The sequence below is a fragment of the Micromonospora sp. NPDC047812 genome (assembly GCF_040704175.1).
GTDB lineage: Bacteria > Actinomycetota > Actinomycetes > Mycobacteriales > Micromonosporaceae > Micromonospora.
The window spans coordinates 1342281-1399692 of sequence record NZ_JBEYRY010000002.1 but is presented as its reverse complement, the minus strand read 5'-3'; the positions used below and the strand labels follow the sequence as shown (position 1 = coordinate 1399692).

Annotated in this window: 52 protein-coding genes (2 of these 52 only partly in view); 26 read left to right on the top strand and 26 right to left on the bottom strand. The window is 73.1% G+C overall.

Annotated features, from left to right (window positions below; translation table 11 throughout):
* On the top strand, window positions 1–907 hold the 3' portion of the coding sequence (locus tag AB0883_RS14340; RefSeq protein ID WP_366641560.1) for a beta-propeller domain-containing protein. The gene continues 977 nt to the left of window position 1, outside the view; only the last 907 of its 1884 coding nucleotides appear in the window; the start codon falls outside the window, past its left edge; its stop codon occupies window positions 905–907.
* Window positions 908–986: 79 nt separating this feature from the next.
* Here the strand turns inward: AB0883_RS14340 and AB0883_RS14335 are convergent, their stop codons facing one another.
* The 3 genes from AB0883_RS14335 to AB0883_RS14325 all read right to left on the bottom strand — a co-directional run bounded on the left by AB0883_RS14335 (window position 987) and on the right by AB0883_RS14325 (window position 3090).
* The gene (locus AB0883_RS14335; protein ID WP_366641559.1) at window positions 987–2093 is read right to left on the bottom strand and encodes a hypothetical protein; all 1107 of its coding nucleotides are present in this window, start codon (window positions 2091–2093) and stop codon (window positions 987–989) included.
* Window positions 2094–2173: 80 nt separating this feature from the next.
* The gene (locus AB0883_RS14330; protein ID WP_366641558.1) at window positions 2174–2440 is read right to left on the bottom strand and encodes a DUF6457 domain-containing protein; all 267 of its coding nucleotides are present in this window, start codon (window positions 2438–2440) and stop codon (window positions 2174–2176) included.
* Window positions 2437–3090 (bottom strand): NTP transferase domain-containing protein, encoded by a 654-nt coding sequence (locus AB0883_RS14325; RefSeq protein WP_366641557.1) that lies wholly within the window; start codon window positions 3088–3090, stop codon window positions 2437–2439. Before AB0883_RS14325 ends, AB0883_RS14330 begins: the two co-directional genes overlap by 4 nt.
* Window positions 3091–3382: 292 nt before the next feature.
* Here AB0883_RS14325 and fdhD point away from each other — a divergent pair, with 292 nt between their 5' ends.
* Window positions 3383–4237: a formate dehydrogenase accessory sulfurtransferase FdhD gene (gene fdhD, locus AB0883_RS14320; RefSeq protein WP_366641556.1), complete on the top strand. Its 855-nt coding sequence runs from the start codon at window positions 3383–3385 to the stop codon at window positions 4235–4237.
* Window positions 4238–4247: 10 nt separating this feature from the next.
* On the opposite strand, the gene AB0883_RS14315 is transcribed toward fdhD, so the two are convergent.
* The 3 genes from AB0883_RS14315 to AB0883_RS14305 all read right to left on the bottom strand — a co-directional run bounded on the left by AB0883_RS14315 (window position 4248) and on the right by AB0883_RS14305 (window position 5639).
* Window positions 4248–4943, bottom strand: coding sequence for a GAP family protein (locus AB0883_RS14315; protein WP_366641555.1), 696 nt, complete (start codon window positions 4941–4943; stop codon window positions 4248–4250).
* Between the two features lie 181 nt (window positions 4944–5124).
* Entirely contained in the window at window positions 5125–5370 is a 246-nt protein-coding gene (locus AB0883_RS14310; protein WP_366641554.1) for a flavin reductase, read from the bottom strand.
* Window positions 5367–5639 carry a hypothetical protein gene (locus tag AB0883_RS14305; RefSeq protein WP_366641744.1) on the bottom strand — a complete coding sequence of 91 codons (273 nt, stop codon included), beginning with the start codon at window positions 5637–5639 and terminating at the stop codon, window positions 5367–5369. The genes AB0883_RS14310 and AB0883_RS14305 overlap by 4 nt, the downstream gene beginning before the upstream one ends.
* A gap of 299 nt (window positions 5640–5938) precedes the next feature.
* Here AB0883_RS14305 and AB0883_RS14300 point away from each other — a divergent pair, with 299 nt between their 5' ends.
* Both AB0883_RS14300 and AB0883_RS14295 read left to right on the top strand, forming a co-directional pair.
* Complete coding sequence (locus AB0883_RS14300; RefSeq protein ID WP_366641553.1) at window positions 5939–6685, top strand: helix-turn-helix transcriptional regulator; 747 nt, start codon at window positions 5939–5941, stop codon at window positions 6683–6685.
* A complete protein-coding gene (locus AB0883_RS14295) occupies window positions 6673–6867 on the top strand; it encodes a DUF397 domain-containing protein (protein ID WP_366641552.1) in 195 nt (64 codons plus the stop codon). Before AB0883_RS14300 ends, AB0883_RS14295 begins: the two co-directional genes overlap by 13 nt.
* 114 nt (window positions 6868–6981) lie before the next feature.
* Here the strand turns inward: AB0883_RS14295 and AB0883_RS14290 are convergent, their stop codons facing one another.
* The gene (locus tag AB0883_RS14290; protein WP_366641551.1) at window positions 6982–7353 is read right to left on the bottom strand and encodes a helix-turn-helix domain-containing protein; all 372 of its coding nucleotides are present in this window, start codon (window positions 7351–7353) and stop codon (window positions 6982–6984) included.
* Between the two features lie 89 nt (window positions 7354–7442).
* Between AB0883_RS14290 and AB0883_RS14285 the strand changes: the two genes are divergently transcribed.
* Window positions 7443–8108 carry an NAD(P)-binding domain-containing protein gene (locus tag AB0883_RS14285; RefSeq protein ID WP_366641550.1) on the top strand — a complete coding sequence of 222 codons (666 nt, stop codon included), beginning with the start codon at window positions 7443–7445 and terminating at the stop codon, window positions 8106–8108.
* A 105-nt stretch (window positions 8109–8213) separates the two neighbouring features.
* Here AB0883_RS14285 and AB0883_RS14280 read toward each other — a convergent pair whose 3' ends face one another.
* From AB0883_RS14280 to AB0883_RS14270, 3 genes are all read right to left on the bottom strand, one after another.
* Complete coding sequence (locus tag AB0883_RS14280; protein WP_366641549.1) at window positions 8214–9254, bottom strand: DUF4192 domain-containing protein; 1041 nt, start codon at window positions 9252–9254, stop codon at window positions 8214–8216.
* A 167-nt stretch (window positions 9255–9421) separates the two neighbouring features.
* A complete protein-coding gene (locus AB0883_RS14275) occupies window positions 9422–10870 on the bottom strand; it encodes an RICIN domain-containing protein (RefSeq protein ID WP_366641548.1) in 1449 nt (482 codons plus the stop codon).
* Window positions 10871–10906: 36 nt separating this feature from the next.
* Window positions 10907–12280: a pectinesterase family protein gene (locus AB0883_RS14270; RefSeq protein ID WP_366641547.1), complete on the bottom strand. Its 1374-nt coding sequence runs from the start codon at window positions 12278–12280 to the stop codon at window positions 10907–10909.
* 500 nt (window positions 12281–12780) lie between these two features.
* Here AB0883_RS14270 and AB0883_RS14265 point away from each other — a divergent pair, with 500 nt between their 5' ends.
* From AB0883_RS14265 to AB0883_RS14240, 6 genes are all read left to right on the top strand, one after another.
* Window positions 12781–14934, top strand: a complete 2154-nt coding sequence (locus AB0883_RS14265; protein WP_366641546.1) for a sigma-70 family RNA polymerase sigma factor — start codon at window positions 12781–12783, stop codon at window positions 14932–14934.
* Window positions 14935–15059: 125 nt separating this feature from the next.
* Window positions 15060–15974, top strand: coding sequence for a fructosamine kinase family protein (locus AB0883_RS14260; RefSeq protein WP_366641545.1), 915 nt, complete (start codon window positions 15060–15062; stop codon window positions 15972–15974).
* Window positions 15971–16984: a GTP 3',8-cyclase MoaA gene (moaA, locus tag AB0883_RS14255; protein WP_366641544.1), complete on the top strand. Its 1014-nt coding sequence runs from the start codon at window positions 15971–15973 to the stop codon at window positions 16982–16984. Before AB0883_RS14260 ends, moaA begins: the two co-directional genes overlap by 4 nt.
* A gap of 2 nt (window positions 16985–16986) precedes the next feature.
* Entirely contained in the window at window positions 16987–17265 is a 279-nt protein-coding gene (locus AB0883_RS14250; RefSeq protein WP_366641543.1) for a MoaD/ThiS family protein, read from the top strand.
* A gap of 13 nt (window positions 17266–17278) precedes the next feature.
* Window positions 17279–18523 (top strand): metallophosphoesterase, encoded by a 1245-nt coding sequence (locus tag AB0883_RS14245; RefSeq protein ID WP_366641542.1) that lies wholly within the window; start codon window positions 17279–17281, stop codon window positions 18521–18523.
* 100 nt (window positions 18524–18623) lie between these two features.
* A complete protein-coding gene (locus tag AB0883_RS14240; RefSeq protein ID WP_366641541.1) occupies window positions 18624–21818 on the top strand; it encodes a UvrD-helicase domain-containing protein in 3195 nt (1064 codons plus the stop codon).
* An 80-nt stretch (window positions 21819–21898) separates the two neighbouring features.
* Here the strand turns inward: AB0883_RS14240 and AB0883_RS14235 are convergent, their stop codons facing one another.
* Complete coding sequence (locus AB0883_RS14235) at window positions 21899–22528, bottom strand: prepilin peptidase (RefSeq protein WP_366641540.1); 630 nt, start codon at window positions 22526–22528, stop codon at window positions 21899–21901.
* A gap of 10 nt (window positions 22529–22538) precedes the next feature.
* Window positions 22539–23567, bottom strand: a complete 1029-nt coding sequence (locus AB0883_RS14230) for an EamA family transporter (protein ID WP_366641539.1) — start codon at window positions 23565–23567, stop codon at window positions 22539–22541.
* Between the two features lie 227 nt (window positions 23568–23794).
* Between AB0883_RS14230 and AB0883_RS14225 the strand changes: the two genes are divergently transcribed.
* The 3 genes from AB0883_RS14225 (at window position 23795) to AB0883_RS14215 (ending at window position 26818) form a co-directional block, all read left to right on the top strand.
* Window positions 23795–24331 carry a hypothetical protein gene (locus AB0883_RS14225; protein WP_366641743.1) on the top strand — a complete coding sequence of 179 codons (537 nt, stop codon included), beginning with the start codon at window positions 23795–23797 and terminating at the stop codon, window positions 24329–24331.
* 656 nt (window positions 24332–24987) lie between these two features.
* On the top strand, window positions 24988–25437 hold the full coding sequence (locus AB0883_RS14220; RefSeq protein WP_366641742.1) for a PT domain-containing protein: 450 nt from the start codon (window positions 24988–24990) through the stop codon (window positions 25435–25437).
* A 139-nt stretch (window positions 25438–25576) separates the two neighbouring features.
* Window positions 25577–26818 carry an ATP-binding protein gene (locus tag AB0883_RS14215; RefSeq protein WP_366641538.1) on the top strand — a complete coding sequence of 414 codons (1242 nt, stop codon included), beginning with the start codon at window positions 25577–25579 and terminating at the stop codon, window positions 26816–26818.
* 83 nt (window positions 26819–26901) lie between these two features.
* On the opposite strand, the gene AB0883_RS14210 is transcribed toward AB0883_RS14215, so the two are convergent.
* Window positions 26902–27456, bottom strand: a complete 555-nt coding sequence (locus AB0883_RS14210; protein WP_366641741.1) for an N-acetyltransferase — start codon at window positions 27454–27456, stop codon at window positions 26902–26904.
* A 125-nt stretch (window positions 27457–27581) separates the two neighbouring features.
* Here AB0883_RS14210 and AB0883_RS14205 point away from each other — a divergent pair, with 125 nt between their 5' ends.
* Together AB0883_RS14205 and AB0883_RS14200 are read left to right on the top strand one after the other, a co-directional pair.
* Complete coding sequence (locus AB0883_RS14205) at window positions 27582–28127, top strand: DoxX family protein (RefSeq protein WP_366641537.1); 546 nt, start codon at window positions 27582–27584, stop codon at window positions 28125–28127.
* Between the two features lie 215 nt (window positions 28128–28342).
* Complete coding sequence (locus AB0883_RS14200; protein WP_366641536.1) at window positions 28343–29785, top strand: glycosyltransferase 87 family protein; 1443 nt, start codon at window positions 28343–28345, stop codon at window positions 29783–29785.
* 16 nt (window positions 29786–29801) lie between these two features.
* On the opposite strand, the gene AB0883_RS14195 is transcribed toward AB0883_RS14200, so the two are convergent.
* From AB0883_RS14195 to moaC, 4 genes are all read right to left on the bottom strand, one after another.
* The gene (locus tag AB0883_RS14195) at window positions 29802–30254 is read right to left on the bottom strand and encodes a molybdenum cofactor biosynthesis protein MoaE (protein ID WP_366641535.1); all 453 of its coding nucleotides are present in this window, start codon (window positions 30252–30254) and stop codon (window positions 29802–29804) included.
* On the bottom strand, window positions 30251–31510 hold the full coding sequence (locus AB0883_RS14190) for a molybdopterin molybdotransferase MoeA (protein ID WP_366641534.1): 1260 nt from the start codon (window positions 31508–31510) through the stop codon (window positions 30251–30253). Before AB0883_RS14190 ends, AB0883_RS14195 begins: the two co-directional genes overlap by 4 nt.
* Before the next feature lie 84 nt (window positions 31511–31594).
* Complete coding sequence (locus AB0883_RS14185) at window positions 31595–32065, bottom strand: MogA/MoaB family molybdenum cofactor biosynthesis protein (protein WP_121399159.1); 471 nt, start codon at window positions 32063–32065, stop codon at window positions 31595–31597.
* Window positions 32062–32553 carry a cyclic pyranopterin monophosphate synthase MoaC gene (gene moaC / locus AB0883_RS14180; RefSeq protein WP_366641533.1) on the bottom strand — a complete coding sequence of 164 codons (492 nt, stop codon included), beginning with the start codon at window positions 32551–32553 and terminating at the stop codon, window positions 32062–32064. The genes AB0883_RS14185 and moaC overlap by 4 nt, the downstream gene beginning before the upstream one ends.
* 964 nt (window positions 32554–33517) lie before the next feature.
* Here moaC and AB0883_RS14175 point away from each other — a divergent pair.
* The 5 genes from AB0883_RS14175 (at window position 33518) to AB0883_RS14155 (ending at window position 39161) form a co-directional block, all read left to right on the top strand.
* Window positions 33518–35944 carry a bifunctional diguanylate cyclase/phosphodiesterase gene (locus AB0883_RS14175; protein ID WP_366641740.1) on the top strand — a complete coding sequence of 809 codons (2427 nt, stop codon included), beginning with the start codon at window positions 33518–33520 and terminating at the stop codon, window positions 35942–35944.
* Between the two features lie 35 nt (window positions 35945–35979).
* Entirely contained in the window at window positions 35980–37284 is a 1305-nt protein-coding gene (locus AB0883_RS14170; protein WP_366641532.1) for a glycosyltransferase 87 family protein, read from the top strand.
* A gap of 9 nt (window positions 37285–37293) precedes the next feature.
* Window positions 37294–37926, top strand: a complete 633-nt coding sequence (locus tag AB0883_RS14165; protein WP_366641531.1) for a phosphoribosyltransferase family protein — start codon at window positions 37294–37296, stop codon at window positions 37924–37926.
* Window positions 37927–37948: 22 nt separating this feature from the next.
* Entirely contained in the window at window positions 37949–38365 is a 417-nt protein-coding gene (locus AB0883_RS14160; RefSeq protein WP_366641530.1) for a zf-TFIIB domain-containing protein, read from the top strand.
* 115 nt (window positions 38366–38480) lie between these two features.
* Window positions 38481–39161, top strand: coding sequence for a maleylpyruvate isomerase N-terminal domain-containing protein (locus AB0883_RS14155; RefSeq protein WP_366641529.1), 681 nt, complete (start codon window positions 38481–38483; stop codon window positions 39159–39161).
* 15 nt (window positions 39162–39176) lie between these two features.
* Here the strand turns inward: AB0883_RS14155 and dnaB are convergent, their stop codons facing one another.
* Window positions 39177–42104: a replicative DNA helicase gene (gene dnaB / locus AB0883_RS14150; RefSeq protein ID WP_366641528.1), complete on the bottom strand. Its 2928-nt coding sequence runs from the start codon at window positions 42102–42104 to the stop codon at window positions 39177–39179.
* Window positions 42105–42482: 378 nt separating this feature from the next.
* On the opposite strand from dnaB, the gene AB0883_RS14145 reads away from it, so the two are divergent.
* Window positions 42483–44051, top strand: coding sequence for a hypothetical protein (locus AB0883_RS14145; RefSeq protein WP_366641527.1), 1569 nt, complete (start codon window positions 42483–42485; stop codon window positions 44049–44051).
* A 163-nt stretch (window positions 44052–44214) separates the two neighbouring features.
* Here the strand turns inward: AB0883_RS14145 and rplI are convergent, their stop codons facing one another.
* The 4 genes from rplI to rpsF form a co-directional block, all read right to left on the bottom strand.
* Window positions 44215–44661 (bottom strand): 50S ribosomal protein L9, encoded by a 447-nt coding sequence (gene rplI, locus AB0883_RS14140; protein WP_121397434.1) that lies wholly within the window; start codon window positions 44659–44661, stop codon window positions 44215–44217.
* Between the two features lie 14 nt (window positions 44662–44675).
* Window positions 44676–44915 carry a 30S ribosomal protein S18 gene (gene rpsR, locus AB0883_RS14135; RefSeq protein ID WP_007073789.1) on the bottom strand — a complete coding sequence of 80 codons (240 nt, stop codon included), beginning with the start codon at window positions 44913–44915 and terminating at the stop codon, window positions 44676–44678.
* A gap of 41 nt (window positions 44916–44956) precedes the next feature.
* The gene (locus tag AB0883_RS14130) at window positions 44957–45493 is read right to left on the bottom strand and encodes a single-stranded DNA-binding protein (protein WP_172896610.1); all 537 of its coding nucleotides are present in this window, start codon (window positions 45491–45493) and stop codon (window positions 44957–44959) included.
* A gap of 80 nt (window positions 45494–45573) precedes the next feature.
* Window positions 45574–45864 carry a 30S ribosomal protein S6 gene (rpsF, locus tag AB0883_RS14125; protein WP_121397433.1) on the bottom strand — a complete coding sequence of 97 codons (291 nt, stop codon included), beginning with the start codon at window positions 45862–45864 and terminating at the stop codon, window positions 45574–45576.
* Between the two features lie 640 nt (window positions 45865–46504).
* Here rpsF and AB0883_RS14120 point away from each other — a divergent pair.
* Together AB0883_RS14120 and AB0883_RS14115 are read left to right on the top strand one after the other, a co-directional pair.
* Complete coding sequence (locus AB0883_RS14120; protein ID WP_366641526.1) at window positions 46505–47296, top strand: deoxyribonuclease IV; 792 nt, start codon at window positions 46505–46507, stop codon at window positions 47294–47296.
* On the top strand, window positions 47293–49764 hold the full coding sequence (locus AB0883_RS14115; protein WP_366641525.1) for a hypothetical protein: 2472 nt from the start codon (window positions 47293–47295) through the stop codon (window positions 49762–49764). Before AB0883_RS14120 ends, AB0883_RS14115 begins: the two co-directional genes overlap by 4 nt.
* A gap of 47 nt (window positions 49765–49811) precedes the next feature.
* On the opposite strand, the gene AB0883_RS14110 is transcribed toward AB0883_RS14115, so the two are convergent.
* From AB0883_RS14110 to AB0883_RS14100, 3 genes are all read right to left on the bottom strand, one after another.
* Window positions 49812–51317 carry a glycosyltransferase 87 family protein gene (locus AB0883_RS14110; protein ID WP_366641524.1) on the bottom strand — a complete coding sequence of 502 codons (1506 nt, stop codon included), beginning with the start codon at window positions 51315–51317 and terminating at the stop codon, window positions 49812–49814.
* 117 nt (window positions 51318–51434) lie between these two features.
* The gene (locus tag AB0883_RS14105) at window positions 51435–54371 is read right to left on the bottom strand and encodes a transglycosylase domain-containing protein (RefSeq protein ID WP_366641523.1); all 2937 of its coding nucleotides are present in this window, start codon (window positions 54369–54371) and stop codon (window positions 51435–51437) included.
* 197 nt (window positions 54372–54568) lie between these two features.
* The gene (locus AB0883_RS14100) at window positions 54569–55036 is read right to left on the bottom strand and encodes a DUF5318 domain-containing protein (RefSeq protein ID WP_366641522.1); all 468 of its coding nucleotides are present in this window, start codon (window positions 55034–55036) and stop codon (window positions 54569–54571) included.
* 174 nt (window positions 55037–55210) lie between these two features.
* On the opposite strand from AB0883_RS14100, the gene AB0883_RS14095 reads away from it, so the two are divergent.
* Together AB0883_RS14095 and AB0883_RS14090 are read left to right on the top strand one after the other, a co-directional pair.
* Window positions 55211–55849 (top strand): PadR family transcriptional regulator, encoded by a 639-nt coding sequence (locus AB0883_RS14095; protein WP_121397428.1) that lies wholly within the window; start codon window positions 55211–55213, stop codon window positions 55847–55849.
* 23 nt (window positions 55850–55872) lie between these two features.
* Complete coding sequence (locus AB0883_RS14090) at window positions 55873–56952, top strand: inositol-3-phosphate synthase (protein WP_121397427.1); 1080 nt, start codon at window positions 55873–55875, stop codon at window positions 56950–56952.
* 146 nt (window positions 56953–57098) lie between these two features.
* On the opposite strand, the gene AB0883_RS14085 is transcribed toward AB0883_RS14090, so the two are convergent.
* Window positions 57099–57412 carry the 3' portion of a methylated-DNA--[protein]-cysteine S-methyltransferase gene (locus AB0883_RS14085; RefSeq protein ID WP_366641521.1) on the bottom strand. It continues 166 nt past the right edge of the window, so the window shows 314 of its 480 coding nt (coding positions 167–480); its start codon lies beyond the right edge, outside the window — the gene reads right to left on this strand; its stop codon occupies window positions 57099–57101.

The following is a 57412-nucleotide window of genomic DNA, read 5'->3' as shown; positions in this document are numbered from 1 at the left end:
CGTCTACGGCACCGGGAGCAGTCTCTACCTCGCCGGGGAACGGGCGGTGACGGCCCGGCCCGGCTCGCCCCGTGGCGGCGTCTGGCGGCCGGACCCGCAGGTCACCGAGATCCACCGGTTCGACACCGGCGCGCCCGGACGCCCCCGCTACGTGGCCTCCGGTTCGGTGCCCGGCTCGCTCGTCAACCAGTACGCCCTCTCCGAGTGGCAGGGGCACCTGCGGGTGGCCACCACCACCGGCGACGCCTGGGGCACCCGTCCCACCTCGGAGTCCGCCGTGTACGTGCTGCGTCCCGACGGGGACACGCTGGTCCGCACGGGCGCGGTCACCGGCCTCGGCCCCGGCGAGCGGATCTGGTCAGTGCGCTTCCTCGGCGGCTCCGCGTACGTGGTCACGTTCCGGCTCACCGACCCGCTCTACGCGGTCGACCTGACCGACCCGGCCGCGCCCCGGGTCACCGGGGAGCTGAAGATCACCGGATACTCGGCGTACCTGCACCCGCTGCCGGAGGGCCGACTGCTCGGGGTGGGCCAGGAGGCCGACCAGCGGGGGCGGACGCAGGGGCTCCAGGTCTCGCTGTTCGACGTCCGCGATCCGGCCCGCCCGGCCCGGCTCGACCAGTGGCACGTGCCGAGGGCGTACTCCGCGCTGGAGCACGACACGCACGCCTTCCTGCACCACCCGGAGACGGGCCTGGTCGCCCTGCCGGTCGGCGACGACGTACGGCTGCTGCGGGTGTCCGGAACGGACATCGGCGAGGTCGGGACGGTCTCCCACACCGGCCCGGCGGGCCCGGTGCTGCGGTCGTTGCTGGTCGGGGACGTGCTCTGGACCGTCTCGGCCGCCGGCCTGCGGGCCACCGATCCGACCACCGCCCGGAGCCTCGACTGGCTCCCCGTGACCTGATCCTCCCTCCCCGGCGGGTGGGGCCCGGTTTCTCGGGGTTTCCGGGCTCCACCCGCCACCACCACGGGTGGGGCGTGGATCAGAGGTACATGCCGGTGCGGTGTTCCTGCTGGTCCCGCTTGACCGGCTTGTCCCCCTCGCCGAAGAACCGCTTCCCGCCGAACTCGCCGTGCAGGCGGTCGTCCAGCTCGTCCGCGAGCCCGGTCATCACCTGGACCGCGAGCATGAGGTGGGTGGCCTGGAAGTTGCGGCCGAAGACGGGGATGGACGCCCACACGGTGTCGTCGGCGCAGTAGAGCCGCCCGATGGGCATCCGGTTGGTCAGCTCGGAGAGCTTCACGTAGAGCCGCTCGGTCGGCTCGACCTCGGTCAGCACCGGGGAGAAGACGTCCACCAGCGGCGGGTTGTCGCGGACCCGGACGAAGACCATCGCCGAGCCGGCCCGGATGTTGATGTCGCCGTCGGAGTCGACCTGCAACCGGTCCGGCTCCGACTTGAGCATGGTCGAGACGACCGTGCGGACCTGCTCGGCGAGCGCGGCCACGTCGTGCTCGGGCGCCTGGGCGGCGGCGGCCGCCGCGAGCGCCTCGTCCAGGTCGGCCTCGACGTTGCGGTCGGGGCCGAACTCGCTGCGCGCGGTGCCCAGCGGCTCCACCGGCAGCGGCTCGCCCTCGGCGTCGTGGATGAGGTAGACGAGGAAGGCGGGGTGCGGGGCGCCGTAGACGTCGCGCAGCGTCCGGGTGAGCAGGGCCGCCAGTCGGGTCGCCTCGGCGGTGCCGCCGTCCAGCCCGAAGTGTTCGCCGGAGCCCTCCACCACGCCGGGCGGCGACCACCCGAGCGCGATCATGTCCGCCACGGCGGCCCGGTCCAGCCGGTAGCCCTCCGGCAGGGTGGCGTTGCCGACCGCGCGGGCGGCGAGCCGGCCCTCCTCACCGACGTCGATGCTGACCGAGTAGACCGCGTCGCCGGTGCCGGAGGCGGTGGGGTCGAGGGTCAGCGCGACGTGCGTGCCCGTGGGCAGCGCCGCCAACCGCTCGGCGAGCGCCCGCGCGAACTCGTGCCACGCCTGGGTGACCTTGGCCCGCAGGTCGGCCGTGCTGGGCTCGTCGAGCAGGATCGGCTCGTGGTGCGCCGGCAGGGTGCCGGGCGAGTCGCCGCCCGGCGCCGAGGGGTGGTCTGCCGTCATGATCGCCTCCGTCCGTCAAGGTCACCCTACCCACGGAACGGGGGAGACGAATCAGCCCGACCGTGATCGGACAGCGGAGGTCAGGCGGGTGTTCCGCCCGCGCGTTCGGCGCCGAGTCCGACCGGCCAGGCGGCGGCCAGCGCGCTGAGCCGGGCCGCGGCGCCGGCCGGGTCCGCGCCCCGCCCGACCGCCAGCCCGAGGAGGTACGCGGTGACGGGCGCGCCCGGCCGCAGCACCTGGTGCGCCACGTCCCTGGCCAGGTCGAGCACGGCCGGCACCGGCACCTGGGCGGGGTCCAGGTCCAGCTCGGCGCAGGCCGCCGTCACCCAGTCGTCCATGACCGTCATCGCGTCCACTCCTCCGCCCGGCGTACGTCCTCGTCAGTGTCGCAGTCGAACCAGGGCGGCGGGCCGGCACCGGACCACGGCACCTCGCGCACCCGCAGCCCGGCGAGCAGCGCCCGGATCGGTGCCCCCGCCAGCGGCGCGGCGGAGCCGTCGGGCTGCCTGCCGGCACGCTCGGTGGGTCCGTCGGCAGGCCTGGCGGCGCGCTCGGCGGCGAGGCGGTCCAGGGCGGCGCGCAGCGTGGCCACCCGCCACACGCCGCAGAGGGTCTGCCGCCGACCGTCGCCGTCGACGTAGCAGGCGCCGTCGTGACCGGCGTCGAGACGGTCGAGCAGCTCCCCGACCGCCGCGCGGGTGAGCAGGGGCAGGTCGGCGGCGAGCAGGGCGACCAGCGGCGTACCGGGGTCGAGCAGGGCCAGCCCGGCCGCGGCGGCCGCGACAGGTCCGCCGCCCGGCGGTTCCTCCCGGGTCACCCGCACCCCGGCGGGCACCGGTCCGGGCGGGCCGACCAGGACGCGCGGCGCGGCATCGGCGACCGCGGCCAGCACCCGGTCCCGCATGGGCAGGCCGCCGACCGTCCGGGCGGGCTTGTCCACGCCCCCCATCCGCCGCGCGGCGCCGCCCGCCAGCACCACCGCCGCGTACGCGTCCACCGGGCCACGGTATCCGCCCGACGCCTCGCCGGGAGATGCCGGACGACGAGCGGGAGGTTGCCGGAACCTCCCGGGTGGAGCGGCCTGCACAGAAGTGGAACGTGATCGTGGACGGCCGCCGGTGAAGCCTGGTCCTGTAACACGGCCCTCCCTGGCGGCGGGCTCGGCGAGGGACGAACGGGCACGGCAGACCTCGTCCGGGTCCGCCGTGCGGCGTACAGGTCGCGTGCATCGCGGATACGGACGGATGGTCGCCGCGCGGTGTCCCGGTCCAGGGGTGCAGGATGGCGGGATGGGACGGGCGACTGACCGGCGCGGCGTGCTCCGCATCGACCTCGACGCGGCGGCGACCGGCCGCACCTCCGTACGCCGGCAGGACACCCTCGCCGTGGAGGAACCGCTGGAGATCCGGGTCGGTGCGGCCGGTCCCGGCCGGCGACGGCCGCTCGCGGTGACCATGCGTACGCCCGGCGACGACCTCGACCTGGCGATCGGCTTCCTGCTGACCGAGGGGCTGATCCGCTCCGCCGACGACGTACGCACCGCGCAGCTCTGCGCCGGCGCGGAGACACCCAACACGTACAACGTGGTGGACGTGGTGCTGGCGTCCGGCGTGCCCGAACCCACCGTCGATCCGTCGCGGAACTTCTACACCACCAGCTCCTGCGGGGTGTGCGGCAAGGCGAGCATCGACGCCGTGCGTACCCGATCGGTCTTCGGGGTGGGCGACGACCCGCTGACGGTGCCGGCGGCGGTCCTGACCGCGCTGCCGGACCGGCTGCGCGCGGCCCAGCGCGGCTTCGACCGCACGGGCGGCCTGCACGCGGCGGGCCTGTTCACCGCCGACGGCGACCTGGTGGCGCTGCGCGAGGACGTCGGCCGGCACAACGCCGTCGACAAGGTGGTCGGCTGGGCGGTCCGCGAGCGGCGGCTGCCGCTGGCCGGGCACGTCCTGCTGGTCTCCGGGCGGGCGAGCTTCGAGCTGACCCAGAAGGCGTGGATGGCGGGGGTGCCGCTGCTCGCGGCGGTCTCCGCGCCGAGCAGCCTGGCGGTGGAGCTGGCCGAGGAGGCCGGGCTGACGCTGGTCGGCTTCCTGCGCGGCGACACGATGAACGTCTACGCCCGCCCCGACCGGATCACCACGTGATCCGGTCGGCCTAGTCGAAGAGCCCCAGCCGGAACGCGGCGTCGCGGGCCAGCAGGAAGCCGGCGATGCCGAGGATCCAGCCGAGCATGCTGCCGGAGGTCCGCATGATCCAGGCGTTGAGCCGGGTCAGCACCGGTTCGACCAGCCTCGGCAGCGCCATCCGGGCCGCCAGCAGCAGCACCGCCGGCAGGACCATGACCAGGCAGTAGGCGGCGAGCAGCCCCACCATCTCGGCCGCGCCGAGCCCCGAGGTGGTCAGCAGGCCGACCGCCCCGAGGTACGGCAGCATCGTCGCCACCTCCGCGAGCGCGGCGAGCAGCGCCAACCCGACCAGCCACCGCGCCGAGGAGTCGCCGGCGGTGGCCCGGTCCCGCCAGCGCAGCACGCCCCCGCTGCGCGGACGCCGCTTGCCGTCGTAGCGGAAGCTGAGCACGAACAGCCCGACCCCGAGGACGAGCTGCGCCCAGAGCACCGGCCGGTTGTCCATCGCCCCGCCGAGGACGTCGGCCAGCCGGCTACCGCCGAGGGCGAGCAGCAGCCCGACGCCGAAGTAGAAGACGGCGATCGTGCCGAGGTAGACGAGGATCCGGCGGGCGTTGACCGGCCCGGGAGCGAGCAGCAGCCAGACGGGGATGAAGAGCGTGCCGATGCTCGTGCTGTCGACCAGGGCCAGGCCGGCGAGCGACAGCAGCAGTCCGACGCTCATGCGGGGCTTGTGGTGGAGGTGGGCACGGAACCCATTCTGTGCCGGCGGCAACGCCGTCGGGTCGCCCCACGGAACGAACGTGCACTACATCTTTCGACGGAGACCACCCGTTGCGCCGGTGCCTGCCGTGGCCCGGTGCCTGCCGTGCCGGTGCCTGCCGTGCCGCTGCTTTCGATGGCGGTCAGCGAGGGCGGGCCCAGCCGGTGAAGCGGGCGGTCAGGTCGGCCGCCGTCGTGGCGTGGTCCAGCGCGGCGAGCTGTTCACCCGCCTCGACCTGGAGGGTCGCCAGGTGGATCAGCAGGGCCGCCCGGTCCGTCCGGTACTCGGCGAGCAGCCGCAGCTTCGCCGCCGAACACGGCCAGGCGATCCCGCAGGCCGCGCAGCGCCAGGTGGGCCGGGTGGGCAGGTGGGCGCGGCGGCGGGTCATGCCGTGACCGGCCGACGGGAAACCGGCCGGCGGCGGGCCGGCGCCACAGAGGCCGGAGCCGCGGTACGCCAGCGCACCCCCTCGCACCGCACGTAGAGCGAGCGCCGGTCCACGGCGTCGCCGCGCGCGCCCAGCTGGTAGACGTCGATCCAGCACCAACCGTGGTACGTGTGCCAGTCGGTCAGGACACGGATCACGCGCACGGAGATCGGCCGGACGAACTGCGGGCTCGCGGACCGGGTCAGGTACAGGACGTCGCCCGGCTTGATCTGCCGCTGCGCGGCCCTCGGGTCGGGCCTCGGGTCGGGCCTCGGGTCGGGCCTCTGGTCGGGCCCCGGCAACGGCTGGCGGTCCGGCAAGGTCTTCCCCCTCGTCCCTCGGTCTGGATGAGGGGGCCGCCACGGATGCTCGCCCGGCGACGACCCCCTCGCGGCACGACCGGCGGGCTTCGGGGGTGCCTCCACCGGCTCGCGCCGTCTACAAAGCACCCTGCCGAGGGTTGCCAGCCGATCACACCGCGTAGCAGTCTGTTCTGGGGATATTCCGGACGTTCGGCGGAGGAGCGGGGATGAACCGGGCGGTACAGGTAGCGATGGCGAAGGCCGGGGAGACGGCGGAGAGCCTCGCAGCTCAGGTCGGCGTCGATCCGAAGACGGCGGCACGGTGGGTCAGCCAGGGACGAATCCCGCAGACCCGCCACCGTGCCCGGGTCGCCGAGATTCTGAACAAGGACATAGAGGAACTCTGGCCGGACGCGTTGAAGCGCCGCGAGCCGGCCTGGTTCCAGCCATGGACGGACATCGAGCGCGAGGCTGCCGGGCTGCGCTGCTATGAGTCGACCGTCATTCCCGGGCTCCTCCAGACCGAAGAGTATGCCCGCGCGGTGCTCGCTAGCGGCCCTCTCATAGCCGATGCAGACGGATACGTCGAGACGCGGCTACGACGCCAGGCTGCGGTGTTCGAGCGCCCCCGCCCACCCTTGGCGGTTTTCGTAATCGATGAGGCAGCGTTGCGCCGAGGTGCGCCAGCAGTCCTGGTGCCGCAACTCGACCACCTGGCAGCCATGGCCGAACGGCCCAACGTCATGGTGCATGTCCTTCCGCTGAACGCGGGCCTCCATCCGGGGCAGGCTGGACCGTTCGTGATCGCCACGACGAAGGACGGCGAAGATGTCGGCTACCTCGATGACCAGGCGACCGGGCGCATCACTAATGACGTTGCTCCGCTGTGGGCCGTGTGGGATAGCGTGAGGTCGCTCGCGCTTCCGCGAAACCAATCCATCGACTTCCTAGAGGCAAGATCATGGCTGACCTGACCAGCGCGCAGTGGCGCAGAAGCACTCGCAGCAGCTCGAACGGCGGCAACTGCGTCGAGGTCGCCGGCAACCTTCCCGGCGTCGTCGCCGTCCGTGACTCGAAGGACCCGGCCGGTCCGGCGCTCACCTTCGCGCCGTCCGCGTGGCGCGCGTTCGTCGCCGAGCTGGCCGAACGGGCCTGAACACCTTGGGCGAAGCCACGCCCGCGATCCCGGCCAGGAGACGGCTCGAACCGCCAGCGGCCAGGCAAGCATGGGCGCGCTACCCATGCCGACGGCAGTCGTGGCCGCCAGGCGTCACGGGTCGTACGTCGTCGACGACTCGATGAGTTCTGCCTGGTTCGCCGCAGCCCACTGCGCCAGTTCGGCGAGGGGGCCGTTGGCGAACGACTCCCCCAAGGGCGACAGCTGGTAGACGGCGCCGCGACCTTCCGGCGCTCGTCCGTCGTTGCCCTGTCGGACGACCAGGCCCCGCGCTCGTAGGCGCTGCAGCGCCTGCGTCAGCACCTTGTCGCTGATGCCTGCGATGCGTCGCAACAGGTCGTTGCGTCTCGTCGGTCCGGCGCGCAGCGCCGACAGCACCACCGGATCCCACGTGTGGTTGATGAGTTCGACTGCCGCGCGGACATGACAGTCCGATACGAAGGTCTGGCAGGTGCCGTCGATCATCCTTCCAGTGTCCGCAGAATCTCCTACCAAGCAGTAGGAGCCGCACTCCTAGCGTTCTTCGGGTCTTCCACTGATGAAGGAGAGATCACGTGAACGTAGGAATCCTGGGAACGGGCAACCTCGCCATCGGGCTGGGCCGGGCTTGGGCGGGAACTGACCATGCGGTCGTGGTGACGGGGCGCGATGCGGAGCACGCCAGCCGGGCCGCCAGCCAGATCGGCGGCACAGCCGAGGCTGTCGGACCCGCCGACTTCGCAGCACGGGTCGAGGTGGTCGTGGTCGCGGTCGCCTGGGAGGGCCTGGAGGAAGCGCTTTCTCTCGTCGGTGGTGCCGATGGCTCCCTGAGCGGCATGACGGTGATCGACTGCACCAACGCTGTCGACTACGCCACCGGGCAGCTCAAGCCGACGTCGGGCTCGGCGGCAGAGCTCGTCGCTCGTGTCGCGCGGGGCGCTCACGTGGTGAAGGCACTCCACTTGTTCGCTGGAGCGTCCTGGCCCTACGCGGGACCGCGCGACTCGGCACCGGTCGTGGCGATCTGCGGCGACCAGCCCGAGGCGCTCGCGCGCGTCGACACGCTGGTGGAGGATCTCGGCGCGCGGGCCGCGGTGGTCGGTGGGCTGACCAGTGCACGCCAGTTGGAGGAGGCTGCGGGGTTCGTCATGCGTGTCGTGGCGGCAGGGTGGAACCCCCGGCGCGCCGTTCCGGACGTGGACCCGGCGCTGCTGAACCCGGAATCGGCCGCTGCCAACTGAGCGATCGGGCGGTTCGCCGAACTTCTCCACCAGCGCCGCGAACCGGGCCCCCTCGTCCGCACCGAACCTGCCACCCGTGGACGCCACGCTTCGGCTGGAGGCGGATCATCGAGGGCCACTCCGCCTGCGTCTGCGGCGTAGCACGCCGGGCACCGCCACCGCCGGCCAGCCGTCCAGCTCGGACGGTGGCACGCCCCGGCGCAGCAGATCGTCGAGGAGCAGCGCCATCGAGTGGCCGGGGTGCTCGGCCAGGGCGCGTTCCAGGGCCACCGCCGCCAGCGCCCCCTGCCCCGCCCGCCACGCCGCGAACGCCAGCAGCGCGGCCGGCGCGGCGATCAGCTCCGGCTCGGCCCGGCGCAGCACGTCGGTCCAGAGCGCGATGTCCTCGTCCCGCCCGTCGGTGCGTTCCCAGGCGTGGTCGCGAACCGGCACGTGGGTCAGCAGCAGGCTCAGCCAGGCGATCTCGTCGTCGGTGAGCCGCTGCCCCCGCCGGTGCCGGCGCAGCGTGGTGCGTACCGCTGCCACCCCCGCCGAGCGGAGTGCCCGCTCGCCGCGCGGGTCGGTCGCGGGCGCCCGGCCGAGCAGGTCCGCCAGGCGTCGCTCGGCGCGGGCGGTGGCCCGGCGTACGGCCGAGCGGGCCGGCCCGGTCACCGGGGCGACCTGCGCGACCAGGGCGGCCCGGTCGGGCAGGGCGACCTGGCCGGCGAAGACGGCCGCCGCGCTGACCTCGCTGGCGCCGACGTCGTAGGGGGTGCCGTCGGGCGGGCAGCATTCCGGCTCGGTGCAGAGGTACGACCAGTAGCGGCCCTCCGTGACGCGCAGGGCGTCGAGCACGGACATGCCGGCGGCGGTCAGCGCGGCGCGCACGGCGTCGACGGCCGGGGTGACGAGCGGTGCGGGCCCGTAGCCCAGGACTGTGGCGGTCTCGGCGTGCTGCCGGGCGACGACGCCGGCGAGGTGCCCGGCGGGGTCGCGCGGGTCGGCGAGGTCGGGCAGGTCGGCGCGGGCGGCGAAGGTGATCCGGCGACCCCGCATCGCCACCACGACCACGCTGTCGGCCGGGTGGAAGCCGAGCAGGTAGGGCACGGCGGCGATGAGGTCGGCGGGGGAACGGACGGCGAGCCGGGGACGGTCGGTCGGGGTCATGTCCGGCAGCCTGCGACGCGGCCGGGGCGGCCGGCGGCCCCTGTGGACGACACGCGCGTTGTCCACAGACACGCTGAGTATCGCCGCAGCTCACGTCGTTTTCCGACTGCTTGGGACCGCGACGGTGGCACCGGCCGGCAGAACCGGCCGGTGCCACCGCGCGTCGGTCAGATACCGATGCCGGCCTGCGGGCCGGCGTGGGTACGCAGCATCGCCGGAATGTCGGCGGCGTTGTGCAGGGTGTACGGGTAGAAGCTGCTCGGGTTGAACGCCGAGCCCTTGGACTTGACCTTGCCGGAGTCCCACGGGCTGTTGACCGTGACGTTGCCCCGCTGGACGAGCTCCCCCGCCTCGACGTAGTACGGGTTGCGGACGTTCTCGTAGTAGCTGTTCTCGATGACGGCCTTGGTCAGGCCCCGCACGTAGTTGCCGTACGACGCGCAGTTCTGCAGGTAGTTGTTGTACATGTGCAGGTTGGCCAGGTTGTCCGCACTCGGGTTGCGGGTCCGGGTGTTCTGGAACCAGTTGTGGTGGATGGTCATCCGCGCGGTGACGTTCTCGGTCCAGCCGATGCCGAAGGTCTTGTTGTTGTCGGCGAAGTGGTTCCAGGACACGGTGATGTTGGTGCTGTCCTTGCGGCTGTCGAGCAGTCCGTCGTTCATCCGCTGGAGCCGGTTGTGGTCGATCCAGACGCGGTTGACGGTGTCCATCTGGATGGCGTCGTAGTCATAGGTGTCGTCACCCGGGTCGTCGTCCGGCATCAGGGTGTCCCGGATCGTCAGGTTGCGGATGATGACGTTGTTGACCCCGGCCCCGAGGAAGAACCCGCCGCCCACGACGTGACCGCTGGTGCCGACGCCGATGATCGTCTTGTTGGACGCCACCCGCAGCTCGGTGCCCTTCGGACTGATGTTGATCGTGCCGGCGACCCGGATCACGTAGGGGGCCGACGCGGTGACGTACTGGTTGAGCTGCGCCTGGGTGGTCACCGTGACGGTCTGCCCGCCGGCGCCGCCGGTCACCCCGGTGGCGAATCCGTCCGGCGCGTTCCCGTACGGCGTCGAGGGCGTGTCGCCGGAGCCCACCTTGACCATCTGCCACTGCTGGTTGGCGCCGTCGAGATCGGTGAACTGCGAGATCCGACCACCGTTCGCGGTCGACCACTCCCACACGTCCAACGCCTTACGACTGTGCCGGTTGACGAACCGCACGTACCCGTCGGCCGAATCCACCACGCCGAAGTGCTGCCGCGTGTTCGTACTCGCCGACTCCTGCGTCAACGCCGCACCGTCCTCGGCACTGGCGATCTGCAACACCTTGCCGCTCTGCCGCGACCGCAACTGGAAGTAACCGTTGTCCGCCGCCACGAACTGCCACTGCTGATTCAACGTGTCCGTACGCGACCACTGATGGATCGCCGCACCGTCACTCGTCGAATAGTTCGACACGTCGATCACCTTGCCGCTGTGCCGCGACACGAACACGTAGTACGCGCCCGTGTCCACAACCGCCGCCAACGACGGACTGCTCGTGACCGCCACAGCGGCCGGCACCACCGCGGCGAGCACCGCCAACGGCACCACACGCCGCCACAGGCGACGGATCCGGATGGTCATGGTGTTTCCTCCTGAGGATGGGACGGGTGGGACCGGTCAGCCGACGGGGTTCCAGCCGTCGGTGCCGGCGAGGTACTTCTGGGGGGTGTAGTTGGACGCCTGGGCGTCGCTCAGTTGCGGCCGGTTGCTGTTCGTGCCAGCTCCCGCGCCGTTGTTGCGGTACTCCAGGAAGCGCGCGTCGCGCCAGGAGTTGCTGGACATGTCGGTCCACGGCTGACTCGTCCTGATGTGGGCGCCGAGCGTGGACTCGCGGTAGAGCACCTGGGCGTCCGGGCCCCACGGCCGGCCGAGGCTGCTCGACCCGGCCGCAGCCGAGCTGGTCAGGTTGCAGCGGTAGATCAGGAAGCCGTACGCCCGCGCCGCCGGGGTGCGGGCGGCGGTTACCGGCCCGCCGGTGGCCCGCTTCTCGTGGATCTGCGTGCCGTGCAGCACCGCGATCCCGTCGCCGAAGATGAAGTCGACGGTGCCCTCGACGTACGAGTTGCGGATGTACGAGCGGGCCGACCCGCCGACGAGGAAGGTGTCCTGGTCGCCGAGCAGCCGCACGTTGGTCAGCACCGAGCGGTCGGAGTTGAGGTTGAGTGCGACCGCCTGGTGGCCCGGCTGGTTGGCGTTGGCTGCCTCGTCGAAGTCGTTGGAGATGGTCAGGTTGGTCGCGGTGAAGCCCCGGCCCGAGACCGTCACGGTGGCGCTGCCGGACGTGCCGTAGGTCGATCCGTCGGGCTTGACGGTGCCCGCCGAGTTCCGCTCGACGACCACCACCGCGCTCGGGCTCGACCCCAGGCCGAGGAGCTGGATGTTCGTCTTGTTCGACGGGACGGACACCACACCCCGGTAGGTGCCGGGGCTGATCGCGATGACGACCGGGCTGGCGCTGTTGGCGGGTGCCGCGTTAACGGCGGCTTGGACCGTGCGGTGCTGGCCGCTGCCGTCGGCGGCCACCGTGATCGCCCCGGGCGGCGCTCCGCCACCGCCGAGCTTGACCATCTGCCACTGCTGGTTGGCGCCGTCGAGATCGGTGAACTGCGAGATCCGACCACCGTTCGCGGTCGACCACTCCCACACGTCCAACGCCTTACGACTGTGCCGGTTGACGAACCGCACGTACCCGTCGGCCGAATCCACCACGCCGAAGTGCTGCCGCGTGTTCGTACTCGCCGACTCCTGCGTCAACGCCGCACCGTCCTCGGCACTGGCGATCTGCAACACCTTGCCGCTCTGCCGCGACCGCAACTGGAAGTAACCGTTGTCCGCCGCCACGAACTGCCACTGCTGATTCAACGTGTCCGTACGCGACCACTGATGGATCGCCGCACCGTCACTCGTCGAATAGTTCGACACGTCGATCACCTTGCCGCTGTGCCGCGACACGAACACGTAGTACGCGCCCGTGTCCACAACCGCCGCCAACGACGGACTGCTCGTGACCGCCACAGCGGCCGGCACCACCGCGGCGAGCACCGCCAACGGCACCACACGCCGCCACAGGCGACGGCGGCCCGGGGCCCTGGCCGGGGCGGCGTGAGAGGTGGGGGGACGTTTGATCGGTGGCATGACGTCCTTCCTGTGCTGCGGGGATGTCCGGTGTGTCGCGACGGTTCGGTGGCGTCGGGCTGCCCGGGCGGGCCGCCAGACGGACCGGGTCCGGTCGCTCTGGTCCGTAGACGACGGCGGCACCCCGTCGACAACGGAAATTCAGGAATTTGTTTGGCTGGCCAACGTACTTAACCAGTGACGGTCGCCGATCTTTACAGCCCGCTGCCCGTGTGCGAACATGCCGTGGCCTGCATCGACCGCCGGATGCGGATCGACGGTTGACCTTCGCCCGACCGACCCACCGACGCCGGGCGGCGACGCGGTGGTGTACCGGTCGGGCCGCCATCCGCGCAACGTGAGGAGAGACCGCCACCGTGACGGGCAGCGACGCCGACGCGCCGGCCCGCGAGGCGGAGTTGCCTGCGGAGGCGCTCGATCCGCCCCACCCTGACGTGGCCGCACTGGTCACCGCCGCCCGCGCGGGTGATGCGGCGGCGCTCGCCGAACTGCTCGCCGCGCACCTCCCGCTCGTCCAGGGCATCACCGGCCGGGCGCTCGACGGTCACGCCGACGCGGACGACCTGGTTCAGGAGACGATGGTCCGGGCGATCCGGGGGCTACCCGAGCTGCGGGAGCCGGACCGCTTCCGGTCCTGGCTGGTCTCGATCGCGTACCGCCAAGTGCAGCTCCACCTGCGTGGCCAGGCCAGGGCTCGAAGCCGCGAGCAGGACACCGACGTGGACCTGCCCGACCGGGGCGGCGACCTCGCCGAGCGGACCGTGGCCGAGCTGATCCTCAGTGACCAGCGCCGGGAACTGGCCGAGGCCACTGACTGGTTGGACGACGACGACCGGCGGCTGCTGCGGTGGTGGTGGCGGGAGGCGATCGGCGAGCTGACCCGCGCCGAGCTGGCCGAGGCGCTGTCAGTCAGCCCGAAGCACGCGTCCGTACGGCTGGGCCGGATGCGGACGCGGCTGGACGAGAGCCGGCTGATCGTCCGCGCGCTGCGCGCGTCACCCCGCTGCCCGGACCTGGCCGCGCTGCTGCGGGGCTGGGACGGCAGCGCCGGCCCGCTGTGGCGCAAGCGGCTGAGCCGACACGGCCGGGGCTGCCCACGGTGCGGGTCGCACCGACACGTGCTGCTGGCCCCGGAAAGGCTGCTGCCCGGCATGACGACGTTCCCGGTCGCCGCCGGACTCGTGGCGGGTGTCCCGGGGACCCCGGCGTCGTTCTGGGCCGTCGTCCAGGGCCTCTTCGCCCACAAGGTGGTGGCCGGCACGGCGGTCGTGACGGTCGCCGCCGGGGGGCTCGGCTACGCGGTGCTCCAGGCCCCGGAACCGGGCCTACCCGCCCAGGCCGGACCCACGATGGCCGCGCAGCCGTCCCCGCCCACGACCGTGCCCACCGCCACCGCGCCGATCCGCCCGGCCGACCCGGTGACCGGTGCCGAGATCCACGTCGCCCCGGACGGCTCCGACGCAGGTACCGGCAGCGCCGGCCGCCCGTACGCCACGCTCGGCCGGGCCGTCGCGGTGGTACGCCCGGGTCAGACGATCGTGCTGCGGGGCGGCGTCCACCAGCTCACGGAACCCGTGGTGATGACCACCAGCGGCACCGCCCGGGCGCGCATCACCCTCCGCAACCACCGCGACGAGCGGGCGGTGGTCGACGCGAGCCGGGTGCCGGCGGGCGAGTGGGCGATCACCCAGCGGGCGAGCTACTGGACCGTACGCGGACTGGAGATCAGGAACGCGCCCGGCCACGGGTACGTCTGCGTCTCCTGCCGCCACACGGTCTTCTCCCGGCTGTCGGTCCACGACAACGGCGGCATCGGCCTGCTGCTGCGCGACCCCGGCACGGTGGGCAACCAGGTGCTGGACAGCGACTTCCACGCCAACCACGACACCTCGGACGCCGGCGGCACGGCGGACGGACTGGCCTTCAAGTACGGTTCGGGCACCGGCAACCTGATACGCGGCTGCCGGATGTACCACAATTCGGCCGACGGACTGGATCTCAGTGAGTTCACCGATCCCGTGACGGTCGAACGGTCCTGGGCGTACGGCAACGGGGTCGACCGGTGGGGTATCCCCGACTTCACCGAGGGTGGCGGCAACGGGTTCAAGCTCGGCGGCGGCGAACCCGCCCCCGAGGTACGGCACCGGGTGGCCCGGAGCGCGGCCTGGGACAACGCCGGCTACGGGTTCACCGAAGCAGGGAATCACGGAGAGTTGCGGATCGCGAACAACACGGCCTACCGCAACGGCAAGGCCGGCTTCGCGTTCGTCGACTCGGTGTCGGTGCTGCGGCGCAACCTGGCCTTGGCGAACCGCGGCACCGACAGCTGGCTCGGCGCAGCGGTCGACGACGAGGACAACTCGTGGAACCAGCGGGACTGGGCGACGACGACCCTGCGCAGCGGTGACCCGTCCTCGGCCCAGGGGCCACGGCGGGCCGACGGCGCGCTGCCGGTGACCACCTTCCTGCTCAACCGCCGCGATCCCGTGATGGGCGCAGACATGCGGTGAAGGCGGTGCCGGTCCGTCCACCGCCAACCGCTCCACCGGGCGCGGTCGGGGGAGCAGTCGAGGCTGAGCCGCCGGCTCCCTGCGGCCGGTGCCCGTGAGCTGGCGGGAGGGGTTACCTTGCGCAGATGGATCTGGCGTACCTGCGGGCGCACCCGGAGCACCTGCCGACCTTCCTGACCCACCAGCGGATCCGCGAGACGCCGGTCGCCGGCGGCGACATCTGCGCCGCGTCCCGGCTGACGCTGGACGACGGGCACTCGGTGTTCGCGAAGACCTGGCCGGAGACCGCCGGCGGGCCCGCGCCGGAGGGCTTCTTCGCCGCCGAGGCGGCCGGCCTGCGCTGGCTCCGCGAGGCCGGGACGGTCGCCGTACCGGAGGTGGTGGTGGCGCTGCCCGAGCTGCTCGCGCTGGAGTGGGTCGACCCGGGGGAGCCGACGCCCGGGGCGGCGGAACGGTTCGGCCGGGAGCTGGCGGGGCTGCACCGCGCCGGGGCGTCGGCCTTCGGCGCGGGGTGGAACGGCTTCATCGGGGCGCTGCCGGCGGACAACACGCCTGACCCGGGCCCGTGGTCGACCTGGTTCGCCCGGGCGCGGCTCGTTCCGTACCTCCGGAGGTCGGTCGACGGTGGCGCGCTCACCGGCGCCGAGGCCGGCCTGGTCGAGCAGGTCGTCGAGCGGATCGGGGAGTTCGGCGGGGACGAGCCGCCGGCCCGGATCCACGGCGACCTCTGGCCGGGCAACGCGCTCTGGGGCGCGGACGACCGGGTCTGGCTGGTCGACCCGGCGGCGCACGGTGGGCACCGCGAGACCGACCTGGCGCAGCTGGCCCTCTTCGGCGGCGCGCCGCACCTCGACCGGATCCTCGCCGCGTACGCGGAGGAGTGGCCGCTGGCCGACGGGTGGCGGGAACGGATGCCGCTGCACCAGCTCCACCTGATGCTGGTGCACACCGCCCTGTTCGGCGCGGCGTACCGGGATGCGGTCGCCCGTACCGCCCGGGCGGCCCTGGCCGGGCTCGGTCGCGCTACCGTCGACGGGTGACCGCCGCCCCGCCGACCGCCGGCGTCCTCGCCGACCGGTACGGCCGCGTCGCCCGGGACCTGCGGGTCTCCCTGACCGACAAGTGCAACCTGCGCTGCACCTACTGCATGCCGGCCGAAGGGCTGGCCTGGCTGCCCGGCCCGCAACTGCTCGGCGACGACGAGATCGTCCGGCTGGTCGGGGTCGCGGTACGCCTGCTCGGCGTGACCGAGGTGCGGTTCACCGGCGGGGAACCGCTGATCCGGCCCGGCCTGGCCGGCATCGTGGCCGCCGTGGCGGCGCTGGAGCCGCGCCCCCGCATCTCGCTGACCACCAACGGCATCGGGCTGGACCGGCTCGCCCCCACGCTGCGCGCCGCCGGGCTGGACCGGGTGAACGTCTCGCTGGACACGCTGGACCCGGAGCGGTTCACCCGGCTGACCCGGCGCCCGCGCCTGGCGGACGTGCTGGCCGGGCTGGCCGGGGCGACCGCCGCCGGGCTCACCCCCGTCAAGATCAATTCGGTGCTCATGCGCGGCGTAAACGACGACGAGGCGCCGCGGCTGCTCCGCTTCGCCCTCGCGCACGGCTACGAACTGCGGTTCATCGAGCAGATGCCGCTGGACGCCCAGCACGGCTGGGACCGCGCGACCATGGTCACCGCCGACGGGATCCTGGCCACTCTGCGCGGGGAGTTCGACCTGACCCCCGACCCGGCGGAACGCGGCGCGGCGCCGGCCGAGACCTGGCTGGTCGACGGCGGCCCCGCCCGGGTCGGCGTGATCGCCAGCGTCACCCGGCCGTTCTGCGGCGACTGTGACCGCACCCGGCTGACCGCCGACGGGCAGGTGCGCGCCTGCCTCTTCGCCACCGAGGAGTCCGACCTGCGCGGCGCGCTGCGGGCCGGGGCGGACGACGACGAGCTGGCCCGACGCTGGCGGGCCGCGATGTGGGGCAAGCGGGCCGGGCACGGCATCGACGACCCGGCCTTCCTCCAGCCCGCCCGGCCGATGTCCGCGATCGGAGGCTGACCGTGGCAGAACAGGCCCGGGTGGCCGACGCCGGGGCGCCGCTGACCGTCCGCTACTTCGCCGGGGCGCGGGCCGCCGCCGGCCGGACCGAGGAGACCGCATCCGCCGGGCGGTCCCTGGACGAACTCGTCGTGGAGCTGACCGACCGGCACGGTGAGCGCCTCGCCGCCGTCCTGACGGTGGCGAGTTTCCTGGTCGACGGCGTCACCTGTCATGATCGGCGGGCACCGCTGACGGCCGGGGCCACGATCGACGTCCTGCCGCCCTTCGCGGGCGGCTGAGGGAGGCACACACATGCTGGCGGCACTGGCGTTCGTCGCCACCATGGCCCTGATCACCGGCCTGATCCACCTCTACCTCTGGAAGCGCCTGGTCCGGGACACCACCGCCCCGGGGCGCTGGCGCCGGATCGGCGGGATCACCGCCCTGGTGCTCGCGCTGCTCGTACCGGCGACCATGGCCGGCACCCAGGCGGGCCTCTACTGGCTTGCGTGGCCGGGCTACCTCTGGCTCGCCGTCATGTTCTACCTGCTGGTCCTGCTCGTGGCGCTGGAAGTGCCGATGGCGGTGACGAAGCTCGTGCTGCGCCGCCGGGTCGCCGCCGCGGAGCCGACCGCCGCCGCGCCCGAGCCCGCCATGGTGGGCGCGGCGGGCCCGGCCGACCCGCCGGCCGCCGACGCCGTCGCGCAGCCCGACCACGACCCGGCCCGCCGGTTGCTGCTCGCCCGTGGGGCAGCGATCTTCGCCGGGCTCACCGCCACCGGCCTCACCGGGTACGGCATCCGCACCGCCCTCGGCCCGCCGCAGCTCGACCGGGTGCAGATCCCGCTGGCCAAGCTGCCCCGCAGCATGGACGGCCTGCGGATCGCCACGGTCTCCGACATCCACCTCGGCCCGCTGCGCGGGCGGGCGCACACCGAGCGGATCGTCGCCGCGATCAACCGCCTGGACGCCGACATCGTCGCCGTCGTCGGCGACCTGGTCGACGGCTCGGTCGCCGAGCTGGGCGAGGCGGCCGAGCCGCTGCGCGGCCTGCGCTCCCGGCACGGCAGCTACTTCGTCACCGGCAACCACGAGTACTACTCCGGGGTCGAGGAGTGGGTCCAGGAGCTGGACCGGCTCGGCCTGCGGGTCATGCAGAACGAGCGGACGGAGATCCAGGCCCGGGGCGGCGTGCTCGACCTGGCCGGGGTGAACGACGTCACCGCCGTCGGCACCGGCCTGGCCGCCCCGGCGGACTACGCGGCGGCGCTCGGCGACCGCGACCCGAACCGGCCGGTGGTGCTGCTCGCCCACCAGCCCGTCGCCGCGGTGGAGGCGGCGAAGTTCGGCGTCGACCTCCAGCTCTCCGGGCACACCCACGGTGGCCAGATGGTCCCGTTCAACCTGCTGGTGAAGCTCCAGCAGCCGGTGGTCTCCGGCCTGGGCGAGGTCGACGGCACCAAGGTCTACGTCACCAACGGCGCCGGCTTCTGGGGCCCGCCGGTCCGCGTCGGCGCGGAGCCGCAGATCACCCTGGTGGAGCTGCGCTCCCGCTGACCCATAGCGCGGGCGGCCGGCGTTGTCCAGCACCGGATGCTCAGGTCACGGGTGTGCGTGGCGACGGGTGCGTAATGGCGCGGGCGTGACAGGATGCGGCGTGCCTCCGTTCAGTCCCGCACCCCCCGGCGGCCTCTCGCCGTTCGTCGCGGATCTGCACATCCACTCGAAGTACTCGCGCGCGTGCAGCCGCGACCTCACCCTGCCCAACCTCGGCTGGTGGGCGCGGCGCAAGGGCATCGGGGTGCTCGGCACCGGCGACTTCACCCACCCCGCCTGGTACGACCACCTCCGCGAGACGCTGCACCCGGCCGAGCCCGGCCTGCACCGGCTCAGCCCGGAGGCGGAGCGGGACATCGCCCGCCGGCTGCCGCCCCGGCTGGCGAGCGAGGCGGAGGCGGACCCGGTCCGGTTCATGCTCAGCGTGGAGATCTCCACGATCTACAAGCGGGACGACCGCACCCGCAAGGTGCACCACCTGATCTACCTGCCCGACCTGGACGCGGTGGCCCGGTTCAACACCGCGCTCGGGCGGATCGGCAACCTCGGCTCGGACGGCCGGCCGATCCTCGGCCTGGACTCCCGGGACCTGCTGGAGATCACCCTGGAGGCCAGCGCCGACGGCTACCTCGTGCCGGCGCACATCTGGACCCCGTGGTTCTCCGCGCTGGGCTCCAAGTCGGGCTTCGACGCGATCGCCGACTGCTACGCCGACCTGGCCGGGCACATCTTCGCGGTGGAGACCGGCCTCTCCTCCGACCCCGAGATGAACTGGCGCGTCGGCAGCCTGGACGGCTACCGGCTGGTGTCGAACTCCGACGCGCACTCGCCGCCGGCGCTGGCCCGGGAGGCCACCGTCTTCGCCACCGCCCGCGACTACTTCGCGATCCGGGACGCCCTGCGTACCGGCGACGGGCTCGCCGGGACCATCGAGTTCTTCCCGGAGGAGGGCAAGTACCACGCGGACGGGCACCGGCTCTGCGGGGTCAACTGGTCGCCCGAGAAGACCCGGGCCGCCGACGGCCGCTGCCCGGAGTGCGGCAAGCCGCTGACCGTCGGCGTACTCAGCCGGGTCGAGGAGCTGGCCGACCGGCCGTCGGGGCACCGGCCAGCGCACGCCCGCGACGTCACCCACCTGGTGCCGCTGGCCGAGGTGCTCGGCGAGATCAACAAGGTGGGCGCCCGGTCCAAGAAGGTCGAGGGGAAGCTCCACGAGCTGGTCGCCGCCCTCGGCCCGGAGCTGGAGATCCTCACCACCACGCCGCTCGACGAGATCGGCCGGGTCGGCGGGGAACTGCTCGCCGAGGGCATCGGCCGGCTGCGCCGGGGCGACGTCCGCCGCGTCCCCGGCTACGACGGCGAGTACGGCGTCATCACCCTCTTCGACCCGGCCGAGCTGGGCGGCAACGCCGGCGGGGCGCAGGAGACGCTCTTCGACGTACCCGTGCCGGCGCAGCGCACCCCGACGGAGCCGGCGCCGAAGCCCCGGGCCAAGCGCCCGGCGGCGGCCAAGCCCGAACCGAAGCGCAAGGCCGCGTCGGCCGCGCCCCCGCCCCCGATCGCGCCGACGCCCTCGCCGCACGAGCCGTTCGAGCCGATGCTCGCCGGCATGGAGGAGGTCGGCACCGGCCTGCTGGACCGCCTGGACGCCATGCAGCGGGTGGCCGCCTCCGCACCGGGCGGTCCGCTGCTCATCGTCGCCGGGCCGGGCACCGGCAAGACCCGGACGCTGACCCACCGGATCGCCTACCTCTGCGCGGAACTGAACGTCTTCCCGGAGCAGTGCCTGGCGATCACGTTCACCCGGCGGGCCGCCGAGGAGCTGCGGCACCGCCTCGACGGCCTGCTCGGCCCGGTCGCCGAGGACGTCACCGTCGGCACCTTCCACTCGCTGGGCCTGACCATCCTGCGGGAGAACGCCGACGCCGCCGGCCTGCCGGCGGACTTCCGGATCGCCGACGACGCCCAGCGGGCGGAGGCCCGCGCCGAGGCGGGCGACGACGAGGCCGGCTACGCGGCGCTGCTGCGCAAGCAGGACCTGGTGGACCTGGACGAGCTGCTGACCCTGCCGGTCGCGCTGCTGAAGGCCGACAGGAAGCTGGTCCGGCACTACCGGGAGCGCTGGCGCTGGATCTTCGTCGACGAGTACCAGGACGTCGACGAGGTGCAGTACGAGCTGCTGCGGCTGCTCAGCCCCGCCGACGGCAACCTCTGCGCGATCGGTGACCCGGACCAGGCGATCTACTCGTTCCGGGGCGCCGACGTCGGCTACTTCCTGCGCTTCTCGCAGGACTTCACCGACGCCCGGCTGGTGCGGCTGAACCGCAACTACCGCTCGTCGGCCCCGATCCTGGCCGCCGCCGTGCAGGCCATCGCGCCGTCGTCGCTGGTGCGGGGCCGCCGGCTCGACCCGGCCCGGCTCGACCCGGAGGCCCCGCTGGTGGGTCGCTACCCGGCGGCGTCCGTCGCCGACGAGGCCGACTTCGTCGTACGCACCATCGACGAGCTGGTCGGCGGCCTCTCCCACCGGTCGCTGGACTCGGGGCGGATCGACGGCCGGTCGACCTCGCTGTCCTTCTCCGACATCGCGGTGCTCTACCGCACCGACGCGCAGGCCGCACCGATCGTGGACGCGCTGGCGCGGGCGAACATCCCGGTGCAGAAGCGCTCGCACGACCGGCTGCGCGACCGGCCCGGGGTGGCCGCCATCGCCCGCGAGCTGCGCCACGCCGACGGGCTCGACGGCTCGCTGGCCGTGCGGGTCCGGCTGGCCGGGCAGGTGCTGGCGGAGCGCTTCGCCGTGCCGACCCTGGACGGCGCCAACACGGTCCGCCCGGAGGACGTCCGGTCGGCCGTCGACCTGCTCACCCCGCTGGCCCGCCGCTGCGGCGACGACCTGCCGCTGTTCCTGTCCCAGCTCGCCACCGGCGCGGAGGTGGACGCGCTCGACCCCCGCGCCGAGGCGGTCACCCTGCTCACCCTGCACGCCGCCAAGGGGCTGGAGTTCCCGGTGGTCTTCCTGGTGGGCGCCGAGGACGGGCTGCTCCCGCTGCGCTGGCCCGGCAGCACCCCCGACCCCGACGCGATCGCCGAGGAACGGCGGCTCTTCTTCGTCGGGCTGACCCGGGCCCAGGACCGGCTGTACGTGACGCACGCCGCCCGCCGCAGCCGGCACGGCACGGAACGCGAGTGCGCCCCGTCGCCGTTCCTCGACGTCATCGACCCGGGCCTCTTCGAGCGCTTCGGCGAGGCCGAACCCCGCCGCCCCCGCGACCGCCAGCTCCGCCTCATCTGACCGGCGCGTCGGCAGGTCGTCGCGGCTCCGGTCGGCGCGTCAGCACGACGATGTCGGCGCTGGCCGCCACGGCGGTGCCGCTAGGCGGTCAGGGCGGCCAGCCACGCGCCGGTGAGGAGGGCCGGGCCCAGCGGGAGCGGGGTGTCACGGCGCACCCTGCCGGCGACCAGCAGGACGAGCACCAGCACACCGTGCAGCAGGTGCGGCAGGAGCAGCCCGAGCGCCAGGGACGACCCGCCGAGCCAGCCGAGCGGCAGGCCCAGGACGGCGGCGAGCTTCACGTCGCCGAAGCCGAGCCGGGAGCCGGGCAGCACCGCCAGCACCACGTGGCAGGCGAAGCAGAGCGCCGCCCCGCCCACCGCGCCGAGCAGGCGCCCGGGGCTGCCGGACGTCGCCGCCGCGCCGGCCAGGCCGACGGCGGCGACCAGCGCGGCGGCGCCGACCAGCGGGTCGGGCAGGCGCAGGCAGGACAGGTCGACCAGGGCGAGCACCAGCCCGACGGCGGCCAGCACGAGGAGGACCGGCAGGACCGGATCCGCCCCCATGGCCGCCGCGAGCCCGGCGAACACGACCGCACCCGCCGTCGCACCCCACCCTGCCGCGGCGACGCGCGGCGCGAGCGGGGCGGTGAAGTGGCGGGCGACCCGGGGTGCGGCGAGGCCGGCCAGGGCGCCGAGCAGCGCCACGCCTGCCAGCAGCCCGGTCGACACGGGCCGGACGCTACCGGCGCGACGGCTCCGGCGCGGTCCCCCGGGCGCGACGTCGCGGTCTCTCGGTGCTCACCACGAGGGCCACCCCGGCGACGATGACCGCGCCGCCGAGCACCACCCGCGCGGTGACCGGCTCGGCGGCGAACAGCGCGCCGAGCGCCACCGCGACCACCGGGTTGACGTAGGCGTACGTGGAGGCCAGCGAGATCGGGGCGTGGTGCAGCAGCCAGACGTACGCGGTGAAGGCCACCAGCGAGCCGGCCACCGTCAGGTACGCGAGCGCGAGCCACGACCGGGCGGTCACCGCGCCCAGGTCGAAGCCGCGCAGCTCGCCCCGGCCCACCGAGAGGACGGCCAGCGCCGCCGCCCCGGCGAGCATCTCGTAGACGGTGGCGACGAACGGATCGGCGGGCATCCGGATCCGGCCGGAGAGGAAGGAGCCGATCGACCAGCAGGTGGCCGCGGCGACCACGGTCAGCGCCCCGGTGAGCGGCACGGCGGACGCCCCGCCGGTCGGCAGCACCAGCAGCACCAGGCCGACGAAGCCCAGCGTCACCCCCGCCAGCGTCCACGACCGGGGTCGGTCTCCGGTGACCGTACGCAGCAGCACCACCAGCAGCGGCACGGTCGCCACCAGCAGGGCGGCGATCCCGGAGGGCACCGCCACCCCCACCGGACCGGACTCGGCGAGCACCACCAGCCCGTTGCCGCAGGCCAGCAGGAGGACCCCGACCAGCGCGGCCGAGGCGAGCTGTCGCCGGTCGACCCGCAGCGCGCCCCGCCCCCGCCGCACCCGCAGCACGAGCGCCAGCACCAGGCCGGCGGCGGCGAACCGGGCGGCCGCCGAGCCGAGCGGCGGCATGGACTCCACCGCGATCCGGATGCCCAGGTAGGTGGAGCCCCACAGGACGTAGACCAGCAGCAGTGCGGTCCAGAGCAGGGTCGGCGTGGCGGCAGCCGTACGACCCGTCGCGGCGTCCGGGCCGGGCCGGGTACCTGCGTCGACGGGCGGCTGCGCACTCGGTGGAGGTGGGCTCATCGGTGGACACGCTACGGTGGCCTCGGCGTCGGCGTCCCTCGTTGGTGGCCGGCCTCTCACCACTCGCACGGGAGGCGTGCATGGCGAACTACGGAGCACCGGGTCGCGGGAACCCGGACCCGTGGCACGGGCGGCGCCCCGACGAGTCGTACGGTCCGTCGGCCGGCCCCCCGGGGCAGGACCGCTGGGAGGACGCGTACGGCGCGATCCCGCCTGGGCACGGCCCGGTGCCGTACGCCTCCCGGAGCGACGGGGTCCCCTCCCCGTACGCGGAAGGTCCCGCCCCGCCGCCGCGGCGTCGGCGCGGGCGGGCGGGCCCGGTCGTCGCGGTGCTGGCCACGGTGGCGTTGCTGGTCCTGGTCGGCGGGGCCGCGGTGCTCCACCTGCTCGGTCAGGACGACAGGACGCCCGTCGCCACGCCGAGCGGGCCCGCGCCTGCGGCGAGGACCGACCCGCCGCAAGCCCCGGCGAGCGCGACGGCCGCCGCGCCGAGCACACCCGCCCCCGAGTCCTCCACCGACCCGCGCTTCGTCAAGGCCGGCCAGTGCGTCCGCAACGACGGGCCGGCCGGTGGCAAGCCCAAGCTGCTGATCAGCGACTGCGCGCCGCAGTCCTACGAGGTGCTGCGCCGGATCGACGGGGCGACCAGCGGCGAGAAGGACGCCGCCGCGAAGTGCGCCAAGGTTGACGGCTACACCAACTGGTACTTCTTCGACAGCGAGCTGGACACCCTCGACTTCGTGCTCTGCCTGAAGCAGCGCTGAGCCACCGCACCCCTGAGGAAGAGATGACGACCTACGGATCACCCACGCAGCCGGACGACCCCTACCAGCGCCCGCCCGGCACCCCGGGCGGCCCGCCACCCATCGACCCGACCCTGCCGGAGTGGGGGCAGCCGCCGGCCGCCGGGCAGTGGGGCCAGCCACCGGCCGGCGGCGAACCGCAGTGGGGGCAGCCGCAAGCGGGAAGTGACCCGCAGTGGGGCCAACAGCAGCCCGGGAGCAGCCCACAGTGGGGCCAGCCGCCGGCCGGCGGTGAGCCGCCGGCCAACCCGCAGTGGGGCCAGCCGGACCCTGCGTGGAACCAGCCCGCGCAGCCGCCGGCCCCGGAACCGGGCTACCCCCCGCCGCCCACCTCCGGCGCGGGCTACCCGCCGCCGACCTCCGGGGCCGGGTACCCGCCGCCGCCGACCTCCGGCGCGGGTTACCCGCCGCCGCCGACCTCCGGGGCGGGTTACCCGCCGCCGCCCGGGGCGCAGCCGCCCGCGGGCCAGGGGGGCTATCCGGCGGCGGGACCGTATCCGCCGGCCGGGCCGACGCCCGCGCCCGGCAACCAGTGGGGCGCCCCGCCGCCGGTGCCCGGCGGGTACGGGATGCCGCTGGGCGCTCCGCCGGCGAAGAAGAGCGGCGGCAAGATCGCGCTGGTCATCGGCCTGGTGGTGGTGCTCCTGCTCTGCCCGTGCCTCGGCCTGGCCGGCTGGGCGTTCTGGCAGGGCGGCGACGAGGACCCGATCGCTGCCCCGACGGTGAGCGCCTCGGCCGCCCCGACGGGACAGCCGACGACGGAGCCGACGGACGACCCGACGGCCGAGCCGACCGACGAGCCCAGCGCGGCGCCGACCTCCGCCAGGCCGAGCCCGTCCAGGAGGGACTTCGCCAAGGGCGACTGCGTGGTCAACGACGGCACGGCCAGCAAGGCCGAGCTGCGGAAGGTGCCCTGCGGTCCCAACACGTACGAGGTGCTGCTGCGGATCCCGGGCACGGCGGACGGCGACCGGTGCAAGACCCGGGCCCCGGAGGCGACCGCGAACTACGTGCACGACAACTCGGTGGACTTCCTCGACTTCGTGCTCTGCCTGAAGAAGCGCTGATTACCAAAACTAGGGCTGTCTAGCATGGACGCTAGACAGCCCTAGTTTTGTGTCGAGACCGATCCGGTGCCCGACACGCCGGTTGCCCCATCTACGGATGTCTAGTTCCCCAGCTAGACGGCCCGATACTGTGCGATGCGTGGATCCGGTCCGCAACCCGTACGCCCCGGGCGCCGGCCAGCGTCCCCCCGAGCTCGCCGGTCGGGGGCGCGAGCTGGACGTCTTCGACGTCGTGCTGGAGCGCATCGCCCGGGGTCGGCCCGAACGCAGCCTGATGCTCACCGGCCTGCGCGGGGTCGGCAAGACGGTGCTGCTCAACACCCTCCGCTCCCAGGCCATCAACCACCTTTGGGGCAGCGGCAAGATCGAGGCCCGGCCGGACCAGTCGCTGCGCCGCCCGATCGCCGCCGCGCTGCACATGGCCGTCCGGGAGCTGGCGCCCCGGCACCGCGCGCCCGACCGGATCGACGCCTTCCTCGGCGTGCTCAAGGCGTTCGCCCAGCGGACCGCGCCGACCGGTCGCGCCAACGCCGCCCCGAAGCTGCGCGACCGGTGGCAGCCGGGCATCGACGTGCCCGCCGCCAGCGGCCGTGCCGACTCCGGCGACATCGAGATCGACCTGGTCGAGCTGCTCACCGACGCCGCGGCGGTGGCCGCCGACGTCGGCACCGGCATCGCGGTCTTCATCGACGAGATGCAGGACCTCGGCCCGGAGGACGTCTCCGCGCTCTGCGCCGCCTGTCACGAGCTGTCCCAGCTCGGCGCGCCGCTGATCGTGGTCGGCGCCGGGCTGCCGCACCTGCCGGCCGTGCTCAGCGCGGCCAAGTCGTACTCCGAGCGGCTCTTCCGCTACCAGCGCATCGACCGGCTCGACCGGATCGCCGCCGACCAGGCGCTCTGCGCGCCGGCCGAGCGCGAGGAGGTCGAGTACGAGCAGAAGGCGCTCGACCTGCTCTACGAGAAGTCGGGCGGCTACCCGTACTTCGTCCAGGCGTACGGCAAGGCGACGTGGGACCACGCGCCCCGCTCGCCGATCACCGCCGCCGACGTACGGGTCGCCGCGCCCGAGGCCGAGGCCGAGCTGGCCGTGGGATTCTTCGGCTCCCGCTTCGAACGGGCCACCCCGGCCGAACGCGAGTACATGCGGGCCATGGCCACGCTGTCCCTGGTGGAGGGCGAGGCAGACGGCGGAGGCCGCGACGACATGGACGCCGCCGTGCCGACGGCGGAGATCGCCCGGGCCTTGGGGCGCAAGCCGGCCAGCCTCTCCCCGGCCCGGGACGCGCTGATCAAGAAGGGCCTGATCTACTCCGGTGAACGCGGCACGGTCGCCTTCACCGTCCCCCACTTCGGCCGCTACCTGCGTACCCAACCGGCCTGACCGGCCGACGGGCATGTGGCGCCAGGACGGTCGGCGTGCGACGCGGGCGTCAGACCTCGGACCAGGGCGGCGGGAACAGCGCCTCAGACCTTCGACCAGGGCGGCGGGAACAGCACCTCGCCGCGCGGCGGCGGGCCCTCGCCGCTCGTGGCCGGCGGCAGCACCAGCGCCTGCCAGGGGTCGCCGAGACCCGACCAGGGGCTGGTCAGGCCCAACCGGTCCGCCCGGCCGAAGCCGAACCGGTGGTAGTAGCCGGGGTCGCCGAGCACCACCACCAGCCGCTCGCCCAGCTCGGTGGCCGCTTCGAGGGCGGCCTGCACCACCGCCGTGCCGAGCCCGATCCGCCGCCGGTGCGGCGCGACCGCCACGGGACCGAGCGCCAGCGCCGGCGCGGTGTGGTCGTCGGACTTCACCCGGACCCGGGTGAGCAGGGCGTAGCCGACGACCTCGCCGCCGTACTCGGCGACCATCGCCAGCTCCGGCACCCAGGCGTCGGTGTCGCGCAACTCCTCGACCAGCCCCACCTCGGGCGGAGTGGACACGTCGGGGCGGGCGAACGCGGCGGCCAGCACCCGCCGGACCGCGCCGGTGTCGGCCGGGTCCTCGGGTCGCAACCGCAGCGTCGTCACGCGGGGCACGTTACCCCTCACAGCCCGTCCATCAGCGACGGTCGCTCGAATCGGCGTGGCGCGACGTGCACGGTTGCCGATCCGGATCGGCGGTTGCGGGGGTAGCCGGGCCGTCGACGGGGTATGACTGACCCATGAAACCCGTGCGTTCCCTCGCCCGCGCCATGCTGAGCGGCATCTTCGTGGTCAGCGGGTTCACCAACCTCCGCAACCCCGGGCGGCTCGTCCCGGCCGCGAAGCCCGTGACGGACCGGGTGACCCCGCTGCTGGAGAAGGCCGACCCCCGCATCCCCACCGACACCGAGACGCTGATCCGGGTCAACGCGGCGGTGCAGGTCGGCGCCGGGCTGATGCTCGCCACCGGCCGGCTCGCCCGGCCGGCGGCGCTGGTTCTCGCCGGCACGCTGGTCCCGGTGACCCTCGCCGGGCATCCCTTCTGGAACAACGACGACCCGGCGGCGCGGCACAACAACCAGATCCACTTCCTGAAGAACCTCGGCCTCCTCGGCGGACTGCTGCTCGCCGCCGCCGACACCGGCGGCAAGCCCGGGCTGCGGTGGCGGACCGGTCACCGGATCGGCCACTCCCGACGTTCCGTGCAGCGAGCCGTCCGTACCGCCCGCAGGGAGGCCCGGATCGCCGTACGATCGGCAGCGACGGCCCGACGACTGCCTGGCTGACCTGCGTCGATACCTCCCTCCGGCCGGCCCCTCACGTGTCAACGCCGCGAATCACCTGAACCACCCGACAGGCGTTAACGCGGTTGAAATGTCAAAAACATGTGTGGGATCGGACACGGTCGCATAACGCGGGAGGCATTAACGTGAGGCGCCGTTCTAGGCTCCGTGCAGGACCTGGACGGGTAGGACGACCTTGGTACGGGGGTGGCCACGCCATGCCGGCGACCGTCGGAAGACGGGTGGACCGCCTCGCCCCAGTCCGTCGCGTAACGCGTGGGATCGATCGTAGGACAGTCGTACGGACCGGCATCGTGGCCGCCGTCGCCTATGCCGCATGGCTCGCCATCGGTGCTTTCGGGCGGCCGTACAACTTCTTCGACATGAAGATCTACCACGGCGCGGTGGTGTGGTGGGCGAGCGGTCACGAGCTCTACGAGTTCATCGCACCCGGCACCACCCTGGGTTTCACCTACCCGCCGTTCGGCGGTCTGGTGATGCTGCCGATGGCGCACCTGCCGGTCGATCTGGCCGGGACGGTCAATGCGCTCGCCAGCATCGCCGCCCTGGCCGTCGTGCTGGCCGGGCTGCTCCGCCCGATCGTCGACCGGCTCGGCTGGCCCCTCTGGTTCACCGTGGGCATCGCGACGCCGCTGGCGGTCGCCGTCGAGCCGGCCCGGGAGACCCTCGGCTACGGCCAGGTGAACCTGCTCCTCTTCGCACTGATCATGGCCGACCTGATCGGACTGCGCTGGCGGGCCCGCCGGGGCACCCACATCCCCCCGACCGACGGCCCGCTGCTGCGCTTCGTCTACAGCGGCGCCTGGGCCGGCGTGGGCATCGGCCTGGCCACCGCCGTCAAGCTGACCCCGGCGCTGTTCATCGCCTACCTGATGATCACGCGGCAGTGGCGTGCCGCGACCACCGCGATCGGCACGGTGATCGCGGTGACGGTCGGTTCCTTCGCGGTCGTCGGCACCGAGTCGCGGGCCTACTTCGGCGGCGTGCTCTGGCAGACCGAGCGGGTCGGGGCCGCCGACATGACGCCCAACCAGTCGCTGGCGGGGCTGCTGGCCCGGCTCTACGACTCGATCGAGACGCCCGGCCTGCTCTGGCTGTCGTTCTCGGTGCTGATGCTGGCGGTCGGCCTCTCCCGGGCCGTCAACGCCCGCGCCGACGGCGACGAGCTGACCGCGTTCACCCTGGTCGGCCTCACCGCTAACGTGATCAGCCCGATCTCCTGGACGCACCACCTGGTCTGGGTGATCCCGGCGATCATCGTCCTGGCCGACGCCGCCGTACGCCGCCGCGAGGCCAGTCGCGGGCTGGCACAGCGGGCCGGTCAGGGCGGGTACGGCGGGCCGCCGGGGGTGACCGGGCTACGCTCGCCGATCTGGTACCCGACGCTGACCGGGCTCCGGCACGGCGTCGCGGCGATCGGGCTCTACCTGCTCTTCCTGGTCTCCCCGATCTGGCCGTACGAGCACCAGCTCCCCGAGGTGTCGCACTACCAGGACGGCCTCTTCGGCGCCCTGATGGAGAACTCGCTGGCGCTGGCCCTGATCCTGCTGGTCGCCGCCCTGCCGTGGCGCCCCGGCGCCGAGCCGGCCTTCTACGCCGACCGGTTCGGCCGTCAGGCCGCGCCGAGCCTCCGCCGCTGACCGGGTGGACCGCCCCTCAGGGGCAGTTCACCCACTCTTCGGTGCCGTCGGCGAAGACCTGCCGCTTCCAGATCGGCAGCCGCGCCTTGACCTCGTCGACCAGGCGGGCGCAGGCCGCGAACGCGGCGGCCCGGTGGGCGGTGCTGACGGCCGCCACCAGGGCCGCGTCGCCGATGGCGAGCGGGCCGACCCGGTGCGACACCGCGACCGCGTAGACGTCCGGGTCGGCGGCTATCTCGGCCGCGACCTCGCGCAGGATCCGTTCGGCGCTCGGGTGGCCCTCGTACTCCAGGCTGGTCACCGCGCGGCCGTGGTCGTGGTCGCGGACCACCCCCTGGAACGAGACCACCGCGCCGGCCCGGCGGTCCGCGACCGCCGCCTCGTGCGCGGCGAGGTCGAGCGGCCGGTCGGTGATCTCGCCGAACGTCGCGGGCTGGTGGGCCGACGCGTCGGCCGTCGGCGCGGTCACCACGCACGCTCCCCGGGCAGCAGCGGCAGCGGTACGAGCGGCACCCGGTCCCCCGGCTCGCCGGAGGTGCCGGGGCGGATGACGGCGAACCCGTCGGCGCCGGCCAGCCCGCGCAGCATCGCCGAGCCGACGTGCCGCACCGGGTGCGCGGTGCCGGCGGTCCGGTCCAACCGGACCAGCGCCAGGTGGGTGTACTCGCCCCGGCCGCGCACCGGTTCGGCGAGCGTGACGTGCGGCAGCACCGGCATCGGGCGACCCGCCAGGCCGGCCAGCAGCGGGGCGACCAGCGAGACCAGGGCGACGATGGCGGACTGCGGGTTGCCGGGCAGCCCGGCGACGAACCGGACCCGGCCGTCGGCGTCGACCAGCCGCGCCAGCAGCATCGGGAACCCGGGCCGCACGGCCACCGTGTTGACCACGTAGTCGGCGCCGAGCGCCTCCAGCGTGGGATGCAGGTGGTCGACCGGCCCGTGCATCGTGCCGCCGGTGGTGCACACGAGGTCGGCGGTGGCCAGCGCGGCGCGCAGCGCCGCCACGTGCGCCGGGAGCGTGTCCGCCACCGGTCCGACCACGTCCGACGGGCGGACCAGGCAGCCGTACCGGCGCAGCCAGGCCGGCACCGCCGGCCCGAGCGCGTCCCGCACCCGGCCGGCGCCGGGCGGGCCGGCGGTCAGCAGCTCGTCACCGAAGACCAGCAGCGCGGCGCGGGGCTGCCGCCGCACCAGCAGGCTGTCGTGCCCGCAGGAGGCGGCCAGGCCGATCAGCGCCGGGTCCACCGGCGTGCCGGCGGGGACCAGTTCCTCCCCGGCGTACGCCTCCTCGCCCGGCTCGCGCCACTCCGGCGCCGGCCGTGGGGTGCCGTCGACGAGCCCCTCCGGCGTACGACGGGACTCCTCCACCCGCAGCACGGCCGTGGTGCCCTCCGGCACCATCGCGCCGGTGGCGATCTCGACGGTCGTCCCGTCGTCGGTCAGCGGGGCCGGGGTGCCGCCCGCCAGCACCCGCCCGACCGGCCGCCACGGCCCGGTGCCGCGCACGGCCCAGCCGTCGACGCTGGAGGTGGGGAAGGCGGGCAGGTCCGTACGGGTGGTCAGCGGCTCGGCGAGGGTGTGCCCGTCGGTCTCGGCGAGCGGCCGGCTGACGGCGGGGAGCGCGGCGGCCAGGCCGACCGCGTACACCCGGGACCGGGCCTCCTCCCAGCCGGCGGGCGGGGGCGCGGTGGCCGGCTCGGCGGCCGGGGCGGTTTCCGTGCTCACCCGGCCGAGCCTAACGGTGCGGCACGTTGGTCGCGCCGTCAGCGGTCCCGCGCCCACCGCTTGGTCGCGGCCCTCCCCGTCTCGTCAGTGGTCGCCGCCGCGGAGCTGGTCGACGGCGTGGCGGAGGATCGGCCCGAGCACGGCGAGGCCGTCCCTGGCGCCGCCGGTCGATCCGGGCAGGTTGACCACCAGCATCCGGCCGACGACGCCGGCGAGCCCCCGGGAGAGCGCGGCGGCGGGGACCTTGTCGCGGCTGTGCGCCCGGATCGCCTCGGCGATGCCGGGGATCTCGTGGTCGAGCAGCGCCCGGGTCACCTCGGGGGTGCGGTCGGAGGGGTTGATCCCCGTACCGCCGCTGGTCAGCACCACGTCGATCCCGTCGGCCAGGGCGGCGCGCAGCGCCTCGCCCACGGGCTCGCCGTCGGGCACCACCACCGGCCCGTCCACCTCGCAGCCGAGGTCGCGCAGGCCGGCCACGAGCAGGGGGCCGCTGGTGTCCGCGTACACCCCCGCCGCGGCCCGGTTGGACGCCACGACCACCCGCGCCCGGATCACGGCCGCTCCTGCGGGCGGACCCACAGGCCGGTCTTGCCGCCCTCCTTGCGCAGCACCCGGACCGCCTCCACGCTGGCCGCCGGGTCGACCGCCTTGACCATGTCGACCAGCGCCAGCCCGGCGACGGCCACCGCGGTCAGCGCCTCCATCTCCACGCCGGTGCGGTCCGCCGTGCGCGCGGTGGCGGTGATCTCGACGGTGTCGTCGGTGAGCGTCAGGTCGACCGTGACGCCGTGCAGGGCGATGGGATGGCAGAGCGGGATCAGGTCGGGGGTGCGCTTCGCGCCCATGATGCCGGCGAGCCGGCCGACCGCCAGCGCGTCGCCCTTGGGCAACCCGTCGCGGCGCAGCAGCTCGACGACCTCCGTCGTGGTGCGGAGCCGGCCGGCGGCGACGGCCAGGCGGCCGGTGACCGCCTTCGCGGAGACGTCGACCATGCGGGCCGCGCCCGCCGGATCGACGTGGGTGAGCTGCGCGGGATCGGTCACGCCCGCGAGCCTATCTTTCCGGTACGGACGGGCGGGGTCACCGGTACGGGCACGCGGCGTCGCCGGGCCCGCACCGCCGCAACTGCCGCCCTTTCGATCGCGCGTCGGGCCGCGCCTTCGGGTGAGTGGGCACCACCCCTGTCGCGAATTGGGAACGCGTTTCCTGCCCGTTGCCCCGCGACCGTTTCCAACCCGCTTCACGGACCGGCCCGATAGGCGTCCTCCCCGGTGGGCGGTGACTCGGGATGTCATCGGCGGAACGATGTCACCTGATTGACTCCGCAACGCCACGGAAGCGATCATCACCACCGGAGAATTGCCCGGTCGCGAGTCGATCGGGGCGGCAGGGGCAACTTGCGGAGTGCATCTTGCTCCGGTCGTTGCGTGACCTCGTCGAGGGCGGCAGCGGAGGGTCGGCGCTGACGAAACCACCGGGCGGACGGGGCGTACCGGCACGGAAGCGGTGGCCTCCACCACGCGGGGTGCCCGAGGTCCGCGCCACGAGCCGGCGTCCGGGCCGCCGGCCGCTGCAAACTGCACCGTCGTGTCCGATGCCGCCGACGCCGCCACCGGTTCATTATCTAGCGTTAACCGGAAGTCGGTAGAAACACAGCACTGAGTTCCCGCCCGGAAGCACAAAGTCACGCCGTAGGGCGCGGTTCTCATCCATTGCCCATAGTCACATATATCCCTCCATAATTGGCCGAACCGCACTTAGGCTGTCGGCGTCGCGGAACACAGCGGCGCAAGGGCCAAGGCGATACCGGGGAGGGATAGCGATGTCGGCACACGAGTGGAACTGAGGATTGTGGCTGGCGCGTGACCGCGGGTAATCTTGGCGTGCTTAGCAGGCGGAGGCAGTCGGGATGCCGTGACACGACTGAACGTGGGCAAGACAGAGGCCGAGCGGCGGCTGACGCTGCACGTCGGCCTCGTCTGCGTTGTGGCCGCCATCGCGGCCGCCCTGTGTCTGCGCGAGCTGACGAAACTGGACTGGTCCCGTAACCACCTGACGCTCTCGCTCACCCTGATCTGTCTGGCGCTCCTCGCCATGACGATCAAGTGGCGGATCCGGATTCGCGCGACGGTCCACGCGATCTCCTGGAGCGAGACAGCGATCATCCTGAGCCTGGCGGTCGCGCCGACTCCGCTGGTGATCCTGACCACCGGGGTCGGGGTGGCGATAGCCCAGTACCTCGCCAAGCTCCCGCCGCTGAAGGCCGCCTTCGGGGTGGCCAAGACCATGCTGCTGGCGGTGGGTGGCGGGGCTGCCCTCCACGCGGCCGGAGGGTCACCACCGATCACCGACCTGTGGCCGGCCCTCGGCCCGATCGGGGTCGCCTACGCCGTCACGGTGGTCCTCGACGAAGTGCTGACCCTCCCGGTCATCGCACTCGCCACCGGCACCCGGCTCAGGCAGCTCTTCCGCGAGGACCTCGGGCTGCGCCTGACGAGCGCGCTGGCGCGCTTCGTCCTCATCGTCACCACGCTGTTCATCCTCCATGGGGATCCCCGCCTCCTGCTGGCGGTGCCGCCCCTCGTACTCAGCCTCCACCTGCTCTACTCCAACCGGGTCAAGGCCCGCACCGAGCAGCAGGCGTGGCAGCGGCTGGCCCGCACCACCGACGCGCTCAACGTGGTCGACCTGGACAAGGTCCTCACCACCGCCGTCACCCAGGCCGCCGAGCTGTTCTCCGCCGACGAGGTGGAGATCGAGCTGCGCGACGGCGGCCGGACCGTCCGCGGCGGCGCGGCCGGCAGCACGTACGACGGGCCGGCCGGCGAGCCGACCTCCGTGGACGGCACCGTGGTCACCGCCGCCCTGGAGGGGCACGACCGCACGGTCGACGTGGGCGTACTGCGACTGCGGTTCCGGGGGCCCGTGCAGCTCTCCGAGCGGGAGGAGTACACGCTGCGCACCTTCGCCTCGGCGCTGTGCACGGCGGTACGCAACGCGCAGGCGTACGCCGAACTGGCCCGGGTCGCCGACGAGCACGCGTACGCCGCCACCCACGACGCGCTGACCGGGCTGGCCAACCGCCGGCACCTGCTCGACCAGGGCACCGAACACCTCAACACCCGGCACGCCGACGGGGTGACCGCGCTGGTGCTGATCGACCTCAACCACTTCAAGGAGGTCAACGACACCCTCGGGCACGCCGCCGGGGACCACGTCCTGATCCAGGTCGCCGAGCGGCTGCGCGACGCCGCCCAGGAGGGGGACCTGGTGGCCCGGCTCGGCGGCGACGAGTTCGCCGTACTCCTGCGGGGTCTGCCGGCCCCGGCGGTGGCCGCACACCGCGCGGAGACCCTGCTCGCCACGCTGCACGAGCCGTTCGACCTCGACGGCATGCGGATCAGCGTCGAGGCCAGCGGCGGGATCGCCGCCGCACCCGCCACCGGCGGCATGCCGGAACTGCTGCGCCGCGCGGACGTGGCGATGTACCAGGCCAAACGGGCCGGGCAGCGGACCTCGACGTACGCCCCGACCCGCGACACCGCCGACCTCGGCCGGCTCACCCTCGGCGGCGAACTGCCGCGCGCCGTCGCCGACCACGAGTTCACCGTCAACTTCCAGCCCATCGTCGACCTGGGCACCGGCCGGGTCACCGGCGCCGAGGCCCTCGCCCGCTGGCACCACCCCACCCACGGGATGATCGACCCGCTGCGCTTCCTGGAGGCGGTGGAACGCTCCGGCCTGCTCCCCGCCTTCGCCGAGGCGATCCTCGACCAGGCACTGATCGCGGCGGTCAGCTGGCGCGACGCCGGCTTCGACGTGCCGGTGGCGGTCAACGTGTCGCCGCGCAGCCTCCTCGACGCCCGCTTCCCGGGCTCCGTGCTGGCCCGGCTGCGGGCCCACGACCTGCCCCCCGACCGGCTGGTGCTGGAGCTGACCGAGACGCTCACCCTCAGCCAGCTCGACGTGGTCGACCGGGTGCTCAACCGGCTGCGCGACGAGGGGGTCCGGCTGGCGCTCGACGACTTCGGCACCGGCTACTCCTCCCTGTCGCTGCTCTCCCGCATCCCCGTACACGAGCTGAAGATCGACCGCAGCTTCGTGACCGCCATGCAGACCTCCGCCGAGGCCGCCGCCGTCATCCGCTCCACCCTCGACCTGGGCCGCAGCCTCGGGCTCGACGTGGTGGCCGAGGGCGTGGAGAGCGAGCCACAGCGCCGGGCCCTCTGGGAGCTGGGCTGCACCGCCGGCCAGGGGCACCTCTTCGCCCGGCCGATGCCCGCCGGCACGCTCCTCGCGGCGTTCCGGCGCGGCTCCGGCGGCAGCCCCGGCACCCTCGCGCCTCCGCTGCACGACGCCGGAGCCGTGATCCGGCTCGCCCCGGGCCGCCGGCCGGGCGGGCGCGGCCGCACCGACCGCCACCTGCCCGCCTGACGCTGCGACGCGCACCTGCTGCCAGACTGGCCCGCGTGACCGCCGCCCCGACCGCCCGCCGCCGTGGCTGGCAGCCCCTCCACTCCGCCGCCGGCGGCCTCGCCCTCGACCTCGGCCTGTACGCCGCCTCGGCGGCCTTCGCCGCGATCACGGCCGCCACGTCCACCCTCGCCCCGCACCGCGCCTGGGGCGCCGTCGCCGCCGTCGGATACCTCCTCGCCGCCCTCGCCGCCACCGGCCAACTCCTGCTGCGCCGGCGCGACCCCGGATCGCCGCCGGCCGGGCTGCGGGCCCGCTGGGCGGTCACCGGGTTCGCCTGGTTCGCCACCGCCCTGCTGCCGCTGGCCTGGCAGAGCGTCCAACGGTCCGGCGGACGCACCGACCGGGCACAGGAGGAGGTGCTGGTCGTCGAGGAGTCCGGCCGGCGGCTGGTCGACACCGGCACGCCGTACCTCGGGCACGACGCGATCGCCGCCCTGCCACCCGGCGAACAACTGCTCGGCTACACCCCGTACCAGCCGGGAATGGCACTGTTCGGGCTGCCCCGGGCGGCCGTCGACGCCTGGTGGACCGACGCCCGCGTCTGGTTCGCCGTCGGGGCCGCGCTGGCGCTCGCCCTGGCCGTCCGCGCCCTCCTCCGCGGCGTGCGCCTGACCGCGGACGACCACACCGGCGCCGCCCTCCTCCGCGGCGTACAGGCCGCCACCGTCCTCCCGGTCTGCGCGCTCACCCTCGCCACCGGCGGCGACGACCTGCCCGTACTCGCGCTCTGCCTGCTCGCCCTCGCCCTCGCCGCCACCGGACGCCCGGGCCGGGCCGGCCTCGCGGTCGGCCTGGCCGGGGCGCTGAAGCTCTTCGCCTGGCCGGTCGCCCTCGTGCTGATCATCTGGGGGCTGACCCGGCGGGCCGGCCTACGGGTCGCCGCGGGCGCCATCGGCCTGCCCGCCGCCGCGCTGCTGCCGGCGCTACTCGTCGACCGCGACGCGCTGGTCGAGAACGTGCTCCGCTTCCCGCTCGGGCACGGCCTGGTGACCAGCCCCGCACAGTCGCCGTTCCCCGGCCACCTGATCGCCACCGCGCTGCCCGCCGGCCGCGCCGTCGCCGCAGCCCTCCTGCTCGCCGCCGGGCTGGCCATCGCCGTCCGGCTCGCCCGCCGTCCGCCCCGCACCGCCGTCGCCGCCGCCCTGATCTGCGGGTACGGCCTGCTCGCCGCGATCCTGCTGATGCCCACGACCCGCTTCGGCTACCTGCTCTATCCGCTCGCCCTCCTCGCGTGGGCCCCCGCCCTGCACCCCCCGGTTTCCGCGAACCGGCGGGCGAAGGCCGGCGACACGGCGTAGACCTGAGGCATGACCACCTACCGCGACCGCGAAGAGGCGGGCCGGACGCTCGCCGAACGGCTCACCGCACTCATCGGTGCACCGGACGTCATCGTCCTCGGGCTGGTGCGCGGCGGCGTGCCCGTGGCCCGGGTGGTCGCCGAGCGTCTCGGCGCGCCCCTGGACGTGCTGGTCGTCCGGAAACTCGGCATGCCGTGGGCACCCGAGGTGGCCTTCGGCGCGCTCGGCCCCGGCGGCGTACGGGTCCTCAACGACGTCGTGGCCAGCCGGCTCACGGAGGACGACGTCGCCGAGGTCGTCCGCCGCGAGGAGGCCGAACTGGACCGGCGGGAACGGCTCTACCGCGCCGGTCGACCGCCGCTCGACCTGACCGGGCGCACCGCCGTGATCGTCGACGACGGCCTGGCCACCGGCGCCACCGCCCGCGCCGCCGTCCAGGTCGCCCGCCACCTCGGCGCCCGCCGGGTCGTGGTCGCCGTCCCGGTCGGCTCGCAGGAGGCGTACGAGATGCTTGCCGCCGAGGCCGACCAGGTCGTCTGCGCCCAGCACCCGCCGGAGTTCATGGCGGTGAGCGCCTACTACGAGGACTTCCACGAGGTCGCCGACTACGAAGTCACGGAAGCGCTGACAGCGACTGCGTGACCTGACCGGGTACGGTCGGAGAATGAGCCTGACCTGTCCCAAGTGTCACGGAGAAATGCGCCAGTACGAGCGCAGCGGCGTCGTCATCGACCAGTGCGGCGAGTGCCGGGGAATCTTCCTCGACCGCGGCGAGCTGGAGAAGCTGTTCGAGGCGGAGGCCAACTGGAACCGCCAGCAGGGTGGGGCCGCCCCGGCGCAGCCCGCCCAGCAGGGCGGCTACGCCGGCCAGCCGAGCCACCAGCAGGGCGGTTACCCGCCTCCGCCGCCCCCGCCGCCGCCCGCTCCCGCCCCGCACCAGCCGGGCTACGGCGCCGTCCCGCCGCCGGTGCACGGCTACCCGCCGGCCCCCGCCTACGGCCACGGCCAGCAGCACCACGGCTACCACGGGCACTACAAGCGCAAGAAGCACAAGAGCTTCCTGGACGAGATGTTCGGCTGAGCCACTCCGTCGACCGGGCCGGCGCATCGACCGGCCCGGTCACCCGTGGTTCCACGCCCTCCCACCACCGCCGGTCGCCGTGCCGGCCGGCGGCGGCCGTGCGACGCTGCACCCCATGACGCCGCACACGCTGCACCACCCGCTGGCGCAGGCGTACGACGGGATCACCCGCGTCGTCGCCGACCTCGACGACGCCGGCCTGCAACGGCCCACCCGGTGCCGGGGCTGGCTCGTCGCCGACCTGCTCTTCCACGTGCTCTGCGACGCCCAGCGGGCGCTGGTCGCGCTGGCCAGCCCCGCCGAGGGCCCGGCCGACGTGGACGACGTGAGCTACTGGCGCGCGTTCCCGTCCGAGGGGGACGGGGAAGGCGCACGGCACGCCTGGTGGGCCCGCCGCTCGGCAGCCGCATTCGACCGTCCCGGCGGGATAGTCCGGCTCTGGACCGACACCGCACCCGCCGCCGTACGCGCCGCTGGCGCGGCCGATCCCGACGGCCATGTCACCACCCAGGGGCACGTGCTGCGGATGCCGGACCTGATCGCCACCCTGACCACCGAGGCCGTCGTGCACCACCTGGACCTGGTGCTCGACCTGCCCGACGCGCCCCTGCCCGGGACGCTCGCGACGGGCGTCGCGGTGGCCACCATGGACGGCCTGCTCAGCGACGACGCCGTCCGACCGGCCGCGTGGAGCGACGCGGAATACCTGCTCAAGGCGACCGGACGACTGCCGCTCACCGACCGCGACCAGCTCGAACTCGGCGAGGTCGCCGGCTGGTTCCCCCTCCTGGGCTGAGCGGCGCAGCCGTCCTCAGACGATGGCCATGTCGACGAAGCGCGACAGGTGGAGCTGCGCGGCCACCGTCACGGTGTCGGTCGGACCATTTCTGTGCTTGGCAACAATGAAATCCGCCTCCCCGGCGCGCGGCGACTCCTTGTCGTAGTAGTCGTCGCGGTGCAGCAGGATGACGACGTCGGCATCCTGCTCAATCGATCCACTTTCCCGCAAATCAGACAACTGCGGTCGCTTGTCGGTGCGCTGCTCCGGGCCACGGTTCAGCTGGCTCACCGCGATCACCGGGCACTCGACCTCCTTGGCGAGCAGCTTGAGGCCACGGGAGAGGTCCGCGACCTCCTGCTGCCGGCTCTCGGTGCGCTTCGGGGAGGTCATCAGCTGGAGATAGTCGACCACGATCAGCTTGAGGTCGTGCCGCTGCTTGAGTCGGCGCGCCTTGGCCCGGATCTCCATCAGGTTCATGCTCGGCGTGTCGTCGACGAAGAGCGGCGCCTCGCTGATCTCGCCCATGCAGCGGGCGAGCTTGGTCCAGTCGTCGTCGGAGAGCTGCCCGCTGCGCAGGACGTGCAGCGGCACCCGCGCCTCGGCCGAGAGCAACCGCATGACGATCTCGACCTTGCTCATTTCCAGCGAGAAGATGGCCGACGCCTGGTTGGCCCTGATCGCGGCGTTGCGTGCGAAATCCATGCTGGCGGTGCTGTTGTGTGTCGGGATCATCGCCCGACCCGCAAGGTAGAGGTGCGCGGGATTGTCCACCGTGACGCACCGGACCGGCACGCTCGGCACCGGTCGGACGTCGACGATGAAACGGCTGTCCGTCCGGGAGTTGCTCTCGCTACGGCGCCGCAGCCGGTGTGCCTCCCGCTTGCGGGTCAGGCGGAACACCTCGTCCCTCGTCGTGAAGTTCAAGTTGAAGGCGATCGAGCTTTCCGCCGTACGCCCCTTGACGGTCTTCCGACTGACCGAGCAGCGGTACCCGAGACTGACCACCAACTCGTGCACGTCCTCGGCGAGGCGGGGGGACGTCGTGGTGAACTGCACGTTCCCGCCGACGGTCACGGTGCCGTCGGTGTCGAGCAGCCCGGCCAGCAGCGCTCGTCGCTGCGCCTCCGAGGCCCGCAGGTACGCGGCGGGGATGTGCTTGTCGCCCAACACCCCGGCCGCGCGCAGGTAACCACGGAAGGAGCCGTAACGCTTGTGGCAGTCACGGCACCTGCGACTGCCGTTCCAGGCGCTGGCGTCCACTCTCCCGCAGTGGGCGCAGCCTTCGCGCCGCGCCGCAGGGACGAGCCCCTTCGAGCGACCCCCGCACGACTGGCCGCAGGTGTGGACCGCCGGGCCACGAGGCGTGAAGACCGCGTGGCAGACGACGCATTCACGGTCCGGGAGCGCTGGCAACCGTGGCGGACGAATGGTGTAGACCATCGGCCCCGAAGGTCTGACCTCGAAGCCGTCGGACTCGATTCCGGCCAGGATCTCCGGGTCGACGGTGGTGACCCTTCCTTCCGCCGTGTGGCCGTCGCCGAGCCAGACGCCGAGCGTGTACGGCGCAAGCGGGAGTTCGCGTTCCGGAAGTCGGAGTGCGGCGGCGTTCTCGACCGCGTGATTGAGCCGACGGTCAGCCGTGTTCGTACGCAGGGTCGCTCGTATCTGCTCCGTCGTCACCACGTCCTGCAACTCCGCCGCCGCCAGGCTCTCCGACCACTGCTCGACACGATCCAGCAACTGGCGGTATAGGCGGCGGGCCGGATAAGCCCTGGCCGGGCGCGCACGCGGGCGCCTACGCATGACGACAGGCGACTCGTCGGCGATGTCATGAGCCACCCGTTGGGCGGTGTGCGTGAACTCCGGGCCGAGTACGGCGGCCAACTCCGCGATCGTGACGTCGTCACTGGGCGTGGCACCCGCGGCCGCCCGGTGTAGCCGTTCGATGGCGTCGGGAGACCAGTGGTTGCGCCGGCGGACGGGGGCTGCGCGGCGGCTCGCCCACGTGGTGGTCTTCCACAGGTGTTCACCGTCGGCAACGATCACCGAGCCGTCGGAGAACTCGACTTCGTAGCACGGCCGGTCGTGCCGTACCTCGAACGCGGCGGTGACCTTCGTCGGTAGGCCGTCGGCGCTCAGCAACTCGTCGCCGACCTTGACGTCCCCCATCGTGGTCCAGCCCGTCGGCGTGGGAAGCGGGGTGTCCAGCGCGAGCGCCTTTCCCAACCCGGGGCGTCCGGCAACGATCACGAGCTGCCCCGCGTGCAGGCCGTTGAGCAGGCGGTCGAGGTCGGTGAAGCCGGTGGGCACGCCGGTCATCACGCCGCCCTGGGCGCCCACCGCCTCGATCTCGTCCAGCGTGGGCTGGAGCATGTCGGCGAGCACGGCGAAGTCCTCGCTGACGCGGCGCTCCGTGACGTCGTAGACCGCCTGCTGCGCGAGGTCGACGATGTCGTCGACGTCGCGGCTGCCACCCTGGCCCGTGCCGTAGCCCAGCTGCACGATCTTGGTGCCGGCCTCGACCAGGCGCCGCAGGACGGCCCGCTCGCTGACGATGCGGGCGTAGTACGCCGCGTTCGCGGCGGTCGGCACGCTGGCGATCAGCGTGTGCAGGTAGGGGGCGCCGCCGATGCGGACGAGGTCGCCGGAGTCCGCCAAGGCCGCCGCCACGGTGATGGAGTCGGCCGGCTCGCCCCGGCCGTAGATCTCCAGAATTGTGTCGAAGATGGTGGCGTGCACCGGCCGGTAGAAGTCGTTGGTCTTGAGGATCTCGACGACGTCGGCGATGGCGTCCTTGGACAGCAGCATGCCGCCGAGGACGCACTGCTCGGCGGCGACGTCCTGCGGCGGGGTCTTGTCGAACTGGCCGTCGCGCTGCGGCGGCGCGGACGCCTGCCCCCCGCCCGATCGCGAGTCCGCCCGCATGTCGTCGGTGACCGACACGGGTTCCCCCTCCACTGCGTCGGATCCGGATTCAGCCCTACCGCCGAGGTACGACAACCTCGACCTGCCGGTCGATCGGGGGTCATCGCACGGCCGGTCGGGGGCCAACCATACGGAACCCGAGGTCAGCCACTCAACCACGTCGGTGGACGAGCCTCGGGACAACCTGTGGACGCCGGTGGACGAGCATGTGCGCAGTGTGTGCACAGCCTGTGGACAACGGCTGGGGAATTCCCCGCCGCAGGGCCCTGAACTGCGGAAACGTAATCCCCAGCCTGTGGACGGCAAGTTTTCGGTCGAACTGCGCGGTCGAACGTCCCGTACTATCTCCAGCGAACGGCTACACCTGCACAGCGGCTTGCGCCATCGGTTGAGAAGGGTCACGCTCCGGCCGTGAGTAACCGGGACTGGGGACGCGGAGAGGGTGGTCCGCGCGAGCCGGTCGCCCCCTGGGAGGATCCCGCCGACCCGGCACCGGTCGATCCCTACGAGCGCGCTCCCGCCCGGCACCGCACGCCGAGCCGGCGCCGGGCCGTCGAGCGCGGCCAGCGGGAACCGGTCGACAGCTACCTGCCGCGGTGGGCACTGGAGTCGGGGGTCCGCAGCGCTGACGGCGGTGGCCGGCACGCCGCGCCCGACGACGAGGCGCGGATCGAGGCCGACCGGCCGCATTCCGGTGCCTGGCGGAGCACGGAGACCACGAGCAGTTGGCACCTGGTCAGCGAGACGAGCTGGCGCGAGACCCCGGCGATCGGCGCTGCCCCGGAGTCGGCGCACACCGGGGAGTGGACGTTCGACCGCCCGCAGGAGCGGGGATACTCCGGGCGGCGGCGGGCCGAGGACGACCCCGTCTCGGGATCGGCGCCGCCGAGCCGGCCGAGGCGTTCGTCGTCGCACCGCCCGCAGGTCGTCTGGTCCGGGCTGGAGGAGGCGGACGCCTCCGGGCCCGTACCGGATCGGGAGGGCGAGCGGCCGGCCCGCCGGGGCCGGCGGGCGGCGGAGGAGCGACCCGCCGTCGATCCGTGGGACCGGGAGTCGCACCTCGCCGCGTCCGAGATCCCGCCCTCCCGTCCTCCGGCGGTGGACGCGTGGGACGCGTCGGGTGTGCACGCGTGGCATCCGGCCGGTGAGGTCGACCGCTGGGACCACGCCGGCATCGGCCGCTGGGACCGGAGCGACGACACCGGCCGCTGGGACCGGACCGACGGCACGGCTCAGTGGGACCTGACCGACGGCACCGGTGAGTGGCACCGGTCCGACGACACCGGCCAGTGGGAACGGTATTCCGACGACGGTGGGTGGGACAGGACGGCGCCGGGTTCCGGCGGTGGTGCCGTCCAGGGGTGGCCTCGGCCGGGGCAGGACGACCGGAGCGAGGGTTTCTGGTCGGGTACCCGGCTGGCGGGCGACGATCCCCGCTGGATGGGCCCGCCGGTGTCGGCGCCCCGGTCGCCGGTGGTGCCCTACTCCGCGCCGCGACCGCGTCCGGCGCCGCGGCGGCGCGTGGCCGAGCCGGTCGGTGCCGCGTCGGCGTCGGCCGTACGCCGTCGGGCCGGGACAGCCGGGGCGGGGGCGTGGGGCCGTCGCATCGAGGACGACCTGCTCGATCCCGATCCGGGCGGGCCCTGGCGGTCGCTGGTCTACACGGTCGCGTGCTATCTGGTGCCGGCGGCGCTGATCTTCGTCTGGTTGCTGACCCTGGACGGACAGGTGCCGGCGGGGTGTGTCACGGACATCACCGGAGGGGGTTGCGACTCGCCGAGGGCGCGGGCGCTGGGCTCGCTGGCGGCGGGCCTGCCGCGCTTCGGGTTGGCGCTGGTCTGCAGCCTGGTCGTGGCGCTGCTGCTGCGCCGGGTCGGGACGACGTGGCGTTCGGCCAGCGTCGCGCTGGCGGCGGCCGTGGTCGGCGGCGGTCTCTCGACGGTGATGATCAGCGCGGTGACGGGCCAGCCGATCGGCTGACGATCGGCGCGGTGACCGGCCAGCCTGTAGACCGACGCGCCGCCGCCGACCGTGCGGCGGGAGCGTCCGCAGGCGTACGGCGGGAAGTCCGACGGCGGCCGTACGGGCGAAACAGGGCCCGCACCGGTCGGTGCGGGCCCTGTCGTGGTGCTGGGGTGAGGTGTCAGCCCTGGACGACGTTGAGGTCGAACTTGGCGGTCACCTCGGGGTGCAGCTTGATCTGCACCGGGTAGGAGCCGGTCGACTTGATGGGACCGGACAGCTCCAGCCGACGCCGGTCGAGGACGGGACCACCGGCGGCCTTGACGGCGTCGACGATCTCGGCCGGGGTGACCGAGCCGAAGAGCCGACCGCCGTCGCCGGCGCGGGCCTTCAGGCTGACCTTGAGACCCTCGAGCTGGCCCTTGACCTCGTTGGCGTGGCCGAGGTCGCGGATCTCCCGGGCCGAACGGGCCCGCTTGATGACCGTGACCTGCTTCTCCGCACCCTTGGTCCAGGCGATCGCGAAGCCCTGCGGCAGCAGGTAGTTACGGCCGTAGCCGTTCTTGACCTCGACGATGTCGCCCGGGGCACCGAGGCCGGACACCTCCTGAGTCAGGATGATCTTCATTTCGGTGCCTCCTCTCAGCGGGCCGTGGCCGTGTACGGCAGGAGCGCCATCTCACGGGCGTTCTTGACCGCACGGGCGATCTGCCGCTGCTGCTGCGAGGTCACGCCGGTCACCCGCCGAGCGCGGATCTTGCCGCGGTCGGAGATGAACTTGCGCAGCAGCGCGGTGTCCTTGTAATCGATGTAGGTGATCCCGTCCTTGTCGAGCGGGTTCACCTTCTTCTTCGGCTTGCGAAGTGCAGCGGCCTTGGCCATTGCTCGTGCTCCTGGTTTGCGATCGCGGGCGCTCGGCGCCATTAGAACGGGGGCTCCTCGTCGAAGTTGCCGCCACCCGAACCACCGCGCGAGGGTGCCGGTGCAGCCGAGGCCCAGGGGTCGTCGAAGTTGCCTCCGCCGCCGCCCTGGCCACCTCCACCACCGCCGCCGAAGCCGCCGCCACCGCCGCCGGAGCGGGACATCTTCTGCACCTTCGCCGTGGCGTAGCGCAGCGACGGGCCGATCTCGTCGACCTCGAGCTCGATGACTGTGCGCTTCTCGCCCTCGCGCGTCTCGTACGACCGCTGACGCAGCCGACCCGAGACGATCACGCGGGCGCCCCGCTGGAGCGACTCGGCGACGTGCTCCGCCGCCTGCCGCCACACGGTGCACGCCAGGAAGAGCGGCTCGCCGTCCTTCCACTCGCCGGAGGCCTTGTCCATGAACCGGGGCGTCGAAGCGACCCGGAACTTGGCGACCGCCGCACCGGAGGGGGTGAACCGCAACTCGGGGTCATCGGTCAGGTTGCCGATGACCGTGATGGTGGTGTCTCCTGCCATGACCATCTCCTCGCGCACTCATCAGTTCTGCCGTACAGGCTCTCAGAGCCCTCCGACAGTGCCGATGAGGCTGATCCGGGTGAACCGGGTTGAATGCTTTAGCGCATCTCCGGCCGGATGACCTTGGTGCGCAGCACGGACTCGTTGAGCCGCAGCTGACGGTCCAGCTCGGCCACCGCTGCGGGCGTCGCCTGCAGGTCGATGACGGCGTAGATGCCTTCGGCCTTCTTGTTGATCTCGTACGCGAGGCGCCGGCGGCCCCACACATCGGTCTTCTCGACCGAGCCACCCGCGGTGCGGATCACGTTCAGGTACGTGTCGAGCGACGGGGCGACGGTGCGCTCCTCGAGGCTGGGGTCGAGGATCACCATGACTTCGTAATGACGCAAGACGTGCTCACCTCCTGTGGGCTAGGCGGCCACGGTCCTTCCGTGGCAGGAGGTCGTGCGTCGTGGCCCGTGCCGGTTCCGGGGGAACCCGGCCGGACGCGGACAACCGGACCAGGATACCCGGTCCCGACGATCATGCCCGGGGTGGTCGGGCAGGGCCCCTTCCGCCGGGCGAGGCGACGGGGGCCCGCGTCGACGTCGCTGTCGATGCGGGCCCCCGTACACGAGGCCGCGGGGCGTCCCGTCCGCATTCCTTGGGTGGGACCTGGGGAGGAACGACCACACCGATGAGGTTGGACCGGGGACGCCCCGCGGAGCTTTATCGTGTTGTTACCTGACGTTACAACGGCACTTGCCCCTTGTCGGAGGAAATGGCGGAATTCTCCGACAAATTTCCCGCTGACCCCGGTTCCGTCGGGGCGGGCCCCTGCCGCGCCGGGCCGCGCGGCAGGGGTGCCCCCGCTCTCGGGCGGTTCGACGCGCCCCCGGCAGGCCGACCTGCGCCGTTCCGGGCCGGCTGCGGCAACCGTGGATCCCACTCGCATCAACGACCGCTGGCGCCGGCAGGTGACGCGTGGGACCGGCGAGTCCGCCACCGCCGTCATCCCGGCTGTCGGCGACGCGACGTAGGCTCCCGTGCATGCGTATCGGAGCCCACGTCGATTCGACCGACCCGGTGGCGGAGGCGACCGCCCGAGGAGCCGAGGCCGTGCAGTTCTTCCTCTCCGACCCACAGGGGTGGAAGGCACCGAAGCCGCGGGAGGACGCGGACCGGCTGCGGGCCGCGGGCGTCGACCTCTACGTGCACGCGCCGTACGTCATCAACGTCGCGACCCTGAACAACCGGATCCGGATTCCCAGCCGCAAGCTGCTGCTCGGGCACGCCCAGGCGGCCGCCGCCATCGGCGCCAAGGGGCTGATCGTGCACGGTGGGCACGTCAACGCCGGCGACGACCTGGCCGTCGGCTTCGACAACTGGCGCAAGACCTTCGCGTACGCGGCGGACTCCGGCGGCTTCGACGTGCCGGTCCTGATCGAGAACACCGCCGGCGGTGACAACGCCTGCGCCCGGCGGCTCGACGCGCTCGCCCGGCTCTGGGACGCCGTCGGCGACCACGAGGTGGGCTTCTGCCTGGACACGTGCCACGCCCACGCCGGCGGCGAGGAACTGCTCGGGCTCGTCGACCGGGTGAAGGCGATCACCGGGCGGATCGACCTGATCCACGCCAACAACTCCAAGGGCGCGTTCAACTCCGGTCAGGACCGGCACGACAACCTCGACGGCGGCACGATCGACCCGGAGCTGGTGGTGGCGGTCATCCGCGCGGCCGGCGCGCCGGTCATCGTCGAGACCCCCGGCGGGGTCGACGGTCAGGGCGCCGACATCGCCTTCCTGCGCGACCGACTGGGCACGGGGAGCCCGGCGGCATGACGACCGAGCAGTCCGCCGCCGGCAGCCCCCGTCCCGACGCCGCCGCCGAGAAGGTCGACGCTGCCGAGAAGACGGAAGCCGCCGGGAAGACCGACACGGCCGGTGCCACGCCCGGCTCGGCCGCCAGAACCGGCGGAACCGGCAGAACCGAGCCCAAGGCCGGGGCGGCCGAGCCCAAGGCCGGGGCGGCCGAACCCAAGGCCGGGGCGGCCGAACCCAAGGCCGGGGCGGCCGAATTCGGCACCGGTGGAACCCGACCCGGTGCTGACACGGCCCAGGCCAGGGCCGGGGCCGAAGCCAAGGCGGTCGGAGCCGACAGGGTCGGCGCGACCGAGACGGGAAACGGTAAGGCCGGCACCACGGCGGGCGGGGCCGACGAGGTCGCCACCACGGCGGGCGGGGCCGACGAGGTCGCCACCACGGCGGGCAAGGCGGACGCGAAGGCGGGCTCAGCCGGCAAGGACGGCGGCAAGGGCGCGGCCGACAAGGCAGGCGCAGCCGCCAAGGACGGCGCAAAGGGCGCGGACGCCGTGGCAGGCGCAGCCGGCGAGGACGGTGCCAAGGGCGCGGCCGACAAGGCGGACGCGAAGGTGGGCTCAGCCGGTGCGGCCGGGGCGGTCGGCGAGGGCGCGGGCAAGGGCAGCGACAAGGCTGCCGGCAAGAACGAGGACGGGGGCGACAAGGAGGGCAAGCCGGACCGGTGGGAGGCCTTCGCGTCCGCCCCCGAACCGGTGCCTTCCCGGATCGGCCGCGCCGCGCGTTCGGTCGGCCGCCTGCTGATCCACGAGTGGACGCTCGCGGCGTTCGCCTCGCTGGCGTTGGCCGTGCTGATGACCTGGCCCACGCTGCGCTACCCGCGGCACACGTTGCCGCAGGACTACTGGGACCCCAGCCTCCAGGCGTGGCAGATGGCCTGGTCGGGGCACATCCTGCTGACCAATCCGGCGCAGCTGTGGCAGTCGAACACCTTCTTCCCGGAGTCCTGGAGCTTCGCCTTCTCCGACACCCTGCTCGGGTACGCCCCGGCGGGCATGATCGGCACCGGCCCCGAAGCCGCCGTGCTCCGCTACAACATCATGTTCGTGCTGGCCCACGCGCTCGCCACCCTCGGGGCGTACGCGCTGGCCCGGCAGCTCGGCGCGGGCCGGATCGGTTCCGCGGTGGCCGGGGCGAGCTTCGCGTACGCGCCGTGGCTGCTGGCCCAGGCCGGGCACCTGCACGTGATTTCCAACGGCGGCATCCCGCTGGCGTTGGCGATGCTCGCCCGGGGGCACGGCTGGTCGTTGCGGTACGGGTACCGCCCCGAGCGCCGGCACGACGGCTGGATCTACACCGGCTGGCTGGTCGCGGCCTGGCAACTGAGTCTCGGCTTCGGCATCGGCCTGCCGTTCGCGTACTTCCTCGCCGGGACCGTGCTGGTCGCGGCCGTCACCTGGTTCCTGCGGCGGTGGGTGATCCGGCCGGTCAAGCGCCCGTTCGGCCGCCGGCTGTTCATCGCGGACCTGGTCGGCGGTCTGTTGTTCGCCGGCGTCGGCGGGCTGCTGGCCATCCCGTACTTCAAGGTGGCGGAGCTGCACCCGCAGGCGGAGCGGTCCATCGGCGACATCGACCTCTACTCCCCGCCCGCGACCGGCTTCTTGACCGCACCGGCCGAGTCGCGGGTCTGGGGCGCACTGCACGAGGGCGCGCGGGCCACACTGGCCTCGCACGCCGAGATGACCCTGTTGCCCGGCTTCGTGCTCTACGCCCTCGCCATCGGCGGGCTCTTCTTCTCGGTCTGGAAGGTGCGCCACCGGGTGCTCCTGTTCGCCGGAGTGGTGGTGACCATGGTGCTCGCCATGGGCACCTGGTTCTTCGACGGCACCTTCACCTACGTGCCGTTGTTCGAGCACCTGCCCGGGTGGAACGGCATCCGCACCCCCGGCCGGCTGATGCTCTGGACGACGCTGCTGCTCGGGCTGCTCGCGGCGGGCGCGGTCAGCGCGTTCGCCGCCCGGGTCCGGGAGGTCTACGCCGAGCGGATCCCCTCCTGGCCGAGCCCGTGGCTGCGGCTGGCCACCCTGCTGCCGCTGGTGCTGGTGATCGGCGAGGGGTTGAACGCCACGCCGCACCCGGTCGTGCCGCCCCAGCCGGCGACGATGCGGACCGTGGACGGGCCGCTGCTGGTGCTGCCGAGCAACCAGAGCCTCGACCAGCCGGTGATGCTCTGGTCCACGAGCCGGTTCCAGGACGTGGTGAACGGCGGGAGCGGCTTCACGCCGCGGCAGCTCGACGACGTACGCCGGGTGACGGTCTCCTTCCCCGACCAGGTCAGCGTCGACTACCTGCGCGTCCTCGGGGTCCGCAACGTGCTGCTGATGCGCGACCAGATCGTCGGCACGCCCTGGGAGGTCACCGTCGACGCACCGGTCGACGGGCTCGGCATCACCCGCGAGGAGATCGGCGACGTGGTCGTCTACCGCCTCTGACCGGCGTTCTCCCGGCCGTCGGGGTCGCCTCCGACGGCCGGGAGCGGTCAGACGGCGGCGGGTGTCGGCTCGGCCGGCACCTCGGGACGGCGTCGCCAGCGGTCGAGCCAGGGCGCGTCCGGGGCCCCGTCGAGCGGCCCGCCGTCCGGGTCGTCGGCGTAGGTCCGCCGCACCGGGTCGAGTTCCGGCCGCAGGATCTCCCGGACGACCAGCACGCAGAGCACCACCACGGTGGCCAGGCGCAGGGTCGACGCCAGCACGAAGACGCCCTCCGGGAAGACCGGCTTGCTGGTCGCCGCGCCGAGCAGTTCGCCGTAGAAGGCCACGAAGTAGCCGACCTCGGCCACCTGCCAGGCCAGGAACGCGCCCCACTTCGGGCGGGCGAGCACCACCAGCGGCAGCAGCCAGAGCACGAACTGCTGCGACCACACCTTGCTGAAGATCAGGAAGGCGGCGACCACCAGGAACGCGAGCTGGGCGAGCCGGGGCCGGCGCGGGGCCAGCAGTCCCAGCGCGGCCACGCCGAGGCAGGCCAGCCCGAAGAGGGCGTACGACAGGGTGTTCAGCGTCGGGATGTTGACGTTCAGCCACTCGAACGGCCCGAGATCGGCGGGGTTGGCGTTGCCGAACTTTCCGTCCAGGTAGCGGCCGATGTACCAGAGGGTGCCCCAGTCGATGGGCCGGGTCGAGTTCAGCTCGAAGAAGCGGTCCCAGTTCTCCCGGTAGGGAATGGCGACCGGAAGGTTCACGAGGACCAGGGAGACCAGGGCCGCGCCGAAGGCGGTGAGGGCGGCGCGGAGCCGCCCGGCGCGCAGCGCCAGCACCAGGATCGGGCCGAGGATGAACAGCGGCCACATCTTGGCCGCCCCGGCGAGACCGAGCAGGACGCCGGCCGCCAGCGGGCGGCTGCGGGCCCAGGCGAAGAGGCCGAACGCGGCCAGGCCGATGGCGAGCAGGTCCCAGTTGACCGTGGCGGTGAGCATCAGCGCGGGGGCGAGCGCGAAGAGCGCGGCGTCCCATGGTCGGCGGCGGCGCAGGGCGAGGAGCACCGCCACCGTGGCGACCGCCAGCGCGCCGAGCACCAGCGCGTTCAGGTTGTAGAACCACATGCCCTGGTTGAGCCCCGAGTCGTTCTGACCGAGGGCGTGCACGGGCAGGCCGAGGGCGCCCATGAAGTAGCCGGTGAGGACCGGGTACTCGACGGGGTGGTCCTGGTAGGGGACCGCACCCTCGTTGAGCCGCTCGGCGTAGTAGAGCGCCAGGACGTCGGTGTAGCAGAACCGGGTGTACTGCACGTTGTTCTGCCAGGCGCCGTCCTGGCAGGGCGACTTCTGCACCCAGTGCAACGCCAGGGTCAGGCAGACCAGGGCCAGGACGATGCGGGTCGCCGTCCAGAACCGGCTCTCCCGCCCGGTGGGCCGGTCCAGGGCGACGGCGTGGTCGCCCAGCGGGCCGCCGATGGCGCCGGAGAGGCCCCGGACGAAGCCGTCGGAGCGGGACGGATGGTCAGGGGCACCGGCGTCGTCGATGCCTCGCGTCGACTGCGTGCTCATGAAGGTGCATCCTGCCGTACATCGGGCCTCCGCGTCCCCTCCCTCTCACGACACGTCGATACGCGAAACGCCGCCGGCGGCCGGAGAGGTGCTCCGGCCGCCGGCGGCGTTCGTCGATCAGTCGTTGTCCGGTCTGGGCGTCAGGCTCGGTAGCAGCCCGCCGCCGCCGCCGTCCCGGCCGGGGCGCGGATCGGTCGGGACGGTGGGCGCGGTGGGCCCGCCGGGGCCACCGGGGCCGCCCGGAGGGTTACCACCGCCGTTGTTCCCACCACCGTTGTTGCCGCCCGGGCAGAACAGGCCCAGCGGGTCGCAGGTCGGTTGGCCCGAGGGGGGCGGCGGGGGCGGGGGCGCCTCGCCGTTGCCGGTGTTCGGGTCGCCGACGTTCGCCGCGGGCGGGAAGTCCTTCTTCTCCCAGTCCTTGACCTTGTGTGCCTCGTCCATGAACCGTTCCCAGATGGTGCCCGGCAGGTTGCCGCCACTGATCTTGGTGCCGTCCTTCAGCTTGAGCGGCTTGCGGTCCTTGACGTTGCCGACCCAGACAGCGGTGGCGATCTGCGGGGTGTAGCCGATCATCCAGGCGTCGCCGTTGTCGTCGCTGTCCGACTTGAGCTCCCAGGTACCGGTCTTGGAGGCCGCCTTACGGCCGTCGTCGAGCCGGTGGTTGACCTGCGCGGGATACCGCTCCAGCACCGAGGTCACGTCCGCCACGACGTCCTTGTCGATGCGCTGCTCCCCCTTGAGCGCACCCTCGTCGGCGATCTTCTTCCACTTGCCGGTCACCTCGTCCCGCTTCTCCACGGAGTAGAGGAAGTGGGCCTTGTGGTAGCGGCCCTGGTTGGCGAAGGTGGCGACGCCGTTGGCGTGGTCCAGGACGGTGATCGGGTACTGGCCGTAGCCGACGACGTGGAAGAACGGGCTCGGCGCGATGTCCTTCGGGTCGGTCTTGGTGAGGTCGTAGCCCTTCGGCGGGTTGGTGTCCGAGCGCCACATCATGCTGACGCCGGCCTTGGCCGCCATGTCGACGACCTTGTCCGGGCCGATCGCCTCGGTGACGTGATAGAACGGCACGTTCAGCGACTTGAGGGTGGAGACCGTCAGGGTGCAGGAGTTGCCGCACTCCGGGTTGTCGACGCCGGCGTTGCTGACCTTGAACTTGGTGTCCTTCGGGGTGAACGCCCTGCCCTTCCAGCGCGACTCGAGGGCCTTGCCCTCCTTGAGCGCCGCCGCCAGGGTGTAGATCTTGAAGCTCGAGCCCGGGGGGTGACCGCCGTAGGGGTTGCCGGAGGAGTCGATGTTCTTGCCGGCGTAGTCGGTGCCGGTGCCGTTGTCGCCGCCGTAGTAGGCGAGCACGCGACCGTTCTTCGGGTCGATGGCCACCACCGCCGCCATCAGGTTCTTCGGCTGGTCGGAGAGTTCCGACCCCTTGGTCTTGCGCTGGGCGGTCTCGACCGCCGCCTTCTGGATCTTCGTGTCGATCGTGGTGCGGATCTTGTAGCCGCCCGACATCAGCGCCTGGGAACAGAGCGGCTTGGCGTCGGTGACCTGATCCTCCTTGTCGACGCAGATACCCTTGTCCCGCATCTCCTGCTTGACGTAGTTGATCACGTTGCCGTACGGGGTGTTGACGCCGTAGTCGATGCCGGCGCCGCCCTGGTTCGGCTTCTTGGGCATCGGGTAGTCGGCCAGGGTGGGCGCCGGCGGCTTGCCGGGTGCGTTAAGCCAGCCCTCGGCGACCATGCCGCTGATGACGTACTCCCAGCGGGACTTGGCGTCGGTGAGGTTGACCGCCGGGTCGTAGCCCTTGTGGCCCGCGCCGGCCTCCGGCTGCTTGATCAGCGCCGCGAGGACCGCGCCCTCGGCCACGCTCAGCTTGTTCGCCGGCTTGCCGTAGTACGTCTGCGCCGCCGCCTCGATGCCGTGCGCGCCCCGCCCGAAGTAGATGATGTTCAGGTAGTGCTGCATGATCTGCGGCTTGGTGTACTCGTCGTTGAGCTTGGAGGCGAGGATCGCCTCCTTGACCTTCCGGGCGTAGGTGTCGTCCTTCAGGTTGTCGAACGCGTTCCGCGCGTACTGCTGGGTGATCGTCGAGGCGCCCTGCTTGCTGCCGCCGGAGACGTTGTTCCACGCGGCCCGGACGATGCCCTTGTAGTCCACACCGGAGTGCTCGTAGAAGTTGCGGTCCTCGGCCGCCGCGACCGCGTCCTGCACGTGCTTCGGGATCTGTTCGATGGTGACCAGCGTCCGGTTCTGCGTGCCGACCTTCGCGATGATCGTCTTGTTGTCGGCCGCGTAGAGGGTGGTCGCCTGCGGCGGCGTGGTGTCCTCTGGGAGGACCACGTTGGTCGAGTAGTAGGTGAAGCCGACGACGCCGAGCCCCGCGAGCATGATGAACACGGCGAAGGCGGCGATCAGCATGTTGACCCGCTTGCGCTTCTTCGCCCGCGCCGCGCCGGCCGGGTCGCCCGCGCCGCGCCCGCGCCGGCCGGGGCCGGTCGGCCCGCCGGGCCCACCAGGCCCGCCTGCGGCCGGGGAGACGCTCGCCCGGGCCGAGGCCCGGCCGCTGACGCCGCCGACCGCCGCCGAACCGACGCTGGCCCGTCCGGCCGGTGCGGCGCCGACTGCTGCGGAGCCCACCGAGGCACGACCGGCCGGCCCGCCGGCCGCCGGGGAGACCGGCACCGACGCGCGACCCGCGCCCGCCGCCCGGCCCGCGGCCGGCGCCGGAGAGACCGGCACGGAGGCCCGGCCCGGCACCGCCCGACCGACGGAGGCCGAACCCACCGAGGCGGAGCCCACCGGGGCCGAGCCGGCACGCGGCGGTACGGCCGCCGACGCCGAACCGGAACCGCCACGCGGCGGAACGGCGGCCGAGCCGCCGACCGAGGCCCGTCCGCCGGTGCCGGCCCGGGGCGCGACCGAGGCGCGACCTGCGGGTGCCGTACCCTCCTGTGCAGCCGACCAGCCGCCCCCGGAGGCGTCACCGCCGGGGTCGCCGTGCTGGCCCGGAATCTGGGCCCGCCCGCGCGGGGAACTGGAATCGCCGTACGAGTTCATTCCTCACACCCTGCCGTCGCGGTGGGACGCGACTGCGCCGCCACCGGTTTGCCGTGAGATGGGACACCCGTCGAGGGCGGCACGCGCGTGCCGGTCGACCGGTGCCACTTGCGAATCAATCGGGCCAATCAGACCAACGATCCGTCGGTCTCCCCGGGCGTGCGTGCGCTGGCCGGGGTCGGCCGATCGAGCGAAGATCACCGTTGCGCCTCTCGCCTCCGTCGACCGCCCGTACCGTTGCCCGAGGCGGCCGCGCCGCCCACCGCGTCCTGATCCTGCCCGCCCTCCGGGCTTCCGGTCAGCCCGTCCCGGCCGAGCAGGTACTGCTCGACGAGGTGGTTCCAGTCGCAGCCGAGGCACACCTCCACCACGAAGACCTGGAACTCACGCACCGTCATCGCCAGCACCGGCAACTCGGCCAGTGTCCGGGCCTGCCCGGCGGACTGCTTGAGTTCGTCGCCGTAAATGTAGTGGACGTGGGTCAGGTTCTCGCTCCGGCAGATCGGACACCGCTCGTCGGTCGGCTCGCCGTGGAAGCGGGCGGCGTTCTTCAGGTAGGGCGAGGCGTCGCAGACGTCGTACGTGCCGACCCGGCCCGCGAGGAGCTCACGCAGCACCGCTCGCTTCCGGAGCGAGTAGTCGACCACCTGGCGCTGCGTACGCATGCGGAGAAGGGTACGCGGTCTCGTCGGACGGGGCGACCACGGTGACGATGCGTGACGGGAGAACCTCGGAGCGGGGGTTTGCCCTGATCACGACGATCCGCTAGCGTGCGATGTATCGGTCCGATACATCGCGGCGGTTACCGCTCCGCGTAGAGGGTACAGAGAGGATGGCCCGTGCTCGAGCTCGCCATCCTCGGCCTCCTGCAGGAGTCTCCGATGCACGGCTACGAGCTGCGCAAGGAGCTGACCGCCAAGCTCGGCGCGATCAGGGCGGCGATCAGCTACGGCTCGCTCTATCCCACGCTGCGCAGGTTGCAGGCGGCGGGCTGGATCACCGAGGCCGCGGAGGCACCCGCCACTGTCGAGGAGGTTCCCGCGCTGACCAGCCGACGAGGTCGGGTGGTCTACGAAATCACCGCGGAGGGCAAGGAACGCTTCGCCCAACTGATCGCACAGACCGGGCCGGAGACGTACGACGACACGGGTTTCGGCGTGCACTTCGCGTTCTTCGCCCGGACCGACCAGGCGACCCGACTCCGCATCCTGGAGGGTCGCCGGCGAAAGATCGAGGAACGCCGCGAAGGGCTTCGCGACGTGCTCGGCCGGGCGGCCGAGCGGCTCGACGCCTACACGCTGGAACTGCAGCGCCACGGCCTGGACGCCTGTGAGCGCGAGGTCCGCTGGCTGGAGGAGCTCATCGCCAACGAGCGCTCCGGCCGTGCCCCGACGGTCCCGTCAACCGGGACGGCCGGCGGCCGACGAGAAGACAACAGCCCGCCTCCGCCTGGAGAGTCCAGGAAAGAGCGGCCGTGATGAAGAAGAAGGAGGCAGACGCTATGGGCTCCGTCCGCGTCGCCATCGTCGGTGTGGGTAACTGCGCCTCGTCCCTCGTGCAGGGCGTGGAGTACTACCGCAACGCCGACCCGAACGACCGCGTCCCGGGTCTCATGCACGTCACCTTCGGCGACTACCACGTTTCGGACGTGCAGTTCGTCGCGGCGTTCGACGTGGACGCCAAGAAGGTGGGCATGGACCTCGCCGAGGCGATCGTCGCCAGCGAGAACAACACCATCAAGCTCTGCGACGTGCCGCCGACCGGCGTCACCGTGCAGCGCGGTCCGACCTTCGACGGTCTGGGCCAGTACTACCGCGAGATCGTCGAGGAGTCCGACGCCAAGCCGGTCGACGTCGCCCAGGCGCTGCGCGACGCGCAGGTCGACGTCGTGGTCTCGTACCTGCCGGTCGGCTCCGAGCAGGCCGACAAGTTCTACGCCCAGGCCGCGATCGACGCCGGCTGCGCGTTCGTCAACGCGCTTCCGGTCTTCATCGCCTCCGATCCGGAGTGGGCCAAGAAGTTCGAGGACGCGGGCCTGCCGATCGTCGGTGACGACATCAAGAGCCAGGTCGGCGCCACCATCGTGCACCGGGCGCTGGCGAAGCTGTTCGAGGACCGGGGCGTCGAGCTGCTGCGCACGTACCAGCTCAACTTCGGCGGCAACATGGACTTCATGAACATGCTGGAGCGCAACCGCCTGGTCTCGAAGAAGATCTCGAAGACCCAGTCGGTCACCTCGCAGATCCCGCACGAGATGAGCAAGAGCGACGTGCACATCGGCCCGTCGGACCACGTGCCGTGGCTGGACGACCGCAAGTGGGCGTACATCCGCCTGGAGGGTCGCTCCTTCGGCGACACCCCGCTCAACGCCGAGCTCAAGCTCGAGGTGTGGGACTCGCCGAACTCGGCCGGTGTCATCATCGACGCCGTCCGCGCCGCGAAGATCGCGCTGGACCGGAAGATCGGCGGCCCGATCCTGTCGGCCTCGTCGTACTTCATGAAGTCCCCGCCGGTGCAGTACGCCGACCACGACGCGCACGCCGCCGTCGAGGCGTTCATCGCCGGTGACGTCGAGCGCTGACGCGCTGACACCAGCACCATCGAGGGCCGGGTCCGTGCGGACCCGGCCCTCGCCACGTCCGGCCCCGCAGCCGTACGCGCGACGACCATCGCCGTCACACAGGTCGAGCGGTCGGCGACCTGCCGTCAGGACCGCGTCGCACCGCCTCAGGACCAGGCGCGTCGCAGGGCGACCCCGGCCTCCAACTCCAGCAGCTTCACCTTGCGGTCCAGCCCGCCGCCGAAACCGACCAGCTTGCCGCCGGCGCCGACGATCCGGTGGCACGGCACGAGCACCGGGATCGGGTTGCGGTTGCAGGCCACCCCGACCGCTCGGGCGGCACCCGGGTCGCCGAGCCGGCGGGCCACCTCGCCGTAGGTGAGCGTCTCCCCGTACGGGATGCGCGTCATCTCCCGCCAGACGCCCCGCTCGAAGTCGGACCCGCCCGGCGCCGCCAGCGGCACCGCGAAGCCGGTCAGCT

Bases quoted from the DNA above. Each gene is read 5' to 3' on its own strand.
- AB0883_RS14335 (WP_366641559.1), bottom strand. From the start codon at position 2,093: ATGACGGCAGACCACCCCTCGGCGCCGGGCGGCGACTCGCCCGGCACC.
- AB0883_RS14330 (WP_366641558.1), bottom strand. From the start codon at position 2,440: ATGACGGTCATGGACGACTGGGTGACGGCGGCCTGCGCCGAGCTGGAC.
- fdhD (WP_366641556.1), top strand. From the start codon at position 3,383: ATGGGACGGGCGACTGACCGGCGCGGCGTGCTCCGCATCGACCTCGAC.
- AB0883_RS14315 (WP_366641555.1), bottom strand. From the start codon at position 4,943: ATGAGCGTCGGACTGCTGCTGTCGCTCGCCGGCCTGGCCCTGGTCGAC.
- AB0883_RS14310 (WP_366641554.1), bottom strand. From the start codon at position 5,370: ATGACCCGCCGCCGCGCCCACCTGCCCACCCGGCCCACCTGGCGCTGC.
- AB0883_RS14300 (WP_366641553.1), top strand. From the start codon at position 5,939: ATGAACCGGGCGGTACAGGTAGCGATGGCGAAGGCCGGGGAGACGGCG.
- AB0883_RS14295 (WP_366641552.1), top strand. From the start codon at position 6,673: ATGGCTGACCTGACCAGCGCGCAGTGGCGCAGAAGCACTCGCAGCAGC.
- AB0883_RS14290 (WP_366641551.1), bottom strand. From the start codon at position 7,353: ATGATCGACGGCACCTGCCAGACCTTCGTATCGGACTGTCATGTCCGC.
- AB0883_RS14280 (WP_366641549.1), bottom strand. From the start codon at position 9,254: ATGACCCCGACCGACCGTCCCCGGCTCGCCGTCCGTTCCCCCGCCGAC.
- AB0883_RS14275 (WP_366641548.1), bottom strand. From the start codon at position 10,870: ATGACCATCCGGATCCGTCGCCTGTGGCGGCGTGTGGTGCCGTTGGCG.
- AB0883_RS14260 (WP_366641545.1), top strand. From the start codon at position 15,060: ATGGATCTGGCGTACCTGCGGGCGCACCCGGAGCACCTGCCGACCTTC.
- AB0883_RS14245 (WP_366641542.1), top strand. From the start codon at position 17,279: ATGCTGGCGGCACTGGCGTTCGTCGCCACCATGGCCCTGATCACCGGC.
- AB0883_RS14230 (WP_366641539.1), bottom strand. From the start codon at position 23,567: ATGAGCCCACCTCCACCGAGTGCGCAGCCGCCCGTCGACGCAGGTACC.
- AB0883_RS14205 (WP_366641537.1), top strand. From the start codon at position 27,582: ATGAAACCCGTGCGTTCCCTCGCCCGCGCCATGCTGAGCGGCATCTTC.
- AB0883_RS14200 (WP_366641536.1), top strand. From the start codon at position 28,343: ATGCCGGCGACCGTCGGAAGACGGGTGGACCGCCTCGCCCCAGTCCGT.
- AB0883_RS14165 (WP_366641531.1), top strand. From the start codon at position 37,294: ATGACCACCTACCGCGACCGCGAAGAGGCGGGCCGGACGCTCGCCGAA.
- AB0883_RS14160 (WP_366641530.1), top strand. From the start codon at position 37,949: ATGAGCCTGACCTGTCCCAAGTGTCACGGAGAAATGCGCCAGTACGAG.
- AB0883_RS14155 (WP_366641529.1), top strand. From the start codon at position 38,481: ATGACGCCGCACACGCTGCACCACCCGCTGGCGCAGGCGTACGACGGG.
- rplI (WP_121397434.1), bottom strand. From the start codon at position 44,661: ATGAAGATCATCCTGACTCAGGAGGTGTCCGGCCTCGGTGCCCCGGGC.
- rpsR (WP_007073789.1), bottom strand. From the start codon at position 44,915: ATGGCCAAGGCCGCTGCACTTCGCAAGCCGAAGAAGAAGGTGAACCCG.
- AB0883_RS14120 (WP_366641526.1), top strand. From the start codon at position 46,505: ATGCGTATCGGAGCCCACGTCGATTCGACCGACCCGGTGGCGGAGGCG.
- AB0883_RS14115 (WP_366641525.1), top strand. From the start codon at position 47,293: ATGACGACCGAGCAGTCCGCCGCCGGCAGCCCCCGTCCCGACGCCGCC.
- AB0883_RS14110 (WP_366641524.1), bottom strand. From the start codon at position 51,317: ATGAGCACGCAGTCGACGCGAGGCATCGACGACGCCGGTGCCCCTGAC.
- AB0883_RS14105 (WP_366641523.1), bottom strand. From the start codon at position 54,371: ATGAACTCGTACGGCGATTCCAGTTCCCCGCGCGGGCGGGCCCAGATT.
- AB0883_RS14100 (WP_366641522.1), bottom strand. From the start codon at position 55,036: ATGCGTACGCAGCGCCAGGTGGTCGACTACTCGCTCCGGAAGCGAGCG.
- AB0883_RS14090 (WP_121397427.1), top strand. From the start codon at position 55,873: ATGGGCTCCGTCCGCGTCGCCATCGTCGGTGTGGGTAACTGCGCCTCG.